This window comes from Chelatococcus caeni, assembly GCF_014196925.1.
Taxonomy (GTDB): Bacteria; Pseudomonadota; Alphaproteobacteria; order Rhizobiales; family Beijerinckiaceae; genus Chelatococcus_A; species Chelatococcus_A caeni.
This window is the reverse complement of the sequence record NZ_JACIEN010000012.1, coordinates 1-56,691: the sequence shown is the minus strand read 5'-3', so window position 1 is coordinate 56,691 and position 56,691 is coordinate 1. Positions and strand designations below refer to the sequence as shown.

The following is a 56,691-nucleotide window of genomic DNA, read 5'->3' as shown; positions in this document are numbered from 1 at the left end:
AGCCGCCGTATCAATATCGGCCGTTTCGGCATCATGACCGTCGAGAACGCACGCGACGAAGCCAAGATCAAGCTAGGCGCTGTCGCTGCTGGCGAGGACCCCGCCGACACCGATGACGATCCCCACCATCAGGTCACGGTTTCCGATCTCTGCGATTGGTATCTCACGGAGGCCAGGGCTGGCCGCATCCTCGGCCGCCGCAACCGCCCGATCAAGAAGTCGACGCTTGCCATGGACAAGAGCCGTATCGAAACGCACATCAAGCCGCTGTTGGGCAAGCGCCTCGCCCATACCCTGAAGGTGGCCGACATCGAGGGGATGCAGTCCGATATCGTGGCTGGCAAGACGGCAAAGCCTCGAGGTAAGGGCCGAGGCGGCGTCACGACCGGCGGCCCCGGCGTTGCGTCTCGCGCTGTCGGAACCCTCCAGAGCATCCTTGGTCATGCCGCCCGGCTTGACAAGCTTGAGAGCCATCCCAGCCGCGGAGCGCGAAAGCTGGCCGGCAAGAAGAAGCAGCGCCGCCTGAGTGTTGCCGAGATTAAGCTGCTGGGCACAGCGATGCGGCACGCAGAGCGCAACGGCGAAAACCCGGTGGCGCTTGCCATCGTCCGGTTCCTGGCTCTCACGGGTTTCCGCATCTCCGAGGGCCAGGGCCTGCAACGGCCTTGGCTTCATGCGGACGCAGGTTATGTGGCGTTCCCCGACACCAAGGGAGACGCGCAGATCCGCGCGATCGGCCCCTCCGCCGCGAAGATTGCCGCCAGCCAGCCAATTCGAGGCAACAGCCCCTATGTCTTCCCATCCGACATCAGCGAGGGGCATTTCACGGCGGCTAAGGCCTGCCTCTTCAGGCTCTGCGCCAGCGTGGGGATCAAGGGGGTGACGCCCCACACGCTGCGCCACACATTCGGAAGCGTCGCCGGCGATTTGGGCTTCTCGGAGCTGACTATCCGCGCGCTTCTTGGCCATGCCGCTCAGAGCGTTACACAGGGCTACGTCCATATCGATGAGGCACTGAAGCTCGCGGTAACCCGAACCTGTGAAGAGATCGCCACTTTGCTCGACGCCAAGGAGGAGGCCGCACCGACCGCCCGAAACGATAGAGCAGCCGCTTAGTCGACATCCCAAACTACAGAAGGTTTGACGGAATAGCTTGCAAGCTATACGACGTTGGAGGCAAGTTTCATGCTGCCTTCGAAGGCGAGCTTCTCGGCTACGCTCCGCAGTGCGCTTCGCATTGATCACGGCCAGGTTGCTTGTCGACTGCGATCCACAGCGAGGGCGGTCTCGCGCCGATAGGCTCACGGTTCGAAACACGCCAACATGAGGGAGTTGCCCGCCTGCGGCAGGTGCGCCCTAGCCAACTCGCAGGCTCGCTACCGGTGAGGAGGTCAGTGACTGCCGGAACGAAGCACGCCGTGAACCCGCCAAAGCCGCTCAAGCGTCAGGTTATCGGCGCTGTGAACGGCGGAACCCAGCGAGATGCACACGGCCTGGCCGTTGAGACCTATATTCTCGAAGATGCGCGCGCCCGTTTCGATCCGTTGGCCGAGGCGCTTCAGATACCCGTAGCTCTCACCGCCGCTCCGAGCCGTTACGGCAACGATTCGCCCTTCCAGCGCCGTTAGCTTCGCGGGCGTGAGATCATCAACAGCCTCAAGCAGCACCGTGTCCCCATTCCGTATGACAGGATATGCGCTGTCCTCAACGATACTGGCCACCGCCAGCTTGCGGGAAAGTATGTCGCTGGCGCGCGCAGCAACTGCCTCGTCGCGCCCGGGAAGGTTTTGCGCATCGTAGAGCACGCCGACGATCGGCATGACGCGAGTTTCTGCCGTGGGGACGAGCAAGGCCGGCGGCACACGTTCTGTCCCGGAGCGATCCGCGGCAAGGATCGTTCGTGAAAGGTCCTTCTTGTCCCTATGAAACCGGCGCGCATAGATCTTGCTCCCATGAAGCGCAATGACCGGCTCGCCTTCCGTTGCATCGCGATCGAGCGAGACGATGACAACCTGCCCGGCCAGTGCAACCGAACCCAGCGTGGGACCGCGGATGACATACAGGGCAACGGCGCCGAGCGAGCCAAGGGACAGATATTCCTGGTCGCCGGTGACCGCGAGAATGTCAGCGGCGCTGCGCGCGGCCAAGGTGCCAAGCATCGGCAGGGGCGTGTCCGGCAGAACCATTGCCTCGGGCGCTGACGGTGCATCCGCCTGCACCAGATCGCGCTCCTCATGAGTGAGTCGTCCGAGAAAGCGCGCGTATGAGGCCGTGCAACTCCTCAGGAGGCTGTGCACACTCTCATAGACTTCATTCACGTCGGCAGCATCCTGCGGCGTGATCATGGACGGCTGATGATGTGCCTTGTTGATGATCTTGTAAAAAAGCGCGCTGTCTCGAAGCGCTTGGTGCGTGAGCAGCTTTTCAAACGGCGGTTCCTCGAAAGGCCGTTCTCCAGCATTCCTTGCGTGGCGTAGCTGGCCGAGCAGATCGCCAAGGGTCGGGGAGTGCATGACCAGGGGGTCAGTTGCGAGCAGGTTCCACAGCCTGTTTTCGATGTCGACCCGTACACATTTCACGAACTCCTGCGCCTTGGCAGAGTCGTTTTCGTCTTCGATCCAGCGATCCCGCCTTTCCCTGATTTCCTCGATAGCGGGGCTGAGCGATGCTGTAAGCCTGGATGACGACACAGGGTCGAGCCGCAGCGCCGTCCAAGTCGGCGCATCTTCGGCGCGGGAAGGGAGCTTGTCCTGCACCGACGCAACAAAGCGAATATCGTTCGACGCAATCAGCGGCCGCATCCCATGCGACGGCATCTTCGGCACTGTGGCTGCAAAGTTCTCGCTGTTAATTGGATCGAAATGAGTCTGGGGATCGTCGAGCAGAATGCAGCTTAGCCCGCCTGACTGAGTCCGCACGTGTTCCCACAGACCGAAAAGGAAAGCCCAAACGCACGCCCTCAAAAGCGAAGCGTTCATCACCTGATGCGCAGGCACGCGCATATCGCCCAGCCCGGCGCGAAGTCCAAACCCTCCATCTTCGCCTGGCTCAAACCCTCCATAATCCGGACCGCCGCGATAGTGCGGCCGGTAGATATTGCCCAGCCAGGTGCCGGTGTCGCGATCAAGCGTATTGATGAGCCCCGAAACCCGTTCATAGACCAGTGCCGGAAACTCAAGAAAAGGTTCCACCGCATCCGCCGCCCGTTCCAGCAACTTCAGCCGTTTCTCCTCGGCTTCCCACGCCTGTCGCACCCGCTCGAGCTCATCAAGCTGACGTATGAGCGAAAGGATTGGGGATGCGTTTTGAACGCCGCGCCGGATCGCTTCAATCTGATCGCGTAGCGAGCGTTCCTGCGGCTTTGCCTGTTCCCGTTCGGCAGGTATTTGGTCTTCGGCGGATTGCGGGGCGCCGACATAGCGCACCATCAACTGCTTCAAGACATCGCCCGCTGCCGCCCGGTGTGCGCGCAACATCAAAGCGTGGACGATGGCGGCAAGCCGCTTTTGCAGCGTACTGCCTGCAAAAAGCTCGGGAAGTTTGCTGTTCGCCGGCTGCGGCGCATCCGGCAACGGGTTCTCCCTTGCCGCTATCTCCCAGACCGCCTGAGCATTCCTCTGAAGCGGCTCCAGGCGGCCGGAGAAAGCCCTGTGTGCAAGTAGCTCGTCAACATAGCCCTTGCGAACAATGGCCAGCAGGGTATCCGGCAATGCCTTGTCAGCGAAACCCCGCAGGCTTTCGGGCAGAGCGTGCAGCAAGGAGGCCGCCTCGTCACGTTCCCATTCCGAGGCGGTCTTCGCGATATCGCTGTCAGCTTCGCGGCACTTCTCCAGCGCCGCCTTCACCGACATATCAAGCAACGCGTCGGGAGGAACCTCGTCAAGGTCCGTTCCGCAAACCGGGCAGTTCACCACATCACTGTCAGGGTGAGCGTTCTTATGCCAGTCGGCCACGCGCGCATACAGGCGCCAGCGTGTCGCCTGACGCTCATCCTCCAGCCGGGTCGCAAGCGCTCGCGCTCGCGCGAGAATATCCTCCACCGCCTTTAGCGCGTCAGATGCCTCTTCTTCGGAGATTTCTGAAAGGGAGAGGATCGTTCCAATCGAGGGCAGCTCCCGCAAAGCGCCACCCTTCAAACGTTCGGCAGCCGCATCAAGGGCGCCGGTCATGGCGTCGGCATCCTGCTTTGAGGTCAGTTCCACACGGCGGCCCAGGATGGTTTCCATCGTGGACATCATTTCGCTCTGCAGTTCCTGCAAAGCTTTGCGCGCGGCAGCGATGGAGGAGGCGCAGCCCGCCTTGTTCTCGCCTTCTCCTTCTTCCTCCCCCGGCATCAGAATCCTGGGCGGCGTTCCAAGATCGGAACGTTCCTCCCAGTTCTCGACAAGCGTTTGAAGACGGCTCGCAAAATCGCTTGTCTTCTGATCGCGGGCCTCTTCCGTCGTGCGTTTCTCGGCATTCCGCAGGCGTCCGACGAGCCGCGTTGAACGGTGCCCGAGCTCTTCAAGCGGCTTTAGTCCGGTTAGCTGCGAAACGGCCTGCGTGAAGTCGGTCTTCTCATCGAAGCGCATATGTGCAGCAACGCCTGGCATCAACGTGCCTACCTCAAGCGCCAGCGCCGGGATACCGAGCGCGTCCAGCCCTTCTACGGGAGCCGTCAGCTTCTTGCCCGACACTTGCACCCTTCGCGTCACGCTGCGGATTTCAGCCGTGTCTTCGCGTTTAAACGTCAACCTTACCCAGGTATCGAGCTTCGGCTGATCGGCGAGCTTTTCAAGATTTTCGGCAGAAGGGATAGGAACAATCGGCGGAATGGCTATTTCAGGCCGGTTATCACCCTCGCCAATTGCTTCGCTGTCCGCGGTCCATTCGACCGCCATGGGTTCGTGCACCTCATGCGGCATATGCTGCGACCGCAGCGCCTTGCCCGTCAGGCACCAGATCACCGCGCTCAACAATGCGGTCTTACCGGCACCGTTGAACCCGCTGACAAGCGTAATTTCCCTATTGATATCGAGAACGAAGTCATCCGGGTCTTCGCCGTTCGGACCCAGGTGGCGGTGGAGTCCGCCGAACCGATGCGCCTCAACACGTTCCAGATGCCAGATCGGCCGGGCGCCCGCCGAACGCGAGGTCCTGGCCGTCGCGGCCGGCAGCTCCGCTTCGAGCGCCGTAAGGAGCCCTTCGACTTCCTTTGCCTGAACGGTGCGATTCCGCGGCCACAGATCGCGATTGCGCCCATAGAACGCAAACGCTTTACGCTTGTCGTCTGTATCGAGCCGGAAGGCATCTTCATTCGCACGGTGAACCGGCACGCCCGCCGTCAGTAGCCTGACAACTTCATCCAGGCTGTAATCTTCAAGACGTATCGGTTCAGGCTGGTCGTTCATTGCGTTAGCCAATCATCATGGAGCTCATTTTTCTGAATCTCCCCCGGTTGCCAGACTATCCGGATTCTCGGTGAGAACAAAGCAGCAACTTTCAAAGGTTCAGCTTGTTACCCGATCGGGAAAATCATGTCCTTCGGCGGTGCGTAGAGCAGTGACCTCATAATCCGCCCCTTGAAGCCGGTGCGCCTGCGGATCTCGTCCTTCACCTTGTTCACGTCAGAGAGCGGCAGGCGCGGGTCGATCATAATTTGGTCGATCAGTGCGTGCGGATCGACCGAGTAGGCATAGATGTCCTGCTTTCCCTTATTCTTCTCCAGATAGAGAAGCCGTACCTCACGCTCGTGGATGAAGGCGTTGCGCTTGACCAGTAGCGTTTCGGCCAGCGCGCGGACGTGCAGGCCACCGCGGAACACCTTGTTGCCGAATTCCACCAGCTTCCTGTCGCCCATGTACTGGACCTTGCCGATGAAAGCTTGCTTATGCGCCCAGTCGCCAAGCGGGGCCTGCAATCCGGTGAGGAGGTTGCGGATCGTGGTGCGCACCCGCACGCCGGTCTTGTCGGGCGAATAGATACGCCAGATAGCATCGGAGCTGGTCTGCCGCGTCCAGCATTGCCCGTAGAAGTCGTTGTTGAATGCGAACTTCGCGATCGTGCCATCAGCAAGCCGCGCGGGGGCGTTCAGGATGAAATTCTCGAACGGGTCATCCCATTTCGAGGGCCGGACCAGCACGTTCTGCTTGTTTGCGAACAGTTCGTAAAACCGCCCGAGCGGCATCACGCGGTAGATATAGCCGTCAAACTCGGTGGCTTGTAGATTGATATAGTTCTTCGTATTCATCGCCCCCTCCCAGCGTTCTAATTTGCCGTGTATGTATTCGGCCGTAAAGCTGCGAGTGCCCCGGCGCCCCTGCCGGCTAGTTGATCTTCGGTGATGAGCGGTTTGGCCACGATCGCCTCCATTCAATCTCGACCTCCGGTCGAGAGCGAGAACGCCCACCCGGTGCAAACCCGGGTCGGGCTCTACAGTGGCAAGTGCGGGGCTGATTTGATCACGCGGCGGCCGTCAGAGTTCCGATGCTTATCGGTGCGAAGAGGGATGGATGGAGGGGGTGGCAAAGGTGGTGGCGAGTTCCTCCGGCTCGGATATTCAAGTGCATCACGATGCGCTCGGCAGTTATCTGCAGGAGCCGGCAATAGACTCAAACGAAGCTCGCCTGAAACGTCATCGCCGTCAGTGAGACGTGAGCATCCAATGGCGGATATAGCTCGAACGCCTTCGGCTCGCGCGAGAAGTTCTAGAGCCGGAACAAGCACCATTCGGCGCGCTTCTCCTCGGCAACCGCCAGTTCGTTGCGCGTGACGTGAAAGGGTGTGCGTTCCCAACCGTTCGTCGTCTTGACCTCGATCAATCGAGACCGCCCGTCTGCCGAGAAGCTTGCGATGTCGTAACCCGCACCGTCTCCATCTTCCTGCGACACCCATCGTATCTTGCGTGCTAGATCGTTTCGGCCCGCGTTGGTCAGCGAGGCATGTTCATGAGCCAAGACACGTTCTTCTCCCGCTCGACCGAGCGCGCGATTGCGCTCGTCCCTACCCGCGACATCGAACTTTCGGGCAATGTGTAGCGTCTGCTCCAGTTCCTGCGGCGGCGGCTGAATTCGAAAGCGTGGGTGGCGGCCCGACCCAGAGCGGTGATGTCTCGCGTAGCCCGGAGTCTTCGCGTGCGGAGGGCCTTCTGGCAAACCAACCCGGATTCTGCGCCAGCCAACGCACTACTGCATCGATCAGAGACGTCTGGAAGTGGAAGGCCGGCCGGTAGCCAGGAATCCAATCCTCGCCAAGCCCCTTGAGCACTGCACTGATGTTCTGGTGCTTGAACTCGATCGACTTTCGGGAGCGGTCGATCCGCTCTTGTAGTCGTCGGTTACATTCGGCCTTGCTATAGGACCGGCCGGCGACGTCGTCAGCGAGCATTGCGAAGTAATCCGCGACGATCAAATCGTTCTCTTCATCTGTCCAGGGCTCGTTTGCATCACATCAGACTAGAGGTGAGAAGCTACTGAGTCATCTACTGTTTCCATCGTACACTGAATTTGTCGTCGCAACCTCGCGCGTCGCCGTATTCTAATTTGCTAAATTCTTTTTATGCAAAGATCGTCCGATGAGTTTCCAACGCGAAAGCTTACGATGATGGCCGCCAATAGCGAATTGCCGGCACCTCTGCACCGATGGCGTTGAGAGCAAGTGAAAGGTTTTGATGCGTCCAATCCAGTTTCTTGTCGGCGGTCATCAAGCCCTCGTAATATGTACCATATACTGCGAAGCTCAAATCGATGAGATCGTTTCTTGCGCGGTCGAGCCGTTTCGGAGTTTGATTCCCGTTCTTGACCCACCAGAGCAGGTAAATGACGATCGCAAGCGAGTAGCGGTAGAGATAGGCTTGCGTTCTGAGTTCTTCGGGCGCCGGGCAGGTGGAATCCTGGTCACCCCCCGATAGCGTCTCCCATATCTGATCAGCGGCTCCGAAGATCGACGAGAACATCTCCGGCGTGTATCGCGTATTCCTCCTGATGATGCGAAGGTGCTGAGGCGTAAACATTTGCTCGGCCATCTCCGGCAACGAAACCAATATGTCGTGGGCACCTTCGAGCATTCCGGAAAGCGCATTTACAGCGCCGGACCAAAGTCGTTCTAACTGAGCGCGAACCCCGGGCTCGTCTCGGTCCGGCCCGTCCAAAATGGCGACCATTCCTCGAATCTGATGCGCCACGTCGGAGCGCTGCATTGAGGAGGTCATATTCGGGGTTCGAGGATCGATTTCCACGATTTCCTTTCCCGGTTTCAAGACGATGACCTGTTCCGGGAAGTCACCGATGACGGACATCCCAGCCACAATCGCTTCGATCGATTCCTGCTTGTACAGCTCGAACCAAACGAAGTCCGGTAGAACGGCAAAATTCGCGGCTGATGCATTGAGAAACAGCCTGAGATCCTCCGACTGCAGCATGCTGCTATCGATGACCAGGCGCCGCATTAGCTTCATCATCGCCGATGTCCCGAAGGACCGTGAGTTCGCTCGCGCTCGTCGGCGGCAGTGCCGACATCAACTTTGCCACGAGCGTGTCGGTCGACCTGGCCTCACATTCCCAAATGGTGAGTACCCGCCAACCCATCACTCGGAGCGCCGCTTCGTTTTCGCTATCACGCATGACGTTTCGCTCGAACTTCGCCGCCCAGAACTCGGCTCGCGTCCTGGGCGTCGTCGCCTTCTTGCAACCCGGATGCCGGTGCCAAAAGCAGCCATGCACGAAGATGGCCAAGTTGTGCTTCGGCAGCACGATGTCCGGCGAGCCCGGCAGGTCACGGCGCTGGACGCGAAAGCGATAACCAGATGCATGCAGGAGGCGCCGCACGGTCATTTCCGGTCCGGTATTCTTCTGCCGGACGGCACGCATGATGCGACTCCTGATCGGGTCTACTTCCAAGATCAGTCTCTCTCAAACGGTGTGAAGCGATCGATCACCATGAATCCCTCCTGAGATTCGCCGATCCCGTCGTCCTGCCCGAACGTCGCGGCAGCCGCAGACCGACCTCCGATCGATTTTCGTTTGGCCAACCGCTCCACGACCCGCAGCCTCAACTTAATAGTAGTTCTTTGAAACTGATGTCTTCTTGGACTCGTCGCCAGCGCTTATAGAATTGATTTCCATGGCTATCACTATCTCATATCCAGTCGCCGGTTACGATCCTCAGTCCGAATTGAAGGTCCACGCCGCACTAAAGGCGCTTTCGGACGACTGGCACATCATACATTCCGTGGCGTGGCTCGGCCCGCGAGGCAACCGGCTTGCCGATGGAGAGGCTGATTTCGTGCTCCTCCATCGATCCTTTGGCATCGTAGTATTGGAGGTGAAGGGCGGCGGTGTCGATCTCCGGAATGGCCGCTGGGTTTCCGAAGACCGTCATGGTCGAGTGAACGATATCAAAAACCCTTTCGAGCAGGCGACCACGTCGAAAGTGAACCTGCACAAGTGGCTGAGAGGCCGTTTGGGCCTATATGTCCCGACTTGCCACGCCGTCGTGTTTCCCGACATCACCTACTCGCTCGAACTCGGGCCCGCCGCACCGACCGAAATCGTCATCGACGGTCGAGGACTGTCGGATGTTCACATCTCCCTCGCACGCGTTCTCGACCATTGGCAACAGAAGGCGAGCTTGTCCGCGGCCGACACGACCAGAATCGTCGACGCGCTCGCTCCGACCGTTACAGTCAGACGGACGTTGGCCGATGCCGCTCACGACGCCGACGCCGGACTCCTGCAATTGACCCAAGGTCAGGTTCGGGCCTTCGCGATGACCCGAAGGACCCCCAGAGCGGTCGTGTTCGGAGGCGCCGGCACCGGGAAGACGGTATTGGCTTGCGAAAAAGCGCGTCAGCTCAGAGACGAAGGCAATAGCGTCCTGCTGACGTGTTTCAACGAACTGCTGGCACGCCGACTGGCTGCCGATCCCTCGCTCCACGACATAAGAACCGCGACCTTTCACTCCCTTTGCATGACAGCCGCTAAATCGTCAGGAGTGCCGATACCGAGAATGCCGGATTCGAACTGGTGGACAGGCGACGCGCCATTGGTACTTCTTGAAGCCATGGAGAGGAATGGTCTGACCTTCGACGCCATCGTGGTCGATGAGGGGCAGGACTTTGCCGGGAGTTGGATCGAGGTACTGGAGGCGCTTTGTAGTGCCGGTCCCGACGCGCCCTTTTATGTATTCGCTGATGAACATCAGCGCCTTTGGGACCGGGACTGGGTGCCGGATGCGCAACGTTTCAGACTCGATCTCACCACCAATTGTCGAAACGCACGACCTATATCGGAACGCGTGGCGGTAATCGCCGGCTTTGATGTCGACGACTTATGTATCGATGGACCACCGGCCAAATGGTCGGACCTAACCAGGGTGCCGGATGCGCCTCGTCTCGTGCAGCGTATCGTCGAAAAGCTGCTCGCAGAAGGGTTCGAAAAGCGCGACATCGTCGTTTTGTGCGAGACTGCGAGCCTCGTGGGAAGGCTCAGGGAGATGGCCGTCGCCGACTCTGGATTTTGCCCCTACGGTGGCTCCGGAGTGGTGGCCGAAACTATAGGCCGATTCAAGGGCCTGGAGGCCCTTGCCGTGGTCCTCGCCCTTGACGGGGATACGCCCGAGCCGCCCGACCGAAATGCATATGTCGGCTTCAGCCGTGCTCGGGCCTACTTGAACGTCCTTGGTTCGCCCTCCCGAAAGGCTTCCGTAGGATGGAGGTGACGCTCGTCAGCTGCGCATTCGAAAGTAGCCATCCGTATCGAACAGCACCTTCCGATCGAGTCGCGTATTGAATAGCCGACACGACGGTTCGCCCAGATGAAGGCATACGGCACAGGCTGCCCCGTGCCTCGATTCCCAACAACCTGGATCCAATGCACATCGCGATTCGTCCAACACCACGCGATCCAAGACCGTGTGCAGATCGTGCTCGAACATGGCCTGTAAGCCCCCGAGGACGAAGTCGCCCCTAGGAACGGCGTATGTCACGACAGCCAAAGCCAAGGGGAATAGGAGCTCGGAAATGGATTCCCTATCGATACCTGCATAGTAGGAGGTCTGTCGGACCATTCGGTGCGAAAAGCTGTGAACGAGGGTCGTGATGTCGGACAGGACCGCCGAGTTTTCAGGATCATTTCCCACCGCGCCGAGGATTCCCTCGTAGGCATCTCGTATGTTGTCCTTCACCTCGATTCCGTGTCCTCGTTCCCGTAGCCAATACGAGACCCGGACCGGATCCAGCCGAGTAATAAGCGCTTCCGTGGTGGCGAGGTCCCCATAAACCACGACTGTACCGTCTCGTTCGGTGAACGCCCGAAGTCGTGACGCTCCCGGCTCGTGATCGCCCCGCGTGTAACCGAATTGACCGTTCAGGATCGGAAAGCGCTCCACCAGATCGATTCTCTGCACTCCCGCGCGTTTCAAGGCATGGTCGTACTGGCCGTCATAAAGCGCCTGCCTCTTCCCCGTGGCGGTCCTCTTCAGATCTCCGATGGTCTTCCTCGTCTCTGACATCGCAAGGGCGATCGCGGAAGCGTCATACTCTGCGGCATCGTTAACCTCGGGCGAGATACGGAGCTCCCGCGGCTTGTCGTCTGCCACCCCAGCGGCCGCAAGCGCGGCGTCGATCTGTTCCGGAGTCAATCCTTGCTCTGCCAGAGTTCTTCGAAGCGCCGCAGACTTCGCGCCAGCAACTCCATCGACCCAAGGCGATGCCATTCCTTCCGCTACCCACGCCAGTGCGGCCGGCCCACCCCCCGCGGCGTGTAGTCGCCGCCTCTGAGTGCGTGACGGGGGATTCACGATCACGACGCTCCTCGGGACATAGACGGAAGCGCTGCGGTGAACCGTGAATTCCATCCTCTCGCCATTCCGGCCCGATTGGCCACAAGTGCAGTTGGTATAGAGGAAGTTCGATCGCAAAGTTCGATTGCATTCAGGGCACGAGAGCTCGATTTCTCGCAGACTGGTCGTCCCGGGCAAGCGCATCCTCACATCGTCATGAGCCGGACAACGCGGATAGCTGGGCTCCCGTATGTCCCCGCAAGCGTCGTGAAACAATACGAAAGGGAGTTGCCCGTGCGGCCCGATCGCACCGCATTTGCAACGTGCCCGGGGGCTATCCAACAGTCGTGAGCAGTTCTTGCACCGCCAGGTCTTCGGGAACGGCTCCAACCAAGCTCCGAGTTCCCGATCGAGCGATCGCACCTGTACATTCGCACCCGCTCTCAAGCTGGCCACGAGTCGCCCATCGCGACCGCTCGCTTCCCAAGGGGCGGCAAGCCGGATCAATTCTGCTGACAATGCCTCTGCATCGACCTCGTGAACAGGCTTGTACTTCCAACTTTTGACTTTCCAAACGCCGCCTCTGACATCGACAGTCTGCTGCGGGAGATGACCGTAAAGGATTTGCGATGCGCTTCTGGTTTCCTTCATCTCGGGTCCTCTCCGCGAATCTCGACTTGCTCCTCAACGTCGCGAAGAGACAGCATGGGGCCACCTTTCGGCCCCATGGAATTCGACCATTCGTTGGCGTGCGCTGGATCGCCGAGATTCGCAGCGAGACGTTCGTACCACCATCGCACGTCTTGGGAGAGATCGGCCGTCATTTCATCGGTGTAGCCGAGCATCCCGGCGATCGTGGCACTCTCGTTCTCGCAGAAGTCAGGGTGTGCATCCAGATAATCGCGCAAGACTTTCGCCTTCGCTATGCTGCGGCCCGCCCGGGGCTCGTGAAGCAGCAGGATCCGCGCGAAGGCCAGACCCGGCAAAGTTCGCTCCAGCACCCGTCTGCTATGCCCGGTGATCGGTATAGGTTCGACGAAACGATCACCCTGAGCCACGTACTGCGGGAACGCTTTGAAGACGCTGGCGTCGCGCTCCCTGGCAATTCGGTGCACGACAAAGGCGAGGGCAGGCCACCTGCGCCCCACACGTGCCGTCGCCTGGATGAACTCGGCCGTAGTGTGCGGTAACCCAAGCATCACCATCACGTTTAGTCGGTCGATGTCCACGCCATGCGACATCATCGAGGATGCCGCGACCACGTGAAGTCGGTTGGCGAACTCGGCGTCAGGGCGTTCGAGCTTTTCGAGGACTTCCGATACGTCCGAGAAAAGGGTCCGCCCGGTCATCGAGGTTACGTTGGGCGCCGGCTTAGGGATAGCCTCCCACTGTGTCTCAGACGAACGGACAACAGCGTCGAGGTCGCGCAGCGTGTTCCCGTACACGACGTTCGTGCCGTATATGTCGACTAGGAAGTCGGCGAGCGACGGATCGACACCGATCTTCTCTGCGACGCCGCGCGGATCTCGCAGCCATTCGCGGATTGCTGACTGCAGCGAGATCATCATGCGGTCGACTGCGAACTCGACGGTCTGCCCGCGTGGCGAAACAGCAAGGTAGGAGCGCATTCGCTTGTCCGTCTCCCGGGACCAGAAGCCTTCTCCTATCTGGGGCTCTGGATACGGAAACACACGTGCTTTTTTGCCGTATAGGACTTCGCTCTGTCTTTCGTAACCGCTCAGCGTGGCGGACGAAGCCAGTATTTTGGGCCGCGTTCCCGAAAGGTGTCGCTGCAAGTGGTCATAGAGCGCCTCGTAATGCGCGTCGACAGCTCCGAGGCTGTCACGCAGAAGATGCAACTCGTCCTGCAGTCTGAACGACACCCCATAGAGAGACGGGTCCATCGGGAGGCCTTTAGGTGACCCTTTGCAATCCGGCACTAGGCATCCATTCGGACGACTCCATCGGGTCGCATAAGTGTGGCCATGCTCGGGCTCGGAACAGTATCCCATAGGTGGGCCGATGATCCCACGCATGTTGGCCTGTAGTGCGATGCCCGCCGCCTTGTCGAGCGTGCCGACGATCACCGTCGGGAGATAACGCCATACTTCGAAATCGACGACCCAGATCGGAAGTGGCTGCGCAATATCCCACTCGCAGTCGGAGTTCGTGCAGCGGTGCTCCAGCCGCCAATATCGCCGATTGAAACGCATCTCTATGCTGTCTGTGCGGCAGAACGGGCACACCTTGAGCATGCGAAGACGATCTGGCATCGAATCGTCCTCGTAGTCCCATTGGCCGCGCCGATCGCGATTTCTCTCGCGTTTGATCTCGTTGGGGGTGGCTCCACTGCCAACGAGAAAACCGAGGCCAAACGGGTCCCCCTCGATTGCCTCCTTGCGGCGGACCATCTCTGCCGCGGCCAGGGCATTGGCGAAACGCTGCGTCTGTTGGAGCGAAAGCAATCGGAGTGGGAATCTCGACCACGCCGTCACCCCCGTGGTCTTGCCACGAAAGCGATCCAGGAAAGCGGCTGTCAGGATGAGACCGAGATAGGTCTCCGTCTTGCCGCCTCCGGTCGTGAACCAGACGATATCGACGATGTCGGCACCCTCGTTTCGGCAAGCGTCCAGGTTCGCGTAAAGAAAACCGATCTGAAACGGCCGCCACGATGTGTATTTGAAGCCACCCTTGCCGTCTCGTGCGGAGATGAGCATAGATGCGTTCATCAGACGAAATGCGCGGCAAAGATCCTGGTCTTCCTCGAGGCGCGCGACACCGGCAGCTATTCGCTCGACTTCTTCGAGAAAACCCTGCCTCTCCCGCCTCGCTTCGCGTTCCATCTCCTCCGACCAGTCGGCATGTCTCGATCGTATACGCTCCATGTCCCATGCGTCGTCTCCCCAAGCCCGGAGCGCTTCGACGAGTTCGCGACCAGGCGCGACCGGATCGTCTGCAAGCCTTTCGAAGGAAAAGAAATCTTCCGACTGGCCAGGAGCGTTCCAGAATTGAGGGCGTGGCTTGTCGTGGCGCGGAAGATCGACGGTGGTGAAAACCGATCCCTCGACGGAAACCCCGCAGTTGATGCCCCACGCGGGGACATGCCGATCATAGCGAAAGCTGTCGGGTAGCGCTTCGAGAATGAACTCCCGGGTCGGCAGACCGGAAACCTCAAGTTCGCACTGAAACAGCCGCCCTCTGGCGAAAGCGTTCTTCTGTTCCTGATTTGGCTTCGAGCAATTGACGAGGGTGACGGTCAATCCCGGCAAACCATCCCGACTTGTATCCACCTCGATTTCAATGGCGGCGGCGAGGCCGGAGTCCGGAAAGCGGCTATCGAGCTCGCGTTGGATGGATGTCGTAAATCGATTTGTAGACCCATGATTGAGAAGGATACTGACGCTTTCAGTGCAGTCGATCGGATCGGACTTGATCCACCTATCGCCCTCCTTCCGCCAGACCGCGAACGAAGCACGGAGGTCGAACGACACCATGTCTCCAAATTCTGCGTCGAGGCCCAGCCGCATGCCGACGGCGCATGGCTCCAGTCTCTCTGCCCGTTCCCCAAGCTTGGATTCGGCGATTTCCTCTTCGGGGGCGAGGCGCCCGAGCCAGAACAATCCACACGGATCCACTTCCAGCGCCGACTTTTTTGCTCCCGTAGCATCCGCTACGACGAAATCGGCCAGCCAGTCGACAAAACGTTCGGCGGCCTGGTAGCGGTCGGTGATCGCCGTGTGCGGCAATTTCAATCTCCTTCGAAGGTCTTGTGCAGGCCGATCTTGCGAGCGCGTCCGCGCAAGATCCTGAGCGCCTTGCTTTCGAGCTGTCGTATGCGTTCCCGCGTCACACCATACTGTTGACCAATCTGCTCGAGCGTCTCGGCGGGTCCGTCAATTCCGAATCGCCGGCGGACGATATCGATGAGCCGCTCGTTTCCAATGCCGTCTACCAGCTCTCCGAGAACCTCCGCGAGGTCGCTGGCGATCGCAACCTCTTCCGGAGTCGGAGCTTCGTCGTTGATAAATTCGCGCAGCGGCGTGGAGGACTCGTCGTCGATAGGCACGTCGTACGAGATCACCTTTTGCTCGGAGAGCTGCGCAATCCTCGCTGTGAAGGCTTCATCCCAGCCGAGCGATTCCGCAATCTTCGGGATGTCTGCAGCGCTGTAGCCCGTGGATAGCCCCAGGGATCGCCTCGTGCGTCGGTATTTCGATATCTGTCCGCGCATATGGACGGGGAGGCGTATCGTCGAACCCACATCGTCGATGCCGCGCGAGATCGCCTGCCTTATCCACCATACAGCGTATGTCGAGAACCTGGTGCCCCAGTCCGGGTCGAACTTGTCACATGCCCTCATCAGTCCCATCAAGCCGAACTGAACGAGATCCTCTGGATCCATTCGATATCGGAACCTTCGGTCGTAGGCCATCTTGGCGACCAAGCGAATGTTGGAGGTCACGAGCTTCGCCTTCGCCTGCTCGGCCCGCGCGAGGACACGCTGCCCGATAGGCGAAAACCGATCCGCATCCGGCAACCGCAAACCGTCTTGGATGGCATACCCGAGCTCTCGCTCCTCAGCTTCATTGAGCAAAGGATACTTCCGTGCGAGACCCAGTAGCTGCTCTAGCGCCGTCCCCGCACGCGGTGACGGAATTCCCTCGAAGGTTACCTCACTGACTGCCGAATCTTCGACTATCCTTATGCTGTCGGCCGTCAACGCCCTTTCGATTGCTATCGCTTCGTCGGGCGTGATGCCGCGTCGAAGATAGGTGGCGTCGATTTCGCTGCGCTTGAGTTCGCCGTCCTGACGATAGGCGTCATCGCCCAAGTCCTCGAGTGTGCGACCTACCAGGCGGTCACGCTTATCGTCAGCTGTTTCCGACAATGTTCTTTTCGCGAATGTGCCGCACGATCGACTTCCCGATCACTTCCCCCAGCAATGGTGGTACGGCGTTACCGATCATTCGGCCGACGGATTTCATGGAAACCGCCGAGCCTGGCTCAATGAATTCATATGTCCGGGGGAAGGTTTGAAGAATCGCCGCTTCGCGGAGACTGATGGCACGATGTTGCTCCGGATGACCGAATCTGCCGTTTCCGAATCCGAAGCACTGCCCCGTCATTGTGGGAGCCGGTTTGCCCCACTCCATTCGCCCATAGACGGCCGGGTACGTTTTCCCGCTTTCCCGAACGTGACACGGTGCGCGAAGCTCATCTGGCCAGTCTCGCCAAGTTCCGCCGGGTTTCGAGGCAAGCATCCGCTTCATGTTCGTCGGAGACAGCCGGCTCGTACGATGAAGCGGATCCCCTGTATCGGTTTCACCGGCACCGAGCGGGGGCATGTCTCCGATCACGTCGCGCACCGCGGTCCACTGTTCTGGGTGTTTGTGGGTGGGTGGCAGAATGTCGATTTCACCGTGCCGCGATGCAAGTAACACAAGACGGCGACGTTGCTGCGGTGCGCCATACTCGCGACAGTCCACGATCCAATGTTTGACACGAAAGCCCGCCTCCTCGAGCTCGTCAACGAAAGACTTGAACCGGTCGGTAACTGCCAGAGGCGTTACGTTTTCCATCGATACGATGTCTGGCAGCACCGACCGTGCGAGTTCACCGAAACGATCCAATAGCGCCCATTTGTCTCGATGATTTCCTCTCGGCCCTTGCGTGTAGGTGGAGAACGGCTGGCAGGGTGCACAGCCGGCTAGCACTCGAACCTTCGCCCCATCGAGAGCGGTGGCAGCATCGGCGGCGGTGTAATCTAAGGCGCTCTTATGGACGAACCGGGAGCCGTTGTTGACCTCGTAAGCGTACCGGCACGCACCATCTATATCGACGCCTTCGACCACGGTGATCCCGGCACGCTGCAGACCATATGTCAGCCCACCGGCCCCGCAAAAAAGATCGACCGCCATCACGTCGTCGCTCCCGGTCACGGGAAAGATCGAGTGGTCCTGCACAGAATTGGCGTTGCCCCGGGCGACTTCTCGTTCGGGTGCCGATTTTTTGACCGATACAGAGTTCAAAGTACCTGACATGGCAAATTCTTGATAGATTCTTGCTTGAAACTCAATTCCCGCGAGCGACTTGACAGTATTGATCCACCCTTATCCCGCCCGTTGGTCCTTCTCGCGGCACCGTTCGGGCAACACTTCTGGCTACCATAAGATTCCAAACCTTTCCTTCATGGCGGGGGTCTTCGCCCACGGCTCACCGGGGAGCCGATCGACCAGTGCCGTGAACACGAGCCGAAACGATTCCGCCGTCGATGCTTCGGTCAGCGTCTCCACCTGAGCCGCCGGTAGCAGAGGCCGCATGTCGAGCAGAAAGCGCGGGTTCGCCAGCTTGGCGAACATGCGTTGCTGGGCCTCGGCGCGGGAGATCGCCTGGCCGGCAAGGGCGAGATAGCGACCGAACATCTCGACGATGCGATCGATGGCGAGATCCTCGAAGACTTCGAGAGCATGGGCAATGTCGTAAAGATCGCGTCCCTTGTCCCGCTGCAGCAACGCCCGCAGCTTGGTCGCCAGCATCTCCTCGCGGGAGAATGTCGGAATGGCGGCCTCGCCGGAGAACCAGGGATTGGTGACCTCGAGCGATAACGCCGCCGGCGCATCGAACACCTCGATCTCGCGGGTGTTGATCTCGATCTTCAGACGGATCGGCACGCCGCTGCCGTCCTCGGCCTCGACCCGGAAGCGAAACTTCGGCGCGACGGGGCTCTGGTCGAACCGCGCCTGCCCGAGCCATGGCTCCAGAAGTGCGCGCAGTCGGTCGAGGATCGGACCGATCGGACCGCCGGAGGTGCGGACCAGATCGATGTCCTCCGAATAGCGCAGCGGCGCCGGAAAATGCAGCTTGTTAAGCGCCGTTCCGCCTCGGAACCGCAATGCGTCGCGCAGCATGTCGTCGGAGAAGATGTCGACGAGGGCGCGGCTGATGATGAGGTCCTGCTCGACCTGGCGCTGATCCGCCCACGGAACGACATTGCCCCAGGCGACGATGTTCTGGGCCGGGATCATTCGTCGAGCTCCGGCACGCGCCGCACGATCACACGCCAGCGGGAATCGCGTTCCTGTGGTTCGGGCGCGAAGTCCGGATCCCGTGCCTCCTGCCGGTCGAGTTCGGCCCAGGGAACAGCCCCTCGTTCCTGCAGCGCCTCCAGCATCGGCGTCGTCAGGGCCTCGCGGCCGAGGCGATCCAGAAGATGTCCGAGGCGTTGCACGACCGGCCGCTCAAAGGTTGCCGACAGGGTGGCGAGTTGCTGGGGATCGATCTTCTCCGCGAGGTCGGAGAGCACCGTGGCGACATTGTCGATGCCGCCGGACGCCTTCGGATAGCGCAGCAGATCGAGAGCCGTCAGAGCTGCTGACGAGATATTCATTGTACCGGTATCGGTCTTGCGGCCCTCAATCCCTGCGGTCACCGCTTCCATGTCCTTGCGGAAATAGAAGACGATCAGGTTGCGGCCGGCACGGATCTTCGGAAGGCGCTTGGCCGAAACGACCTGGAACTCCATGACCGCCTGGTGCGTCGCGCCATGCAATTCTGCGGCCTTGAGAAGCCCGACATAGTAGGCCTGACGCTCATAACGCATGAGCGCGTCGATGTACCAGGCCGGCGGTGGCGCTCCCCAGGATGCAAACTGCGGCGGGACGACGACATAAAACCCTTGCCGCGGGTTCAGCAGGGCCTTGCGACGCTGCAAGCGCTCGGCGGCATCCAGGAACGCGCCGCGCCCGACGCCGAGCGCCGCCTCGGCTTCCTCGGCGGTGAAAACCGTCCGGCCCGCGGAGAGCAGGCCGCTGACATAGCTCGACAGGGCGGATCGCTGATCGTGAACCATGCTCTCTTATCCGCTTTTAGCGCGGATATTTCAACACGGATTGTAACAGAGCCGCGATTCACCTCAAAAAATCCGCACTATCAGCGGATATTTTGACATGATTTATCCAGGGTGAACTGGCCTCGGTTGCCTTGAGAACTCTCGCCTTGTCCCCAATGCTTGGCTGACCGAATCAGGCATGGCGTCGCCCTTCGGGCCGGGCTCTCGGCTGGCGCTGAAGCCCCGCTTGCGCGGTCTTCACCCTGCGGGCGTCGATCCCTGACGCGTCGTGGTGCTGCTGCGGTCGGTGGATGTCGGGAAGGCGGCTTTGCGCCTTCACGGTTCTGCGCCCTTGCGGGCCTCCGGCCCGGCGAGAGTCAGAGTGCGGACGGGGGTTTGCCGTGACGGGTTGAGGTCGAGAGAGAGGCTCTCGGCGCCCGTCGCGGAGAACCGCGATGTCCAGATATGACCGCACCCCACGCGCCGGCCCGGACCGGACGAACCTGTACGATGAAATCACCAACAAGATCATCGCCGAGCTGGAAGCCGGCCGCGTGCCCTGGGTGCAGCCCTGGGGCACGTCTGCGGCGAAAGCCCCGCTCGGCCTGCCGAAGAATGCCAGCACGGGCCGAAGCTACAGCGGCATCAACATCCTTCTCCTCTGGGGCGCCGTCGTCCAGCACGGCTTCCCCGGCCAGGGCTGGCTCACTTTCCGGCAGGCCCTTTCCCTTGGCGGCAATGTGCGCAAGGGCGAGCGCGGCACCACCGTCGTCTATGCCGACCGCTTCGTTCCCGAGGACGAGAAGAAGCGCGCCACCGAGACTGGAGAAGAGGCGCAGGCCGTTCCGTTCCTCAAACGGTTCACCGTGTTCAACACGGCGCAATGCGAGGGGCTGCCCGACGATATCGCCGTCACCATCCCGCCGCCACCCGGCCTGATCGAGCCGAAGGTCGAGGCGCTCATCAAGGCGACCGGCATCGACTTCCGCATCGGCGGCGACAAGGCGTTCTACGTTCCCGCCCACGACTATGTGGTCGTGCCGCCGCCGCAAGCCTACTACGAGCCGATCAACTGGCATCGGACCGCACTGCACGAAATCGGTCACGCCAGCGGTCATCACAGCCGGCTCAACCGCGATCTTTCCGGATCCGTCGGCTCGAAGAAATACGCCTTCGAAGAAATGATCGCTGAACAGATTTCGGCTTTCTGCTGCGCTTCGCTCGGCATCGTCCCGACCGTGCGCCATGCAGATTACATCGGCTCCTGGCTCGACGTCATGCGCGAGGATTCCCGCGCCATCGTCCGTGCCGCCTCGCAGGCCAGCAAAGCGGCGGACTGGATCCTGTCCTTCCTTCCGGATGCTGACAGCCCCGCCGTCGATGCCGAGATCATCGACAGGAGGGCAGCGGCATGATCCTCCTGACACCCGAACTGCGCGTTCGCCTGCTCGCCAATGGCCGTCAGCGCGACGTCGACCATGTGCCGGTCGTGAAATTCTACAATCCGTTCGGCGAAGGCGTCTGGCTCGCGACCGAGCTGGATCCGGACGGCGACATCATGTTCGGCCTCGCCGATATCGGCTATCCGGAGCTTGGCAGCTTCTCGCTGGAGGAAATGGAGTCCATCCGGTTGCCCTTCGGCATGGGGATCGAGCGGGACCTGCTCTTTACCGGGGATTTCCCGATCTCGGTCTGGGCTGACGCGGCAAGAGAGGCTGGCAGCATACGTGCGGCCGAGCGCATTCTTTACGCCCGCGCCCGCGGCGCCGCGTCCAACCTCACTCCCCCTGATACGGAAACCCGGAAAGCCTGATTTCCGGCTCTCCGGCTTGCGATCCTGCGCCGCTCTCTCCGAGGCAGAGGGCGGCGCGTCTCGCCGTGACGCGGTGAAAGTCCCGGCACCCGGCCGGCTGCCCGTCGGGGAATCCGAACATGACGCGACATCACAGAAAACTCACCATCGAGCCGCAGCCTCTCCGGTTCTCGGCCCAGGAGCAGGCCGTCGTCTACGAGGCCCGCCAGATCCTGCTGCGCCACCTCAACCAGAACCCGGTCCTGTCCTCCTGGCAGGCGGTTCTTGACTATTGTGCCATCACCATCCGTGGAGAGGTAGAGCGCTTCCATGTCCTCTATCTCGACCGAAAGAACCGGCTCATCTCGGACGAATGCCTCGCCATCGGCACGGTCGATCATGTCCCGGTCTATCCCCGGGAAGTGCTGCGGCGGAGCCTGGCGCTCAACGCGACCGCGCTGATCATCGTGCACAATCATCCGGCCGGCGATCCCGAACCCTCGGCCGCCGACCTCGCTATGACGAAGGAAATCCAGAAGGGCTGCAAGGTTCTGGGCGTAACGCTGCATGACCACATCATCGTCGGTATCGGCCGGGAGGTCAGTCTGCGCGCCCGAGGCGAAATCTGATTGCTTGTCGGACAGCCTGACGGGCTCGGCTTCTCCGCACGCGGTTTCCCGGTGGCTTCCAGTCACAGGAAGCCGACCGCGCTGCCCGCAGAGTCAGAGGAGGGAAGGTGTTTTCGCGACGGGTCGGAAGCGGAGAGAGAGGCTCTCGGCGCCCGTCGCGGAGACTACCCTGATGGCTACTGCCGCTCAGAAACTCACCCTGTCGCCCTCGCGCGACATTCCCTTCAACAAGCTCGTTCTCAGCCAGTCGAATGTCCGGCGCGTCAAGGCCGGCGTTTCAGTCGAGGAACTGGCTGAGGACATCGCCCGCCGCGGCACGCTCCTCCAGAGCCTCAATGTCCGCCCCGTGCTCGATGCCGACGGCAACGAGACCGGCATGTACGAAGTGCCGGCCGGCGGCCGCCGCTATCAGGCCCTGGCGATCCTCGTGAAGCAGAAGCGTCTCGCGAAGACCGCGCCGGTGCCCTGCGTCGTTCGCGATCCCTCGACGCAGATCCTCGCCGAGGACGACAGCCTGGCCGAAAACACCCAGCGCGTGGCTCTGCATCCCCTCGACCAGTTCCGCGCCTTCCTCGACATGCGCAACAAGGGCATGACCGAAGAGGAGATCGCGGCCGCCTTCTTTACCACGGTTCAGGTCGTCAGGCAGCGGCTTCGCCTCGCCACCGTCTCTCCCGTGCTGCTCGACGTCTATGCCGAGGACGGCATGACGCTGGAGATGCTGATGGCCTTCACCGTCAATCCCGACCATGCCCGTCAGGAACAGGTCTGGGAGAGCATCCGCAATTCCTGGCAGAAGGAGCCGTGGCAGATCCGGCGCATGCTGACCGAAACCACCGTCCCGGCGTCCGACAAGCGCGCCCGCTTCATCGGCCTCGAAGCCTATGAGGCGGCGGGCGGCGCGATTCTGCGCGATCTCTTCTCCCACGACAATGACGGCTGGCTGCAGGACGTCTCCCTGCTCGACCGCCTGGTTGACGAGAAGCTGAAGGTGATGGCCGACGAGATTGCCGACCAGGGCTGGAAGTGGATCGACGCTTCGGTCGAACTCCCCTACGGCCATGCCAGCGGCCTGCGCAAGCTGACCGGCACGGCGCAGGACCTCACCGAAGACGAACGGGCGGCCCGCGAGGCTCTCCGCAATGAGTATGACGATCTCGAATCGGAATATGCGGAGGCCGACGATCTGCCCGAAGAGGTGGATCAGCGTCTCGCCGAGATCGAGGCCGCCCTCGACGCCTTCGAGAACCGCCCCGTCAGCTTCGATCCGGACGAGATCGCCCGCGCCGGCGTTTTCCTCAGTATCGACCGGGACGGCCAACTCGTCGTCGATCGCGGCTATGTCCGTCCCGAGGACGAGCCCGAAGCCGCCGTCGAGGGCGACGACTCCGGGACCGGTGACGAGGCCGACATCGACCGCGTTGACGCCGATGTCGATCCTTCGGCTCGGCGCGCCGCAATCACCATCGGCAGCCAGCCGACGGACACGGATGACGACGAAGGCGACGTCATCAAGCCGCTGCCGGAACGCCTGGTGACGGAGCTGACGGCCGAGCGGACACTTGCGCTGCGCGACAGGCTGGCGAACAACCCGTCCGTCGCGTTCCTGGCCGTGCTGCACAAGTTCTGCCGGGACGTCTTCTCCCGCTACACCTCCTACAGCCCGGCCATGGAAGTCTCGGTGCGCAACACCGGCTTCTCCCTGCAAGCGCCGGGCCTGAAGGACACCCCGGCGGCGCAGGCCATCGAGGAGCGCCACAAGGCATGGGAGGCGCGCATGCCGATCGACGAGGCCTCCCTCTGGGATTGGCTGATCTCTCTCGAAGGCACCGAGCAGGCGGCGCTCTTTGCGCATTGCGCGGCTTTCGGGGTCAACGCCCTTTACGAGAAGGCCGATCGCTACGGCGGCGGCACCGTCACCGTGCACGGCATCCAGCAGCGTCTTGCCGAGGCCGATCGTCTCGCACGCGCTGTCGAACTCGACATGGTGGAAGCAGGCTGGAGGCCGACGGTCGAGAACTATCTCGGCCGCGTCACCAAGCCTCGCATCCTCGAAGCCGTGCGCGAGGGGGCGGGCGAGCGCGCGGCCGAGCTGATCGACCATCTCAAGAAGGGCGACATGGCCAGGGAGGCCGAACGCCTGCTGGCCGATACCGGCTGGCTTCCCGAGCCGCTGCGCCTGGTCGCGGAAGAGCCAGCGGAGCTTTCGGCCGAGCACGACGACGGTGAGGCATTGCCAGACTTCCTCGCTGGCGACGACGAGCACGATGCGACTGACGGCACCGACGAGCCGGCGGTTCTCGTCGCCGCTGAGTGACACGCATCTGCGGGGCGGCTCCGGTCGCCCCGTCTTTTTCCTCACTTTCCACTCGCTAGGCCCGGCATTCCGCTGGGCTGGTTTCGTTTCAGGAGACCAACAATGTCCGCTTCCCTTGTCCTCGACATAGCTCCGCTCGGCTCGCTGATTGCCTATGCCGACGGAGAGCCCAAGCCACCCGCCCGCTTCACGAAGAAGCTGGCAGCCTGGGAACGTCGCAACGGTGTCGGCCGTCTCGTGCGCAAGGAGCCCGCGCGCGAGCGCCCGACCTACACAACCCCGCCATGCTTCACCCTGCATGAAGGCAATTTCGGTCAGGGCGGCATCATCCTCGTTACGGTCATGCGCACCTATGGCATCGACAGCGACCTGACCTTCCGGGTCGTCGAGCGCCCGAGGGTCGGTCAGGTCCGCGTCGTGCAGGATGTCGGCGACAACGTCGAACTGCTGCATCTGGCGGAGAGTCGTGAAGCTGCCGAACTCTGGCTGGCGAAGACCGGATACAGCCGTGCCCGGCTTGAGGACGTCACGGCCGATGAGGTCGGTGCCGATGTCGTCGAGGGCCGCGCTGCCGCCTGACCGTCGCTCAATCCCGTCTACCTGGCCCGCCGTCGAACGACCGCGGGCCATTTTCGTTTTCAGGAGAAACCCATGGCCATTCCCGATTACGCCCGCACCAACTTCAACACCCTGCTGCGCGCGGCGGGCGACGGCAATCTCGCACTCATGAAGTGCCTGGATGCCGTCACCCGCGAGCCGCGCTATGTCCTGTGCGCCGTGGGGCGCGCGGACGACGGCGATTACGTCATGACGCCGTTCGGCCATCTTGCAGACGGCGATCCCTATGACGCCTACCTGCCGCCCGACCCTGACGATCCAACCGGCTTTCTGCCGAACAGCGAAGGCGGGGGCGCAGCATGATGACGGTGGAGGAGATATTCGCCGAGGACCGCCGCAATCCTCCCCCGGAGCGCTCGCTTCCGTGGGCGGAAACCCGTGGTGGCGTCACCGTCGTTGTGGAGCCGAAGCCGCATTGGGCCGGCGACATGCGGGCTTTTCGGCTCGATGCCCGTGAATACTGCCACTATGCCGACTGGAGTGCGAACGGCGGCCGGGCGCGGTTCTACGGCCATATCGATACCTGCGGCGGCGATCTGCTTCTGAAGGCTCGCGTTATGGTCGCCCGAGAGATCGCGGACCGGCTTTGGGGCTGATCCGTTTCGGCCCGTTTGGCTATGTCAGGCCCTATCGTGCTGAGTACAGCCGTTAATCCTGCCAGAGGTCGCGTTCCAGTTTGCATGGGCCGCCATCGTTTGTCCGGGCGCGGGACGGCTTCCGCGGCCTGCAACACCGATCTGATAAGACCGGCCTGGGGGAGGCTGGCAGCGAAGGCGCTGGCACCTGCGACGGGTGCCGGCTTCCAGTCAGATGCAAAGCACCACCCCCGCTTCCATTCGCGAACCTTGGTCCGAACCGTCTCTTCGTCAATCAACCCCGGAGGGGTCGGCTTACGCGAGCGTGCCGCCCTCGCGGATTCGGACGAGCCGAACGCGCGAGGGTGATTGCAGATCCGGTCAGACACTTCGGGCGCCTGTCGCGCGGGAGATGGTCCCCCGCCTCCAAAGACAGGAGCCGGAACAATGTCCTATGCAGATGCCACCGCTTTCGCCGCCAGCCTCGCCGAAACCCTGATGGTCTCGATCGTCGTGTTCCAGGCCGGGGACGGAACCCACGGCGTTTGCCCCGCCGGCGAATTCGACGGCGATGAGGACATGGTCGAATTTGAGATCGATCCCTGGCAGTGAGGCGCATGCGCCTCACATCAACGGCCCAAAGCAACCTGCGCCCGGGCCTTGGGCACAGCCGCGCCGGCGCGGGGTGCGATCCCAATCAGCCGGATTTGCTGCCGCGACATGCGCTCACGTTGCCATCGATGCCCGGGCGAACGCGCCCGGCGTCACGCCCAAATGGCGTCGGAACGATCAAATGGCTCCGATCGAAGAAACCGACTCTCACGCCGGATTAAAGAGCGAGAGGACGGTTGCGAGGGCCATGACGGGTTGGTTGCCGGAGAGAGAGGCTCCCGGCGCCCGTCACGGAGCGTCAGCCGATGGCCCTTGCACATCAAACCACCTTCGCCCCAATCGGAAAAATTCTTGCCGAACGGGTGCTTCCCAGACTTGAGCACACGCAGAAGCGCCCCTTGCGTGTCGCCTGCCTCGGCACGGTCAGCTATGACGGCGCCACCGAAGCAGATTGCGTCGACCGCAGCATCCCGATCGGTGAAGCCTCATCGCCGCAGGATGCCATGGCCGTTGCCGCAATGCGGGTCTCGCACGGTGACATCCGGGTCACACCGGACAATACGCTACGCTTCAGGCCACGGCTGATCGTTATTCAAGACAGCGGGTTTGGCCTCGTCATCGCCGGCGAAATCCGCGCCGGCATAATCCTCTGGCAGCAGCCTGTCGCCAGCAAGGCCGAAGCTACACTCGTTGTCGTCGAAGCCAGCCACCTGCGCGGCAGGGCCTTCGCCGCCGCCGGCCACGGAGATCACCCAGCGGCCCGCGATTTCCGCTTCCAGGCTACCCTACTCGAAGCGAGGCTGGTCGATCCCCGCTGGCGCGAGACTGCCTGCGAGCTGCTGCGGCTCCCGCAGGCCGCGTGATTTCCCCTCCCACGATCACCATTCATCCCGGCCTCCTGCCGGGCATTCACCTACGGAGTCTCCCATGCCGAAATTTGTCGTCAGCAAAGGCCATGACGCCTTTGTCTACTACGAAACCATCGTCGAGGGCGAATGGCTAGCCACCCGCTACGTGCAGGAATTCGATGACTACGAAATCGACGAGCATAACGGCGTTCGTCCGCTCGAAGATGGCGAGACCGTCGAGGCGTTTCTGTTCATCAGCGTCACCTCTCAGGAGCGCGATGCCCTGCTGGCGGGCCTTCGCCTCCTTCAACTCGCACTCGCCGGCGAACACATCGACCCGCAGCTGAGAAGCATCCTCACCAATGACGGTGCTCACGCCGGCCTCGATCTCACCCAGATCGACGCCCTGTGCGAACGCACCAACATCTAGGAGGCGCCCGATGTATGCCACTTATCTGCGCCTCGATGTCCTCGTGTGGGACAGCGATCGCACGGTGATCCGCGCGGCACGCCGAAAGCTGGCTCAATCGGCCCAGCGCGATCCGGCCGTGCGGGATGCGCGCAAGCGCTTCTATCGCAAGATGCTTCGCGACCATGCCGATGCCCAGCAGCTGGTGGTGCATTGTCGCCTCTGACCCACCCGCACCGCAATTCCCGATCCCCGCCCCGGCCTCGCGCCGGGCTTTCTCGTTTCAGGAGCCTGTCATGGCCGACTATTTCACGCACTTCTCCTGCCTGCTCAACGTCCGCACGCCCAAAAACGCAGCGCGCGCGCTCGAGCTCTACAATCGCATGCAGGAGGAAGGCGCCTCAGAAGATCCGCCATCCGAAAGCTTCCTCGTGTCGATCCAGCCCGAATATGGCGGCACACAGCTCTGGATGCGTGATGACGTCACCGGCGATCCCGAACGCCTGATCCAGTTCGTCAAGCTTTGCGCCAAGGAGTTCAGGCTGACAGGCCGCTGGGGCTTTCAGTACGCCAACACCTGCTCGAAACCCTGCATCAACGCCTTTGGTGGCGGCGCGCATGTGCTCGACCTTGCAACCGGTGAGACGGTCGCCTGGACCTATACCGACGGTTGGCTCGCCGAGGTTCTGGACGGAGGCGATCCCGATGCCTGAGGTAATCGAAACAGGACCGCCTTGAAGGACAGTGCAAGAGCGTGCGCGACCAGCATGTTGAAAGGTGCTCGCGTCTTTTCCCCTCCAATGCGCACGAACGGCTCCAGCAACATGCCAAACAATTGTGCGGACAAGCCCTGTTACTTCTCACCTGGGCACGAACAGGATATATCAGCCCCGAGGAAGACAAGGCCGCCTTGTTCCAGTGGTACAAGGATCGGCAGAGCGCTTCCGCCGAAGACTGATCCACGAGCAGCCACAATTCATGCCATTGTGAGCAGGCGCCGCTCGACTGCATCGAGCAACTGAACTGGTCGCGAAACTACCGCCTTCACGAACCGGGGCGCGGCCGACTTCGGACCAGCAGCACCATCGTCACCATCAGCAAGATGGCACCGGCTATGGCGGACGGCCCGAGTGTCTCGCCAAACAGAGCGAAGGCGAGCGTCGTCGCCGTGAGCGGCTCGGCCAGCGCAATGATGCTGGCAGGCGTGGCCTGCGTCGCCTTCATCCCGCGGAAATAGAGCACATAGGCCAAGCCTGTCGGAACCAGGCCCATATAGAGAAGTGCGGCCCAGACCTGTCCTGTCCAAACGCCCGGCGTCATCCCGGCCGCAATGGCGAGCGGCAGCAGCATCACCGCACCCGCGCCGAATCCTGTGACGATGATCTTTCCGGGATCGTGTCGACCGGCAAGGCTTCGGCTCAGCAGCACGAAGCCGGAATAGGAGAGCGCGGAGCCACATGCCCATAAGATGCCCGCCGGATCGGCGTCTTCGGCTGGCGGCGTGCCGATCAGCAGAATGGTGCCGATCAGGCCAAGCCCCAGCGCGGTGACAACCGTGCGGGATACCTTCTCGCGTAACAGGATGATCGCCAGAATGCCGACGATCACAGGCGCCGAGCAAATGGTGATAAGGGTTGCCAGGGCAACGCCGACATCGGCGACGGCCTGGAAATAACACGCCTGATAGGCCGCCATGGTGAGCCCGATTCCGGCGATGCGCAGGCGGTCGCTGCCGTCGAAGCGGAAGGTCTCCGGACCGAGCCGCCACCAGCACCAGAGACCCAGTAGCGGGACGGCCAGCGCGAGGCGGAAGAAGCCGACGACCAGCGGCGGGATGTCCTCGATCCCGTAGAGCAGCCGCGAAGCGATGCCGACTGTCCCCCATAGAACGGCCGCGGCAAGCACCAAAGCCGGGCCGGAAACGGGCGACGGATGAGAGCGCACTCCGCTCGGCTGTCCGCCGGCAGCAGTCACGCTTCCCGCACGCTCTCGTGGCCGCTCGCCCTGGCCGCCTTGACGAACTTCCGGTCGAAGGTCGCGAAGCCCGAGCAATGCGTGGATTTGCCGAGATGCAGCGCGTCCGCGAAGTCCATGCCTTTCTCGGCCAGATCGAGCGCGGTTGCGACGACGGCTCCATCCTCGATCGTTACCGTGGGGAGTCCTGCGAACGCGCGCAATGCGCGTGCGACGTCCGCCGGCCGGTAGGCATAGGTGCTGCGCAACACCCATTCCGTTTCAAGGATGACCGTGGCCGCAACGAAGATGGGTTCGCCATCGATGAGTGCGCGTGCGCGTGGGGATTGCTTCGGATGATCGCCGGTCAGGTAGCGGACGATCAGGTTCGTATCAACCGCGAGCATGCCGGCGCCTGGCCTCGGCGAGCACGCCAGCATCCATCTCTTCGAGGCTCTTCGGCTTGCCTTTGTGAGGCAGCACGCCAAAGACGTCTTCAGGCCGCGTCTCCGCGAAGGCTGGCGCAGGCTTCAACAGCACGCCCTCGGCCGTCTCCTCGACGGTCAGCCGTGTTCCCGCCTGCCATTCCCGCCGCTGGCGAATGGCGCTCGGCAGAATGACCTGTCCCTTGGTGGAAACCGTGGTGATGAGCTTCTCTGCGTTGGCCATAGGCCCGAACCTTTCAGATGTAAGACAAACGTAAGATACTCCTTGCTGGCCTCCGGTTCAAGCGGCGCGGACTCCGACGCCGTTCCTAGAGCCAGAGGAAGGCCGGGACGGGTTTGAGCCTGTGCGGTCGAGAGAGAGCGCTGCGCGGGCTCGATCCCGTTCTGCTCTCCCGAGGTCTTCTTCATGAACATGATTTCTCCATTCGCCGCGGCTTCGGCCGCCGCGCTGCTTCCGCTCGCCTCCGACGCTGACACATCCGCTCCCGTCTTCGCGGCGGCGGGCCTGTTGCTCCCCCATCTTGAACGCGGCCAGCGCATCGACGCCGCCACGCTGCGCGCCGCGATGGAAAGCGCCTTCGGCGCATCCGACGCCACCGGCGCTTGGGACTGGAAAACGGCATACGAGGCCTGCGAGGCCGCAACCGTCCTCTTCCTGCGCAAGTACGGAACGGCGCTTTTCCGTAAAGCCGCGTCTCCGGCTGCTCGCCTTTCCGCTTTGACGAAAATCGCCAGCCTCCTTCCGACGCACACGCGCCGCTCCGAGGAAGCTCAGACCTTCCAGCAATTCTCCACCCCGATCCCGCTCGGCCTGGTCGCGGCAAATGCCGCCGCCATCACACCGGCCGACCGTGTGCTGGAGCCTTCGGCCGGCACCGGCCTGCTCGCCATCCTCGCCGAGATCGCCGGCGCCACCCTCATGCTCAACGAGCTCGGCGAGATGCGCGGCGGTCTTCTCTCTTCTCTCTTTCCGGCCGTTTCCGTCACGCGCTTCGACGCCGCCCAGATCGACGATCATCTCGATCCGGCCGTGGCGCCAAGCGTGGTGCTGATGAATCCGCCATTCTCCGTCATGGCCAATGTCGAGGGTCGCGTCGCGGATGCCGCCTTCCGCCATGTGGCCTCGGCGCTCGCGCGTCTCGCTCCCGGCGGACGGCTTGTGACGATCACCGGCGCCGGCTTCGCGCCCGACAATCCGGCCTGGGCTTCCGCTTTCGCCCGTCTGCAGGAGCGCGGCCGCATCGTCTTCTCGGCGGCAATCGACGGCTCGGTCTATGCCAAGCACGGCACGACCATCGACACGCGCCTGACCGTCATCGACAAGCTGCCCGCCGACGACCCGTCATCTTTTCCAGCTTCCCCCGGCGTCGCCTCCGACACCGCCACGCTGATGGGCTGGTTGGACGAGCTCCTGCCGGCACGGCCTCCGGTCGCTCCGTCCGTTGTCGTTCCTGTACCGGCCGTGTCTACGCCCCGCAGTGTACGCGGCTATCTGAACCGTGCTGCCAAAGCCGCTCCAGCCGCGCCGATGGCGGAGCCCGAGGGTCTGCCGCTTGCCTATGAGACCGTCGACTGGCAGGACGGCGAAGCAGGCCGGCTCTCCGATGCCATCTATGAGGAATACGGACTTCAAGCGATCCGTATCGCCGGCTCTCAGGCGCACCCGACCAAGCTCGTGCAGTCGGCGGCCATGGCCAGCGTCGCGCCGCCGAAGCCGAGCTACCGCCCGCGGCTCCCTGCCAATGTCCATGAGCTGCTCTCCGACGCCCAGCTTGAGACCGTGGTTTATGCCGGCGAGGCCCATTCCAACTATCTCGCCGGGTCCTGGACCATCGACGACACCTTCGATGTCGTCACCGCCGCGCGCGAGGATGCGAAGAACGCCGTCCGCTTCCGCCGCGGTTTCATGATCGGTGACGGCACCGGCGTCGGCAAGGGCCGTCAGTCCGCCGCGATCATTCTCGACAACTGGCTCCAGGGCCGCCGCAGGGCGGTGTGGATTTCGAAGTCGGACAAGCTTCTGGAGGACGCGCAGCGCGACTGGTCGGCGCTCGGCATGGAGCGATTGCTGGTCACGCCGCTGTCGCGCTTCCCGCAAGGCAAGCAAATCTCGCTGGCGGAAGGCGTCCTATTTACAACCTACGCCACGCTACGCTCCGACGATCGCGGAGAGAGGGTTTCGCGCGTCAAGCAGATCGTCGAATGGTTGGGCTCCGACTTCGATGGAGTGATCATTTTCGACGAGGCGCATTCGATGCAGAACGCCGGTGGCGGCAAGGGAGAACGCGGTGACATCGCCGCCTCGCAGCAGGGCCGTGCGGGCCTACGGCTCCAGCACGCACTTCCGAACGCGCGCGTCGTCTATGTCTCGGCGACCGGCGCCACCACGGTTCACAATCTCGCCTATGCCCAGCGGCTCGGGCTGTGGGGCGGCGAGGATTTTCCGTTCTCGACGCGCGCCGAGTTCGTCGAGGCGATCGAAGCTGGCGGTGTCGCCGCCATGGAGGTGCTGGCACGCGACCTGCGTGCGCTCGGCCTCTATACCGCCCGCTCGCTCTCCTTCGATGGCGTCGAATATGAGCTGGTCGAGCACACGCTGACGCCGGAGCAGACCCGCATCTACGACGCCTATGCCGGGGCCTTCGCGGTCATCCATAACAATCTCGACGCGGCCATGGAGGCGGCCAACATCACCGGTACCGAGGGCACGCTGAACAGGCAGGCGAAGTCGGCAGCCCGCTCGGCCTTCGAGAGCGCCAAGCAGCGTTTCTTCGGCCATCTGCTGACGTCGATGAAGACGCCGACCCTGATCCGGTCGATCAAGCACGATCTGGAGGAAGGCTATGCCGGCGTCATCCAGATCGTCTCCACCGGCGAAGCGCTGATGGAGCGACGGCTCGCCGAGCTTCCGACCGAGGAGTGGAACGACGTCCGCGTCGACATCACGCCGAGGGAATATGTCCTTGACTACCTTGCCCATTCCTTCCCGGTGCAGCTCTACGAGCCCTTCACCGACAGCGAGGGCAATCTATCGTCGCGTCCGGTCTATCGTGATGGCCAGCCCGTCGAAAGTCGTGAGGCGGTCGCCCGGCGCAACGCGCTGATCGAGAAGCTCGCCAGCCTGCCACCCGTGCCGGGCGCGCTCGACCAGATCGTCCAGCATTTCGGGATTGATACCGTCGCCGAGGTCACCGGCCGATCGCGCCGGATCATCCGAAAAACGAGCCCGGGCGGTGTCGATCGACTCGTGGTCGAGAACCGTGCGGCGGCCGCCAATCTCGCCGAGACGCAGGCCTTCATGGATGATCAGAAGCGCATCCTGATCTTCTCGGACGCCGGCGGGACCGGCCGCAGCTACCACGCCGAATTGTCAGCGCGGAATACGCGGCTGCGCGTCCATTATCTGCTCGAACCCGGCTGGAAAGCGGATGCCGCCATTCAGGGGCTCGGCCGAACGCACCGGACGAACCAGGCGCAGCCGCCCTTGTTCCGGCCGATCGCGACCGACGTGAAGGCCGAAAAGCGCTTCTTCTCGACCATCGCCCGCCGCCTGGACACGCTGGGCGCGATCACGCGCGGCCAGCGCCAGACCGGCGGCCAGGGTCTCTTCCGGCCCGAGGACAATCTGGAGTCGCACTATGCCCGCGATGCGCTGCGCCAGCTCTATCTGCTGCTGGTGCGCGGCAAGGTCGAGGGCTGCTCGCTCGACCGTTTCGAAGCCGCCACCGGCCTGAAGCTGATGGATTCCACCGGCATCAAGGACGATCTGCCGCCGATCACGACCTTCCTCAATCGACTGCTCGCACTCACCATCGAGCTTCAGGGCATCCTCTTCACCGCTTTCGAGCAATTGCTCAATGCGAAGATCGAGGGCGCTATCGCGTCTGGAACCTATGATGTCGGACTGGAGACGCTGACGGCGGAGCGGTTCACGGTGACCGACCGTCAGACCATCTACACGCATCCGGGCACCGGCGCGCAGACGCAGCTCCTCACCATCACACAGCGCGAGCGCAACCATCCGGTCACGCTCACTGCCGCTCTGGATCACCTCGGCGATCCCCGCGCGAAGCTCCTGATCAACGAGCGATCCGGGCGCGCAGCCGTCCAGATCCCGACCACCAGCGTCATGCTCGACGATGGCGAGGTCGAACGCCGCGTTCGTCTGCTCCGTCCGATGGAGGCGCACAATGTCCCGGTCCGGATGATGGGCGAGACCCATTGGATCGAAGCGGGCAATGATGTCTTCGCCGAGGCCTGGAATGCCGAGGTCGCGGAGGTGCCGGAATTCTCCGACTCGACCATCCATATCGTCACCGGCCTGCTGCTGCCGATCTGGAAGCGGCTGCCCAACGAATCCACCCGCGTCTATCGGCTCCAAACCGATGAAGGCGAGCGGATCATCGGTCGCAAGGTCTCGCCGGCCTGGGCCGCCAATGCAACCGCGACCGGAACGACTTCGCTCGCGCCGGACGATGCGTTCATGGCACTGATGGATGGCCGCACGATCCTCGACCTCGCCGAGGGTCTGCAGCTTCGCCGCAGCCGCGTCATGGGCGCCAACCGGATCGAGCTCACCGGCTTCGACGACACCATGCGCGAGCGTCTCACCGCCTATGGCCTCTTCCACGAGATCATCTCCTGGAAGCTGCGCATGTTCGTTCCGGTCGCTGACAACGGACCGGTTGTCCTCGCCAGGCTGCTCGACCGCTATCCGGTCGAGCGCGTCGGCGAACGGGAGGCCGCGTAATGGTGCGTCACGATGCCTCGGACCTCGCGATCCGTCTCGGCCGGCAGGCCGAGGCGGTGTGCCGCTATTACCTGTCCTCGGGCAACCGTGCCGGTCGCTACTGGGTAGTGGGCGATGTCCGCAACGCGCCCGGCCGCTCCATGTTCGTCCGTCTTACCGGCCCGGAAACCGGCAAAGGCGCGGCCGGTAAGTTCACCGATGCCGCAACCGGCGAACATGGCGACCTGCTCGACGTCATCCGCGAGACGCTGGGCCTGGTAGACTTCAAGGACGTGGCCGAAGAAGCACGGCGTTTCCTCTCTCTCCCGCATCCCGAACCGCAGGAAAGACCACGGAACGCTCATATCCATCCCGCAGCATCTGGGTCGCCGGAAGCGTCGCGGCGGCTTTTCGCCATGTCGCAGCCGATCAGCGGCACACTTGCAGAAACGTATTTCCGCAATCGCGGCATTACGGCTTTGCACGGAACCGGAAGTCTGCGCTTCCATCCGCGCTGCTATTATCGGCCTGACGAGCATTCGCCCACTGAGACCTGGCCGGCGATCGTCGCTGCCGTCACCGATCTTGCCGGGCGACAGACCGGCGCGCATCGCACCTGGCTCAACCCGGACGGCTTGGACAAGGCGCCTGTCGAGACACCGCGGCGGGCGATGGGCGATCTTCTCGGCCATGCGGTCCGTTTCGGGATCACCGGTGAGGTGCTCGCCGCCGGCGAAGGGATCGAGACCGTGCTATCACCCCGCATGGTCTTGCCCCATATGCCGATGCTGGCAGCACTCTCGGCCGCACACCTCGCCGCCATCCTGTTCCCGACGTCGCTGCGGAGGCTCTATGTCCTCAGAGATCGCGACCCGGCGGGGGACGTTGCGAGAGACAGCCTGATCGCCAGAGCTGAAAGCGTCGGCATCGAAGCCGTTGGATTGTCGCCAATGCGTGGGGACTTCAACCAGGATCTGCGCGAAGCCGGCGCCGATGCCTTGCGGGCGGCCTTGAAGGACCAGCTTCTTCCTGAGGATGTCGCCCGGTTCATGGAGGGCTGAGGGAGATCGGCAGGAGAAGACGCGCGCCGACCGTCCATCTTCACCTGCCGTCTTCGGACATCGGTGCGATTCCTGCCTGTCGTGGAGGCAGCGCCCACGGCCTTCTCGAGAGGGCGATCGGCCCACAAACGCGCCGGTCAGGCAATGGCCGCGTCCGGCTAATTTCCGCCGGCGAGGACGAGCCTCGCCTTTGCATCGCGAAGCAAATTAGCCGGACACGGCCATCAAGACCCTCGCGCGAGCGCGAGGACTGCCAGCCCGTCCCGCCCGTGGGCTTTCGACGCCTGCGAAGGCCGCGATGGGCGCGGCTTCAAACGAAGGAAGCACCCGATGTTGCACGAAGACGAAGATGCAGGTTTCGAACCGGTCCACACCTCTTCCCCCACCGATCATGTCCTCACCGAACTCCAGCTCTATGGCTGGCGCCCGTTTCAGGACGAAGCCGATCCGAGGCCGCTTCCCGAAGGCAATGCCGTCGCCGGCGCGGTCGCCGACATCTTCGATGCCCTGATCGTCACGCTGTGCGACACCCGCCTCGAACCCGACCTCGACGAATTGCTCTGGTCGACCGTCAATCTCTTCCACCGCGCCGCCAACCGGGTAGAACGCGAGCTCGACGACAACGAGCAGGCACAGCGCCGCCTTCAACGAGAACAGGATGGCAGCGAGGTGAAGTCCGTCGATCTGGAGCGCGTAACGGCAGAGGGCCAGACCCTGATCGAGCGGCGCAACAGCATGGAGCTCTTCCGCGATGTCGCCGCCGAGCAGTTCGAGCGCCACACCGGCACGCCCTGGCGTCCGCGCTCCGGCTCGATGGTCAACCATCGCAATCTGACCGCCGCGATGATCGACAGCCGCGACTTCCTTGCCGCAAAGCGCCGGGCGGAAACCGAGGTGATGCTGCCGGCCGGTCCCAAGGTCGCCGTCACCGGTGGGCTCGACTTCAACGATCACCGGCTGATCTGGGCGAGGCTCGATCAGGTCCATGCCAAGCACCCCGACATGGTGCTTCTGCACGGCGGTTCGCCCAAGGGCGCCGAACTGATTGCCGCGAAATGGGCGGATAACCGCAAGGTGCCGCAGGTCGCCTTCAAGCCCGACTGGACCAAGCACGGCAAGGCCGCGCCCTTCAAGCGCAACGACCAGATGCTGGAGGTCCTGCCGATCGGCGTCCTCGTCTTCCCCGGCACCGGGATCCAGGAGAACCTCGCGGACAAAGCCCGCAAGCTCGGCATCCCAGTGATGAAATTCGACGGCGGCGCTTAGAGCGCCGCCGCTCGGCGGTAGTTTAAGCCGCCGATACTTGACGGCGTAGGTCCCTCAGCCCAAGAATATCGTCTTGCAGAACCGGTTCGAAGCATAGTCGCAGGCGGAGCGATTCATCGGGCAGCCTGTCGTGATCTTTCCATTGATCATGTGGAGGTTCCCATGACGCTCATCCTGCTCGCCATCTCCCTCTCGATTGCGCTCTGCGTAATCGCTTTCAATTTCGCAACCTACGCTTTGCCCGTGATGGTCGGGATTGCGGCCTTCCAGCACGTCTACGCGACCGATGCCGGTTTCGTCATGTCGGGCTTGGCTGCCATCGGAGCCGCATTGCTCTCCGTCGGCCTGGTCATCGCCATTCTCGGCTTTGCCAAGAACCCGTTTCTGCGTCTCATTGCGCTTGCCGCCTTCGCCATACCAGCCTTCATCGCCGGCTATGCTCTTTTCCATGGCGTCGCCAAAAACGCCATCGACTCCGCCATCCTTCTCAACATGCTGTGTGGTACCAGCGGGCTGATCGTCGGCGTGGCGGCGATGGCCAATCTCAACGCCCTCGGCACGGTCGTCCTTTCGCGCTGACCCAACTGGATAGCTGATCCAGGTGGCCGGCACACAGACGCCAACGGTGCCAGGACACAGACGGGCAGCATCGTCGGCCAGCCCACGCTTTCGCCGCTTGTGAACCGCACACTCGGATTCCCTTGTCTGTTTCACAGGAATGACGACCCTCGCGACAGGTCCCAGCCGAGCTCTTGGTCAATCGGCAGCAATCGACCGTCTTGGAATAGGTGGTAACCGAGGCGGCTGGCGATCCCTCATACTTCACGGGCAAGCTGCCCCGATGCTCCGGCCGTTTAGGGATGCCGGTTCTCTTCAACCGGTGCCACCCGATAGCCCTTCGCGCTGAAGGCTCGGCCACGGACGAGTGATGGCCGCGAAGGGGACAGGCCGCGTGATGAATGTGGTGCTGCCGCCAGGGTAGTGGGGGGCGGATCCTTCGCAGTCCGTGTTGCGGATGAAGAGGAAGGTTCTGCTGGCTGTCCCCGTTCCAGTGGCTTCTTCTGAAGGACCAATCCCTCCTCCTGACTGATCCCCTAAGCCCGTTCGGTTTCTGACCGCAACCCGCGCGGCTCCGGACCGTGTTGGCGCTGAAGCGCCTGCCCGCTCCACTCCGGGCCTTACGGGTCAAGCTGACGCTCCGGCGTCAGTGCAGGCATCTCCCGACGGTCTTGGCCGGGCATCATCGGAGGGACGGTCCTTCCGAATGAAGCAACGGAGAACTACCATGCAGAACATCGTCATCCTCGCTGGCAACATCGGCCAGGACCCGGAAACCCGCACCACCCAAGGCGGCACCAGCATCACCCACTTCACGCTGGCCACCTCGCGCCCCCGCTACTCGGAAGGCCGTGTCGTCCGCGACGAGAATGGCTACCGGGTGCAGGACACCGAATGGCACCGCATCACCTGCTTCAACGGCCTCGGCAAGACGGTCCAGGAGCACTGCGAGAAGGGCATGAAGGTCCTGATCCGCGGCCGCATCCACTACACCAAGTGGACCGATCAGCAGGGCGTTGACCGCTACGGCTGCGAGATCATCGCCGAGACGGTCGACTTCCTCAGCCGGGCGAAGCAGACCCAGAACGACGACGGCAAGGTCATTGACGACGACGAAATTCCGTTCTGAGCGGGCGTCGAAGGCCCGGCGGCAACAGCCGCCGGGCAATCCTCATGGTCGCGGCTAGTGATCGGCACTAACGCAAGAGATTTCGGTGATCGCCCGCGTTTCCTCGTCGTAGGCCAAATTCATCCGATCCCGACCGAGATCCGACATCACGGCGCAGGTCAGCCTCACGATCCAGAAGATCGAGAAGAGCAGCACCACGCGCATAGCGGGCGCCAGCGACAGGCCGACGATGCGCGCCCTGTTGCGCTGATGGGACGGCAGCTTGTCCGCCAGCATCGCGATGAAGACCAGGTTGTTGATGCCGAGAACGACTTCGAGAACGATGAGGGTGACAAGGCCGATCCAGATACTTGAATCTGCCGTCGGCGCGATCATCGTGCGCGGGGCTCGCTTGGCGTGCGACCGAATCAGTCGGGGTTCATTTTCTTGCTGACAGGGCCTCAAACGCCGATTCTGGGTCGCTTTCCCAATCAACTCCGACTATAATAGATGGGGTATTCGAGCGCTCCTGCACAGCAACTTCGAGCCTGGTTGAAACATTTAGGAGTTTCACCGGCACCATGCGGAGCTAATCATCTAGTCGCCATAAAACCCCAATGTCAGATAGCCGGTGAGCGTGAAAGGGGCACGCGCTCATGTTCCTTCATCGGTCTTCGGTCGTCCGCCTGAACGTTTTAGTGATAGCGGTAGAAAACAATCTATCTCGTCAGCACTGAACGTCATGTCTTCCATTTTCTGAAGACGCTTCTGAGCCTCAACGTAGGCTTTGCCATCCGTTTGTGGCGCAGATTGATAGAGTGCGGCGAGCATAGTCTGCAACTCGTCACGACGCTCAACGGCCGCCTGCCGGTCAAGAGCCGGCAGATCCGTGAGGAGCGAAAGGTAACACTCGCGGACGTTCCACAGTTTCGCCGCGGCATCGCGGTGTTTCTGCGCGGTCGCGCCCAAATCGAAGTTCTTGAGGTAGGTTGTCACGAAGAGCGTCAGGAATGACACCAGAACCGTTGCGACCTCGAGCCACGTCTCATTCGTTACAACTACACCAACAGCGCCCGTGCTCGTCGCTGCGGTGAGGACGATCTGTCCAACCTTAAACCGATTGAGTTTTTTAGCGCAGTTGTCGGCCATCCTCTCGTGCGTCTTGTGAGTATAGACCACCCGACCGAAGCACTCGCGGATTTGATCCTCAAGGGTGATGTCATAGTCAAGCTGCATGGTCGCCTACTTCAGCGCTCTGTGCGCTAATGGGAACGAGGATGTCATCTCGCGCGACGACAACACCATTCAGGACCGCATAGCATTCCACAAGGTGGTTTCCCCGGAAGTCGGTGCTTTCACGCTGTTCCCAATTGCCATCGTCACGGATAATTTGGCCGCGGATCATGTCGCGCCGCTCAGCCTCGTCTCCTCGATTCAACACTTTCCAATAGATGTCGACGTCATCGGGGAGATCGGCGCCGTCCGCGACGAAGAATCGAAGTTTTTTCTTGCGCAGAAGGATGCCGTGCCGCTCGAGAAGGTCGAGCAAGCGTGTGGCCCGGAAGCCGTTCTGTGTAACCTCGCAGTCGATCCGCATCTCGTACCGGACATCCAACGGAAACCGATCCTCAACAAATTCCTCGGTGTTACGAAACGCTGCTTTGGCGAGCGTGGCTTCTGTTTCCGACTTGGATGCGGGAGCGGGATAGCCATTGCCGAACACGTCACGCCACTTCTGGCGCTCATTCGCCTGGCCGCTCGCCTCGATAGCCTTCAGGCAGAGTTCGTGGGCCTTCTTTGCCTTCCGCTCGAACCTCTTCTTTACCCGTACGCGCTGTCGGCTGCCGAGGGCGGCGTATTCCGACTGTTTGGGTTGGTCAGCCAGGAACTTGAAGAAATCTCGACACATATAATCGTAGTAGAGGTAACTTTTCTCGTCGTACTCATCGGTCGATTCAAGAAAGTTGTAGGCGAGTGTATCAATCAGAAGGCCGCCCATAGCCACGCCGTGCTTGTTCTTCCAAGCGCGAGCCATCTTACACAAGCGCCGGAGATTCCGATTCTTCCGCTCATTAGCCGCCCGCATCTCATCGAGTTCGGCTTGGGGCTTTGTGATCTTCCATGATCCTCCGTTCGCGGTGTCGGGATATTTGTAGCTTCCATCCGCCTCCCGAAAAGCGGGCATAACCTCAATATGGAAATCCTTATAGAGGACCCGCACAACTAGCCGATCGACCTTCACCGTTGTCGATGGATAGCGCGCCTTGATCGCATCCTTGGTGTCGCGAAGGAGCTCGTACTGTCCGCCATCCTTGTAGGTATCCCACTCAGAGGCCGGGACAATGTAGATCATGTCCAGATCGGAAATGCCCTTGATCGCCGTCCAGCGACCATAGGAGCCGACCTGAAGGCTGTTGGCAGTTTTCGACTCGGTATCTCGAAATTGCTTGTTCAGCGCGGAGGTGATCTCGCCATAGCGAAGCGAGATGGTTGCTGAGTTATCTACTTTGATGTTCTCGAGGAAAGTCCTGAAGTCGTCCGCGATGCCCACTTTGCCCCCTATCGGCTCTAGGGATGATGCACGCCGTAGTTTCCGAATCGACGAGCTGATGTTCCTATTTTGTGCTCTTGCTACCGTATCCGTCAAACCACGCAACATGATCTGCCAACAGAAAAAATGCTGAAGGCTTCGTAGCGATCAAGTTCACAATGGTAGTTTTCGTGCGAAGACCCCGCGTTGCGATGCTCTCTCGCAAAGAACGACTGAAATAGTCGTAGTTTACAAAGCCCACGAATTTTTGGCTAAGAGAAGTACCGGTCCTTGATTCTGGAGGGATTCGGTATGACCGAAAATCACTACATTGGCCTGGATGTCTCGGCGCGCACCGTGAATCTGTGCGTGGTAGATCATAGCGGCCAGGTTGTTCACGAAGCAAAGCTTACTTCCGAGCCGGAGGAAATTGCACAGCACATTCTGGCACTGCCCTTTATCGTTTATCGCGTTGGCCTGGAGGCTGGAATGCTATCGCAGCACATCTTCGGCACGCTCGCCGAAGCAGGCCTTCCTGTTATCTGCGTTGAAACCCGGCATATGAAAGCCGCCTTGGCGGCGCAGATGAACAAAACCGACCGTCACGATGCGCGAGGTATCGCGCAGATGATGCGGGTCGGGCTGTTCAAGGAAGTTCATGTCAAAACGCCGACCAGTCGGCGTCTGCGCGCAATCCTCACTGCCCGGCAGTTGCTGCGTAACAAACTCCAGGATGTCGAGAATGAAATTCGCGGGCCGAGAACGATAGAGATGATCACTACATTTTCGCTATGGCCCTCTCCGGGTGATAATTTCCATGAAGGAATCACGGTGATCTGAACGCCGCTTGACGGCCACGCCGAGGGATATGTCGCGGGTTTCGGGAATTTTGCAACGACGCGACAGAGGGATGACCCAGCTGAATGAAATTCAACGTATCGCATCGGCCGCGAGATTATTTATCGAACCAGTATGGCACCGCTGGCATCAATCGGGAGGTCGCACCGTGCATCCCCCGTCCAGACATATTTGCGGTAGAACCAGCTTGTTTCTACGGGATGTGCTGAGACATGAGGGGCATCCTGCCGAATGGATGAGCGGAACGCCATATGCCGGAAAAAGCGGGGCACCTGATGCAGCGTGCGGATTTTACTCTGGAGCGCAATGGGAAGGCCACGCCTGGGTCGTTTCCGGAAATATCATAGTTGACATAACGGCCGATCAATTCGGCTGGGATCCTATCGTCATCACATCGATTTCCGACACACGCTATGTTGGGTCCGTAGATTTGGCGGACCCCGCTGCCATAAAGGCACGTCATGAAACCATAGCGGCACTATGGCCTGAGTGGATAGGCTTCCGGTCGAACTTCGATCCGTCGCACAAATTCTATATATCGCGACAAAATAGGGATCACTGATTTTTAGGGAAAAATCTGTCGCAAAAGTCTCGTGCGAAAGTCTGACTTGCGCGGCTGACTTTTGCGACACATCACGGCAAGCTCCGCGGGACGAAGCTACCGCTTGCGATAGGAAGGCAAGCCCCTGCGATGGGACATGCCTTTGGCTGTTATGCTGCCGATGAGAAATCCAGATTGGTCGGCTTCATGAACAGCTTGCCACCGCCGGCCGTTACCGGCCAACCAGCCTGCGCCTCGCCAAACGTCAAGTTTTTCACGCACATGCTGCCGTAGCCGTTCAGGAGCAGACCATAATGGATGCTTGCCGCGCTATCGGGAACGTCGAGGACGATGCGACGGGTTGTCCAGTCGTTCGTGCCGCGCAAGGAACCTTCACCGACACGATCCAACATGTTGTCGAACCGGAGAACCTGCCCAAGAGACTGATCGACACGCATCCATATCGATGCCGCATCCGCATCATCGGTGCTGATCATAGCAGAAAGAGCCAGCTTTCGCTCCCGATAGGGTTCGGCGGTTATGCTCTGCATCATCACGCCGAAGCTATCTGATGGCAGGACGATGCCATCCGCGCGACCAGCACGGCAGGCTATCTTCGCGACACCGGGCGCTTCGGTGTCCATGCCAATCCGGTAGATTGAGCGGTCCGTATGTCGTGCAAGCTTCCAGCCTTCCGGCAGCGCGAGGTGATCCATCGACGCGCGATTCGCTGTCGCGGCAATCCGTGCTGAAAGCTGGTTCCAGTCCTTTAATCCGAACTGTTGCGCCACAAGTTCAAGGCATTCGCTGTGCGAGCGCTCTATTCCATTATGTGCAAGTGATTGTCGGAGATTTTTCGCCAGTATCTTGGCGTCCATGAAGCTGTGCATGCTCTGTTTCCTTAAAGGCGGAAACGCTTTCGCGCGCCGGTGCTCGCGTTGCCGACAATCCGCCCAAAGGGTCAGAGGTCATGCTATGCTGTGAGTGCATTCACCATTCCGACTTCGGATGCGAGCGGCAGGCTGCACCAGCCTCTCTGACAGCTTATCAACGGCGATGAATGACAGCAATGGGTTCAAACCGACTGTTGCGAAAGTTAGGATAATTGCGACGCCTCCGTACTCGGGAGATGATCGAGCGGGAGAGGTGCTTGGGATTTGACGGTCTGGATCGCAAAATTGCTGCGTATGTCGTTCACGCCCGGTAACTTGAGCAGCGTGCCGAGCAGGAAGCGTTCATAGGCCGCCAGATCGGGAACGACGACCTGCAACAGAAAGTCGGCCTCTCCCGATACCAGATGGCAGGACACGACCTCCCGCAAGGCGCGAACCGCTTCCCTGAACGCCGCTGCCGGCTCGTCATGGTGGCGCTCGACCTTGACGCTCACGAAAACGGTCAGACCAAGCCCCAAGCCCGCGCGATCGAGGCTCGCATGATAGCCGCCGATCACGCCGGACTGTTCCAGAATCCGCACACGCCGCAGGCATGGCGAAGGCGATAGCCCGGCGACCTCCGCGAGCTGCACGTTAGTCAGGCGGGCGTCCCGCTGCAAGGCGGCGAGGATACGGCGGTCGATGGCATCCAGCTTCAATTTTGGCATCCTTTAGCATCTTTAGCGAGAAGATTAGCATAACTCGCCAATATGTTCCTGCATCTCAGCACAACTTGCAAGGACATGCCCTCGATATTCACGGTAGCCTGAACCGAAACATTATCATCGGGGGGCGGGCTCATGGCCGATTTAGGATTGTTCATCGGGGCACTGGTCGTCGTCTATCTGGTGCCGGGGCCGGATATGGTTCTGATCCTGCAAACCGGCGCGACGGGGGGGCGTGGGCCGGCTATCGCTACAGCGGCGGGTCTGGCGCTCGCGCGAGCGGCGCACGTAACTCTGGCGGCGCTCGGACTTGCGGCCTTGCTCACCACAAGCCCGATGACATTCGAGGTCGTGCGCTTCGCCGGTGCGACCTATCTCATATGGCTCGGAATCCAAATCCTGCGTGCCCGGTCACTCCTGCCCGAAGCGACGGCAACGCAGACGCCAAGCCGGGCGCACTCCTGTGGATCGTGCTTCTATCAGGGGCTACTGACGAATATCCTCAACCCCAAGGCGCTGCTGTTTTGCTCTGTGCTGTTGCCGCAGTTCGTCCACGCCGGCCCAGAAAGTATGGCGGGGCAATTCCTGCTGTTGGGGGTGATCCTTGTTAGCGTGGGGCTGGCCTTCGATCTCGTGTATGCGAGCGCTGGTTTCGTTCTCGGCCGATGGATCGCCCGTCGTCCGCTGGTGCAGACGCTTCAACGATGGGTGTTCGCGACGATGTTGATCGGTTTCGGGCTTCGACTGGCCCTTTCGCCACGTCCCTTCTGACTCCTGTGTCCCGATATTAGGATTTGTGCGACTTACCAACTTCCTGCGAGGGCCGCGCCTGCCAGAAGAGCGCCAGTCAGGATATTCGACAGGAACAAGCGGTAATTCAGCTCCGGCCTTTTGAGGTCAACACGCCATGCCTGCCAAGCCAGATGGGCCGCGACAATGACCATGCCAACCGCGTAGAGCATCGACATATCTAGCAGCCAGCCCCCAACCGCCCACGAAACGACGGCGAGGGCATAGAACAGGCCAATGCAGGCTTTCCCGTTTCGGCCGAACAATATCGCGGTCGACTTCAAGCCCAAGCGGGTATCGTCCGCCACATCGACATAGGCGTAAACCGTGTCATAGCCGATCTGCCACGCTATTGCGCCGATCCACATAGCGACGGCCCCGGCCGGGATCGTTCCCGAAACCTCCGCCCATGCCATCAACATTCCCCAATTGAACGCCGCGCCCAAGACGGCTTGCGGCCAATGCGTGAAGCGTTTGCAAAGGGGGTAGATGAACACGAGCGGCAACACGCATATCGCTACGAGGCGCGTGAAGGGGGTCAGGAAAAACAGCAACAACGCAGCTAGGGCGAGTTCTGCGGCAAGAAACACTATTGCGCTGTGGAGCCGGAGTTGACCACTCGCCAGCGGGCGAAAGCGGGTCCGCTCCACATGCCCGTCAAACTTGCGATCCGCGATATCATTGACTGTCGAGCCGGCGCTTCGCATCAGGAACGCACCGAGACAGAACACCACCAGAAGCCAGATTTCAGGGAGCCCGTGGGCCGCCTGTATAAGAGCAGCCAAGCAGGGGAAAAGTGTAAGCCAAATGCCTACTGGCCGATCAATCCGGGCAAGTCTCGCATAGGGACGCCAAGAGATAGGCAATCGACGATCGACCCAATCTCCAAGGCGGATATCGCTCAAATCTGGACGGCTCGAAGTGGTCATCTGTATATCTCAATTATTGTCGCGAAAATCCCGAAACCCGCGACACAGTTTTCGGCCAAAACCTATGAAGTAGCAAGCATTTGCGCGGCGTTGCCGCGCAATGGCGGGCAGCGCTGCGATTGTGGTGTCTTCGCGCCGCCCGCCATCGGTCACGCCCGATCCTGATGCGATCGAATTCTGTCGTGTGCGCCTGCTGGCTGTCCCTCTGCGAACGCCTCCTTCCCCTTTCCGGCCCACAGTTCTCGCGCCCGTTCAGCATCTTCGCTCCTGAGCTTTTCGGCCATCCAGAGTAGTGCGCCGTAGGTCATGGCGCGGTCGTCGCCGGTCAATTCGACGATGCCCGACTTGACGACAAGACCGCCGAGCTCGATGAGGTGCCGCGTTCTCTTGCGGCGCTCGACCTGCCAGTTACGCATGTCATGCCGCGCCTGTGCCGCCTGATGCCGATTGCGGGCTGCCCGGTTGCGTTTGAGCGCTGCCAGTGTCGCGGTCAGTTGCCGTCGCTGATCGCCGCGATTTGCTGCGAAAGAACGCCGCCCCGCGCTTGGCCCATGCCTCTTTCCTTCCGGCATCGGTTGTTTCCGCTAAGACGATCAGCGCGCCAGCCAGTTCATCGACGGTGAGCGTATCGGCTCCGGTGGCGATGACCAGTTCGCCGAGTTGCTGCACCTTGCGCGTTTTCAGTTCCTTGGCCTTGTCTTCCAGCGCCTTCAATTCCGCGTCGTAGTCCCGTGGCTTGCGCATCATCATCTCCATAAGCTGTTGATGTGGCGATGATAGTTGTACAGGCGGCCGAACGCAGTATTGTTGCCGGGACGGTCTGGCACGGCCCGGTCCATCCCGAGATTTTTTCGAAGGAGGGCGCGCTTATACGTCGTTCCGACGTGCGCTTGACCGTGGCAATGCTTGATCGCGATGGCGATCTATCATCTTCACGTCAAGGTCATTGGCCGCAAGGCCGGAAGCAGTGCGGTGGCGTCCGCCGCCTACCGTTCGGCCTCGCGGCTGCGCGACGAGCGCATCGACCGCGTGCAGGACTTTTCCGCCAAGCGCGGCGTCGTCCATTCCGAGGTCATGCTGCCGGATGGCGCGCCCGAGCATCTTGGCGACCGCGAACGGCTCTGGAACGATGTGGAGGCGTTCGAGGTCAGAAAGGACGCCCAGCTTGCCCGCGAGGTCGAGTTCGCCATTCCACGCGAGATGACGCAGGCGCAGGGCATCGAGCTTGCCCGCGACTTCGCACAGGCGGAATTTGTCGATCAGGGCATGATCGCCGACCTGAATGTGCATTGGGACATCGGCGAGGACGGGATGCCCAAACCCCATGCTCATGTCATGCTCACCATGCGCGAAGTCGATGAGGATGGTTTCGGCCCGAAAGTCCGGGAGTGGAACCGCACGGAGATGGTCGAACGGTGGCGAGAACGCTGGGCAGAGCATGTCAACGAGCGGCTGGCCGAACTCGACATCGACGCCCGCATTGACCATCGCAGCCTTGAGGCGCAGGGCATCGGGCTGGAGCCGCAAAGCCAGATCGGCGCACCCGCGCAGCGGATCGAGGGTGAAGGCGTCGAAGCGGCAGACCGTGTCGAGATGCACCGCGAGATCGCGCGCAACAATGGCGACCGGGTCATCACCGATCCTTCCGTGGCGCTGGACGCGATCACACATCAGCAATCGACGTTCACGCGCCGGGACATGGCGAAGTTCGCACACCGGCACAGCGACGGCATCGACCAGTTCAACGAGGTCATCGGTGCGATGCGCAATTCGCCCGATCTGGTCGAGCTTGGGCAGGACGGACGCGGCGAGGACCGTTTCACCACCCGCGACATGATCGACGCCGAACAGCGTTTGCATCGTGCGGCGGAATTGATGGCCGAGAAGGAATTGCACGAGGTCAGCGACCGTGACAGAGAGGCCGCACTCGCCCGCGCGGAAGAACGCGGCCTTGTTCTTTCCGGCGAGCAGGCCCACGCGCTGGCACATGTGACGGACGGGCGCGATCTTGGCGTTGTCGTCGGCTATGCCGGCACGGGAAAGAGCGCCATGCTTGGCGTGGCCCGCGAGGCATGGGAAGCGGCGGGCTTTGAGGTTCGCGGCGTTGCCCTGTCCGGCATCGCTGCCGAGAATCTGGAAGGCGGATCGGGCATATCCTCGCGCACCATCGCCAGCATGGAACACGGCTGGGGACAGGGCCGCGACATGCTCACCAGCCGCGACGTGCTTGTCATCGACGAGGCGGGCATGGTCGGCACGCGGCAGATGGAGCGCGTTCTGTCCCATGCCGCCGAGGCTGGCGCAAAGGTTGTTCTGGTCGGCGATCCGCAGCAGTTGCAATCCATCGAGGCGGGCGCGGCGTTCCGGTCTATCCACGACCGTCATGGTGGCGTGGAAATCCATGAGGTGCGACGCCAGCGCGAGGACTGGCAGCGTGACGCGACCCGTGATCTGGCGACAGGAAGAACCGGCAATGCGATCAGCGCCTATGACCGTCACGGCATGGTGCATTCCGCCGAAACGCGCGAGCAGGCGCGCGGCGATCTGATCGACCGCTGGGACCGCGACCGGCAGGCATCGCCAGACAACAGCCGCATCATCCTCACCCACACCAACGCCGAGGTCCGCGAACTCAACGAGGCGGCCCGTGACCGGATGCGGGCGGCGGGTGATCTGGGCGAGGACGTGCGCGTGACCGTCGAGCGCGGCGACCGGAATTTTGCCAGCGGGGATCGCGTCATGTTCCTGCAAAACGAGCGCGGTCTTGGTGTGAAGAACGGCACATTGGGGACCATTGAGCAGGTCAGCGCGCAGAGCATGACCGTGCAGACAGACGATGGCCGCTCTATCGCGTTCGACCTGAAAGACTACGACCGGATCGACCACGGCTATGCCGCGACCATCCATAAGGCGCAGGGCATGACGGTGGATCGGACGCATGTGCTGGCGACACCGGGCGTGGACACCCATGGCAGCTATGTTTCCCTGTCGCGCCATCGCGACGGCACGGACCTGCATTATGGTCGCGACGACTTCGCCAGTCAGGACAAACTCGTCAACATCCTGTCGCGTGACAGGTCGAAGGACATGGCGACGGATTACGACCCGGCGCAGGATTATGCCGAACGGCGCGGCATCACCTTCCGCGCCCGTGTCGCACAGATCATGCGCAGGCTGATGCCGGAACGGATGCGCGATGCTGTCAATGACATGCTCGACCGTCTGCACCAGCATGACAACGCCGCGCCTGGTCGCGAGGCCGTGCAGCACCCGGAAAGGGAAAGCGCCGGGAAGACAGGACCGGAACGGCAGGCCGGGGAAGACCCGGAGACCGCGTTGCGCCGTGCCCGTGGCCGGGCCTTTGTCCGTCATGCCCGTGCCGTGGACACGATCTTCGGGGCGCAGGCGCGAGACATGGCCGCCACACCCGAACAAGTGCAGGAACTGCACGAAGCCCGTGCCGGATTTGACGATGTGCGTCCTCACGGTTCCCGCGATGCCGAGGCGGTCTATAAACGGAATCCCGACTTTGCCGCCGATGTCGCCTCTGGCGATCCTGATCGCGCCGCGCCTGCAAGGCGCGCTCTGCAACTGGAAACCGAGATGCGCCAAAATCCCGAACTGCGCGCCGACCGCTTCGTGGAGCGGTTCCGGGACCTCAAGCAGACTGGCGACCGCCAGTATGCGGCAGGCAACTATTCCGGCTACAAGGCCGCGCGAGCAGAGATGGGCAACATGGCAAAAAGCCTTGAGCGCGATGCGCAGATGGAATCCCTGCTCGAAGGTCGCAAGAAGCAACTCGGCATCGACATGGATTTCGACTCAGGCATGAGGCTGGGGCGGCAACTTTCCCTCAGTCATGGCCTTGGCAGAGGCCGGGGCATCGGATTGTAGAGCGAAGAACTTTCCTATTTGCCGCCGTTTCTACGCCATAGCCCTACGCTGCCTAAATATCAGTTGCACAACGATAAATCACTGTTCTGTCTGGTCTCTGCAATAGCCAGAAACACCCAGCAGGAGGCAGCGCAGCCATGCGTCAACCAGACCGTATCGTCCGTTTGAAGACCGTTCTCGCCCGCACCGGGCTGTCCCGGTCCACCATCTATCGCAAGATCGCCGAAGGCACCTTTCCAGCCCAGATCAAGATCAGCACCAATGGCGCGGGCTGGAAGGAATCCGACATCAATCGCTGGGTCGCCAACCCTGCCGGATGGCGGCAGCGCTCGTTCAACGAATTTGATTTCCTCGATGACTTCTGACCGCAGCGGCGACCACAAGCCGGTGACGGCATCCCGTTCCCGGCGCACCGAACGACCGCCTACGGCGTCGGAGCAGCTTGAGGAATTACTGGGCTATCCGTGGCCGTTCCCCGGCAGGCCGCCCAAACATGACCTCAGCACATGGACCGTAACCGACGACTGGCCCGATCCCGTTCCGGTCACGGAAGCCGAAATCGAGGTGTTCGAACGATGGTTCAGCGATCTCTTCGATGAAATGTTCGGCCCCGACACCGGATCGCCCGACACAGGGCCTGAGATTGATCTTGAAAACGGTACTACAAAATGATACTGGATACTCCATGAAAAAGCGTCACAGAGCCACGCTGGAACTGATCTTCGCCCGCCCGGTCAACGGCTCGATCCGCTGGGCCGATATAGAGGCGCTGTTTGTAGCCCTCGGGGCGGAGGTCAGCGAGCGGGAAGGTTCGCGCGTCGGCGTGTTCCTGTTCGGCGAAGTGCGCGTCTTTCATCGCCCGCATCCCTCACCGGATACGGACAAAGGTGCGGTTGCCAGCATCCGAAAATGGCTGGACGAACACGGAGTAAAGCCATGAACAATGTCGTCGAAATCAATGGCGAGAAGGCGGTTATCGCTTTCGATCCCGAGATTCAGATGCTGCGCGGCGAGTTTGTAGGCCTCAATGGCGGGGCCGACTTCTATGCCGAAAGCGTCCACGATCTGATCGAGGAAGGCCGCAAGTCGCTGGCCGTTTATCTCGAAATGTGCCGGGAGAAGGGTATCGAGCCGCGCCGGAAGTTCTCCGGCAAGTTTAATGTCCGCCTCACGCCTGACGACCATGCCGCCGCAGTCATTGCCGCAGCAGCATCGGGCAAGAGCCTGAATGAATGGATCGTCAGGACCATCAGGGAGGCCGCAGAGTAGCGGCCCCATTCGGGACACAACCGGCTTTGAAAGGAAACAGATTATGACCGCTTCTACCGTGCCGCTACGCGCCGCCCTCTATCTGCGTGTTTCGACGGCGCGGCAGGCCGAGCATGACGTTTCCATTCCCGACCAGAAGCGGCAGGGCGAAGCCTATTGCGAGTCACGCGGCCTGCAACTGGTCGAAACCTTTATTGAACCCGGCGCATCGGCGACCAATGACCGCCGCCCCGAGTTCCAGCGCATGATCGAGGCCGGAACGTCGAAACCCGCGCCCTTCGACGTTGTGGTGGTCCATTCGTTCAGCCGGTTCTTCCGCGATCACTTCGAGCTTGAGTTCTATGTCCGCAAGTTGGCGAAGAACGGTGTGAAGCTGGTTTCGATCACTCAGGAAATGGGGGACGACCCCATGCATGTCATGATGCGGCAGATCATGGCGCTGTTCGATGAATATCAGTCCAAGGAAAACGCCAAGCACGTCATGCGCGCCTTGAAGGAGAACGCGCGGCAAGGCTTCTGGAACGGCTCGCTACCTCCTATCGGCTATCGCACCGTCGCCGCCGAACAGCGCGGGGCTAAGACCAAGAAGAAGCTGGAGATTGACCCGCTGCACGCCGATACGGTGCGGCTGATCTATCGCCTTGCCTTGGAGGGCGACGGCACCACCGGCCAGATGGGCGTCAAGAACATCGTCTCCTATCTCAACAGCCGCCGCATCTTCACCCGCGATGGCGGGCGTTGGGGCATCGGGCAGGTGCACCGCATCCTGACCCGTCGCACCTATATGGGCGAGCATGAGTTCAACAAGCGCTCCAAAACCAAGGAATTGAAGCCGGTCAGCGAGATCGTGACGGTTCCGGTCCCCCCCATTATCGACAAAGATACGTTCGAGGCGGTTCAGAAGCTGCTCAAGGCTCGTAATCCCAAGGTCATGCCCGCCCGCGTCATCAGCGGCCCAACCATGCTGACCGGCCTGATCCATTGCGCCAAGTGCGGCGGGGCCATGACCATCCGCACCGGCAAGGGCGGGCGCTATCGCTACTACGCCTGCTCGATGAAGGCGCGGCAGGGGCCGACCGCCTGCGAAGGCATGGCCGTGCCGATGGAAAAGTTGGACGATCTTGTCGTCAATCACCTTGAGAAACAGCTTCTCCAGCCCGAGCGGCTGGAAACCGTGCTTGCCGCTGCGCTCGACCGCAGGGAAGAACACGCTGAGCGCCGCCGCGAGCATATCGCCGAGTTGAACAAACGCTCAGCCGAATCGGAATTGCGCCTCAAACGGCTTTATGACGCCATCGAGGCAGGTGTTGCCGATCTGGACGACCCGGCGCTGAAAGATCGTATCGACGGCCTCAAGGCCATCCGCGATCAGGCCAAAGCTGATGCCGAGCGTGCGCAGGCCATGCTCCAGAACACAGGACAGAAGGCGGTGACGCCGCAGATGCTGCGCAAGTTCGCCACAACCGCCCGTGAGCGTATTAGACTGGAAAGCGGCGGCTATCGTCGCGACCACCTTCGCGCGCTCGCGCAGCGCGTCGAGGTCGCGGAGGGCGAGGTTCGCATCATGGGATCGAAGTCCCGGCTGCTACAGACGCTTGTGGCGGGAAGTTGCGTAAATTCAGTGCCCACTCAGGGACTGAAGTGGCGGGCTGATCCGCGACTTCGGCTATCATCTGGGTAAGGTCACGGCTCGCGATTTCGAGCCGCGCGTGCGCGAGTTGACCGCTGACACGGATCTGCACGTCGTCACGGATACGCTTCTGGCGGCGAGGCGTGGATTGCGGGAGCAGTTTGGCAGATTGGATGATCTGCTGGTCAAATTGGCGCGACAGGATGAATTGACCCGACGGTTCATGACTGTGCCAGGTGTGGGGCCTCTCGTCGCGCTGACCTTCCGGGCCACGGTGGATGTTCCCACGCGCTTTATGCGATCTCGGACCGTCGGTGCCCATTTTGGCCTGACGCCGCGCAAGCAGCAATCTGGTGAGGTCGATCGAAGCGGCAGAATCTCCCGGTGGGGCGACGCCATGATGCGCAGCCTGCTCTACGAGGGCGCACAAGTGCTGCTGACTCGTGTGAAGAGATGGTCGGCGTTGAAGGCTTGGGCAATGCAGGTGGCGCGACGGCGCGGTCACAAGAAGGCGATCATCGCCTTAGCGCGGAAAATCGCCGTGATCCTGCATCGCATGTGGATCGACGGAACAGAGTTCGAATGGGGAGAACGGCGACAGCCTGCCTCCCTATGACACGAGTTCGGCCGGGGATCACCTGACCGAAGCATCTCCCCGCGAGGGGACGGGGAACGGCGAGTGCGCAAATACGACTTGACCGCCAAGGTCTGCCAAGGCGATGTCGCATAATAGATTGTCCCGCCGGCTTCCTCTGATCCCATCCTGTGGCGGTCGAGTGCCGACCACGAAGAGAAGCATGATCCTCGCGGGAGTGCTCATCAAGTCTCGTCGTCGGGTGCAACCAGTTCGACATGACTGACCTCGAGGGCTTGGGCGAGTTCGTAGAGCGTGATCACGGTCGGATTCCTCCGACCGCGTTCAAGACTGCTGAGGTACTGTTGGCTGAAACCGGAACGAGCTTCGACCTCTTCCTGCGTCAGGCCCTTCTCCCGACGCAGGCGGGCGAAGTTCCGGCCGACCAGTTTGCGCATGTCCATGCGCAAAGCGATGGCAATTTACACACTTTAAGTTTATCAACTATAGTATGTAATTGACGATTGGAGGACTGATGAGGCTCGTGCGCTCGGCACGGACCGAATAGAGAAGCCGTAGTTCTGGCGTGACGGTTGGTGCCGGTGGGAGGTGATCATGCATGATCACCGCCCGACAAACACGGGCCGCGCGCGCATTGCTTGGGTGGACACAGGAGATGCTCGCGGACAAGGCCAAGGTTTCGCTGACCGCGCTCAAACGCATGGAGTCGGCAAGCGGCCTTCGTGTGTATGAAAGCACCAGTGATCAAGTGCGCAGAGCCTTGGAAACCGAAGGCATCGCCTTCATCAATTCGGGTCGGAACGAAGGGGTGATGATCGTCGATGCGCAAGAATCCGCTGAACGCAAATAGTTTCACTCAGCCGGACGGACGCACTGCCGCCCCATTGTCACCTTCGGCCTGTAGATATGGTTAAGGAAGCCTAGTCCGATCAAAGGATGCTACGTGCTTTTTACTGACGATGATTGATTACCTCGACGAAGCCCCCACGAGCCTGGCGCTCACCGAGTATGACCGCCAGCATATCAAACTCTACGCCCGCTTGCTCGACGCGGAGGCCGACGGCGCCGACTGGCAGGAAGCCGTGCAGGTTCTTTTCAGGATCTGTCCGATCGCGGAACCCGAGCGTGCCCGCCGCGTCCATGACAGCCATCTGGCGCGCGCTCACTGGATGACCGAACACGGCTACCGGCAGCTCAGGCGCGAGCGCCCGCACTGAACGCCTCCGTTGTTCTGCAAGCAACAGGCGTTGCCACTCGCATCCTTCCAAAGCAATTGAATTCGCGGAATCAATTCGCTCTTAACGCGCATTCGCTGCACAGGAAGGATCATCATGACGCCAGATACGAGAGAATGGCGCTCATCAATTCCATATGACTATTGGGACGACGCCGATATAGACGCGCTTGCCTGGGAATGCCTGCGCCGCAATCCAAAATACCAGCGGGACTATGCAAATATCGCTAAGACTCCCGTGAGAGGGGACAACGAAACCGAAGCGATCGGCAATCGCTGGGGCCTGCGATTTCCCCGCCCGCCCAAGCCTAAGCGCCCTTGAGCAACCCGTCTTCTGGACCCCGGAAACCGACACAAGCGTGCTGCATATCGGTCCCGCACCAGAACTGGTTCAGATCGGCCCGCTCGTTCTCGGAGATATTGACATGGAATTCCAGCAAACCGCGTTCGAAGGTCTGCATTTGTCGGCTTTCACCGAGAGCGGCCGCCTCCATTTGATCGCGCTGAACAAACTCAGGCCTGACCAGCCGATTGCCGCCATCATACCGCTCGATGCTCATAGCCTCGATCGGATCCAGGCCCTGACGCGCCTGTGGCGCAGTCTCCATGGCCTCTCTGTTCCGCGGGATATGCGCATGACAGCCCAACAACGCCGCCGCCTCAAGAACATGCTACGCGCCGTCGACGCGCGCATGCACAATGCCGACTACCGCGAGATCGCCGAAGCCATCTTCGGCGTCGAGCGCGTCGCCAGCGACCCCTGGAAGACCTCCCCGCTGCGCGACGCCGTGCTCGATCTCGTCAAGGACGGCTTCGCCATGATCGAAGGCGGCTATCGCAAGCTGCTTCGCCACCGCCGCCGCAAATAGCCGGCACTACGATCACGGGTGTGCGTTTTTAGCACCCTTAAGTTCGCACTCCCCCCTCGCAATTCTTCTTCGCCAACGTGGCCTTCGTCCCGCCGCTAAGCGCCAGCGGCTCCAGCGAACGCCACGGAGGCCCCCATGACCACCAATCTCGCGACCCTGCCGCCGCGCTTCCTGCGCACCAAGGAAGCGGCCGAATTCCTCAGCCTGTCGGCACGCACCCTCGAAAAGCACCGCACGTACGGCACCGGGCCGGCCTATCGCAAACTCGGCGGCCGCGTCGTCTACGCCATCGACGATCTCGAAGCCTGGGCCGAGCGCGGCGTCGTCACCTCGACCTCCGATCCGCGCGGCCGCGTCCTGCCCGCAAAGCGGCATGAGCCCGTACCGGCCCATGCCGGCCGTCACGCCCGCTGATCCTTGCGGTTTCCTCAATGACGGCGCGGCATCGCCCATCTCAGGAGCGAGGGCAGCTTGATCTGTTCCATGCGCTCCCGGGCGATTTCGCGCCCCGCGACGCGCAGGATCTCATGGCCTATCCGTTCTTCTCCCTCTCCAAGAGCCACCGCACGGCCCCGATCGATTTCGTGGCGGGCGACGTCACCATCCGCGTCGAGGCGGTGCCCGATCACGGCATGGCCACGATCTGGGACGCAGATATCCTGATCTGGGCAGCAAGCCAGATCGTCGAGGCGCGCGACAAGGGTCTGCGCACCTCGCGCCTGATGGCCGCCACGCCCTATGAGATCCTCAACTTCATCGGCCGCGGCGTGTCGCTGCGCGACTATCAGCGCCTGAAGGCAGCGCTCGACCGGCTCCAGTCGACCACCGTCGCCACCTCGCTCCGCCAGCCGGCCGAGCGCCGCCGTCACCGCTTCTCCTGGATCAATGAATGGCAGGAGCGCACCGATCGATACGGCAAGCCCGCCGGGATCGAGCTGATCGTGCCGGACTGGTTCTATCGTGCCGTCCTCGACGATGCGCTCGTGCTCACCATCGACCGGGCCTATTTCGACCTGACAGGTGGGCTCGATCGCTGGCTCTACCGCCTAGTGCGCAAGCACGGCGGCAGGCAGCGCCATGGCTGGCGTTTCGACTTCCGGCATCTGCACCAGAAATCCGGCAGCCTATCGCCATTCAAGCGCTTCGCCTTCGAGCTGCGCAGCATCATCCAGCGCCAACCCTTGCCGGGCTACACGCTGTTTCTGGAGGTCGAAGTCGGCGGCCGCCTGCTGCTCGCTTTTGAGCCGTCCGGCGCCTGTGCAAAACCTGTGGATGGCCTCGTGCTATCGGGAACCCGGGATATCGTGCTATCAGGAACCGGAGGCTCGTGCTATCGGGAACCCAAACAGGGTCTAAGAGTCCGTTTGAGAATGGTGTCAGTGGCTGATCCTGCGCAGCAGCAGGCTTCCCATGGCGACGTGGATCATGGCCTCGGACACGTCGATGCGCT

The 56,691-nt window shown here is 61.6% G+C and carries 57 protein-coding genes and 1 pseudogene (1 of these 58 only partly in view); 34 read left to right on the top strand and 24 right to left on the bottom strand.

What is annotated here, in order from left to right; translation table 11 throughout:
• Nucleotides 1–1,116, top strand: partial view of an integrase arm-type DNA-binding domain-containing protein gene (locus GGR16_RS25610; protein WP_183318999.1) — the 3' portion only. Its footprint begins 156 nt before the window's first position; only the last 1,116 of its 1,272 coding nucleotides appear in the window; the start codon falls outside the window, past its left edge; it ends in the stop codon at nt 1,114–1,116.
• A 275-nt stretch (nt 1,117–1,391) separates the two neighbouring features.
• Here GGR16_RS25610 and GGR16_RS25605 read toward each other — a convergent pair whose 3' ends face one another.
• The 5 genes from GGR16_RS25605 to GGR16_RS25585 all read right to left on the bottom strand — a co-directional run bounded on the left by GGR16_RS25605 (nt 1,392) and on the right by GGR16_RS25585 (nt 8,846).
• A complete protein-coding gene (locus GGR16_RS25605; protein WP_183318997.1) occupies nt 1,392–5,390 on the bottom strand; it encodes an ATP-binding protein in 3,999 nt (1,332 codons plus the stop codon).
• A gap of 107 nt (nt 5,391–5,497) precedes the next feature.
• Nucleotides 5,498–6,229: a DUF2971 domain-containing protein gene (locus GGR16_RS25600; protein ID WP_183318996.1), complete on the bottom strand. Its 732-nt coding sequence runs from the start codon at nt 6,227–6,229 to the stop codon at nt 5,498–5,500.
• 457 nt (nt 6,230–6,686) lie between these two features.
• The gene (locus GGR16_RS26360; RefSeq protein WP_246373328.1) at nt 6,687–6,935 is read right to left on the bottom strand and encodes a protein NO VEIN domain-containing protein; all 249 of its coding nucleotides are present in this window, start codon (nt 6,933–6,935) and stop codon (nt 6,687–6,689) included.
• A 638-nt stretch (nt 6,936–7,573) separates the two neighbouring features.
• Nucleotides 7,574–8,437, bottom strand: a complete 864-nt coding sequence (locus GGR16_RS25590) for a hypothetical protein (protein WP_183318994.1) — start codon at nt 8,435–8,437, stop codon at nt 7,574–7,576.
• Nucleotides 8,403–8,846, bottom strand: a complete 444-nt coding sequence (locus GGR16_RS25585) for a very short patch repair endonuclease (RefSeq protein ID WP_183318991.1) — start codon at nt 8,844–8,846, stop codon at nt 8,403–8,405. Before GGR16_RS25585 ends, GGR16_RS25590 begins: the two co-directional genes overlap by 35 nt.
• 253 nt (nt 8,847–9,099) lie before the next feature.
• On the opposite strand from GGR16_RS25585, the gene GGR16_RS25580 reads away from it, so the two are divergent.
• Nucleotides 9,100–10,695: an NERD domain-containing protein gene (locus tag GGR16_RS25580; RefSeq protein WP_183318989.1), complete on the top strand. Its 1,596-nt coding sequence runs from the start codon at nt 9,100–9,102 to the stop codon at nt 10,693–10,695.
• Nucleotides 10,696–10,701: 6 nt separating this feature from the next.
• Here the strand turns inward: GGR16_RS25580 and GGR16_RS25575 are convergent, their stop codons facing one another.
• The 6 genes from GGR16_RS25575 to GGR16_RS25550 all read right to left on the bottom strand — a co-directional run bounded on the left by GGR16_RS25575 (nt 10,702) and on the right by GGR16_RS25550 (nt 19,606).
• On the bottom strand, nt 10,702–11,691 hold the full coding sequence (locus GGR16_RS25575; protein WP_183318986.1) for a hypothetical protein: 990 nt from the start codon (nt 11,689–11,691) through the stop codon (nt 10,702–10,704).
• Between the two features lie 713 nt (nt 11,692–12,404).
• Nucleotides 12,405–15,503 carry a helicase-related protein gene (locus GGR16_RS25570; protein ID WP_183318984.1) on the bottom strand — a complete coding sequence of 1,033 codons (3,099 nt, stop codon included), beginning with the start codon at nt 15,501–15,503 and terminating at the stop codon, nt 12,405–12,407.
• A 2-nt stretch (nt 15,504–15,505) separates the two neighbouring features.
• Nucleotides 15,506–16,588, bottom strand: coding sequence for a sigma-70 family RNA polymerase sigma factor (locus GGR16_RS25565; RefSeq protein WP_183318982.1), 1,083 nt, complete (start codon nt 16,586–16,588; stop codon nt 15,506–15,508).
• Nucleotides 16,589–16,628: 40 nt separating this feature from the next.
• Nucleotides 16,629–17,798: a DNA cytosine methyltransferase gene (locus GGR16_RS25560; protein WP_210289717.1), complete on the bottom strand. Its 1,170-nt coding sequence runs from the start codon at nt 17,796–17,798 to the stop codon at nt 16,629–16,631.
• Nucleotides 17,799–17,918: 120 nt separating this feature from the next.
• Nucleotides 17,919–18,782: a nucleotidyl transferase AbiEii/AbiGii toxin family protein gene (locus GGR16_RS25555; protein WP_183318980.1), complete on the bottom strand. Its 864-nt coding sequence runs from the start codon at nt 18,780–18,782 to the stop codon at nt 17,919–17,921.
• On the bottom strand, nt 18,779–19,606 hold the full coding sequence (locus GGR16_RS25550) for a type IV toxin-antitoxin system AbiEi family antitoxin domain-containing protein (RefSeq protein ID WP_183318978.1): 828 nt from the start codon (nt 19,604–19,606) through the stop codon (nt 18,779–18,781). The genes GGR16_RS25555 and GGR16_RS25550 overlap by 4 nt, the downstream gene beginning before the upstream one ends.
• A 434-nt stretch (nt 19,607–20,040) precedes the next feature.
• On the opposite strand from GGR16_RS25550, the gene GGR16_RS25545 reads away from it, so the two are divergent.
• The 12 genes from GGR16_RS25545 (at nt 20,041) to GGR16_RS25490 (ending at nt 28,098) form a co-directional block, all read left to right on the top strand.
• Nucleotides 20,041–21,000, top strand: coding sequence for an ArdC family protein (locus tag GGR16_RS25545; RefSeq protein ID WP_183318976.1), 960 nt, complete (start codon nt 20,041–20,043; stop codon nt 20,998–21,000).
• Nucleotides 20,997–21,398, top strand: a complete 402-nt coding sequence (locus GGR16_RS25540; RefSeq protein ID WP_183318974.1) for a DUF2958 domain-containing protein — start codon at nt 20,997–20,999, stop codon at nt 21,396–21,398. The genes GGR16_RS25545 and GGR16_RS25540 overlap by 4 nt, the downstream gene beginning before the upstream one ends.
• Nucleotides 21,399–21,517: 119 nt before the next feature.
• On the top strand, nt 21,518–22,006 hold the full coding sequence (radC, locus tag GGR16_RS25535; protein WP_183318971.1) for a RadC family protein: 489 nt from the start codon (nt 21,518–21,520) through the stop codon (nt 22,004–22,006).
• Between the two features lie 172 nt (nt 22,007–22,178).
• Entirely contained in the window at nt 22,179–24,323 is a 2,145-nt protein-coding gene (locus GGR16_RS25530) for a ParB/RepB/Spo0J family partition protein (protein WP_183318969.1), read from the top strand.
• A gap of 102 nt (nt 24,324–24,425) precedes the next feature.
• Nucleotides 24,426–24,902: a hypothetical protein gene (locus GGR16_RS25525; protein WP_183318967.1), complete on the top strand. Its 477-nt coding sequence runs from the start codon at nt 24,426–24,428 to the stop codon at nt 24,900–24,902.
• A 72-nt stretch (nt 24,903–24,974) separates the two neighbouring features.
• Entirely contained in the window at nt 24,975–25,244 is a 270-nt protein-coding gene (locus tag GGR16_RS25520) for a DUF6117 family protein (RefSeq protein WP_183318965.1), read from the top strand.
• On the top strand, nt 25,241–25,537 hold the full coding sequence (locus GGR16_RS25515; protein ID WP_183318963.1) for a hypothetical protein: 297 nt from the start codon (nt 25,241–25,243) through the stop codon (nt 25,535–25,537). The genes GGR16_RS25520 and GGR16_RS25515 overlap by 4 nt, the downstream gene beginning before the upstream one ends.
• 426 nt (nt 25,538–25,963) lie before the next feature.
• Nucleotides 25,964–26,128, top strand: coding sequence for a hypothetical protein (locus GGR16_RS25510; RefSeq protein ID WP_183318961.1), 165 nt, complete (start codon nt 25,964–25,966; stop codon nt 26,126–26,128).
• A gap of 305 nt (nt 26,129–26,433) precedes the next feature.
• A complete protein-coding gene (locus GGR16_RS25505) occupies nt 26,434–26,991 on the top strand; it encodes a hypothetical protein (RefSeq protein ID WP_183318959.1) in 558 nt (185 codons plus the stop codon).
• Nucleotides 26,992–27,055: 64 nt separating this feature from the next.
• On the top strand, nt 27,056–27,406 hold the full coding sequence (locus GGR16_RS25500) for a hypothetical protein (protein ID WP_183318957.1): 351 nt from the start codon (nt 27,056–27,058) through the stop codon (nt 27,404–27,406).
• A gap of 10 nt (nt 27,407–27,416) precedes the next feature.
• The gene (locus tag GGR16_RS25495) at nt 27,417–27,611 is read left to right on the top strand and encodes a hypothetical protein (protein ID WP_183318955.1); all 195 of its coding nucleotides are present in this window, start codon (nt 27,417–27,419) and stop codon (nt 27,609–27,611) included.
• A gap of 70 nt (nt 27,612–27,681) precedes the next feature.
• The gene (locus GGR16_RS25490) at nt 27,682–28,098 is read left to right on the top strand and encodes a hypothetical protein (RefSeq protein WP_183318953.1); all 417 of its coding nucleotides are present in this window, start codon (nt 27,682–27,684) and stop codon (nt 28,096–28,098) included.
• A 331-nt stretch (nt 28,099–28,429) separates the two neighbouring features.
• Here the strand turns inward: GGR16_RS25490 and GGR16_RS25485 are convergent, their stop codons facing one another.
• From GGR16_RS25485 to GGR16_RS26355, 4 genes are read right to left on the bottom strand one after another with little or no spacing between them, the layout of a single operon-like run.
• Complete coding sequence (locus tag GGR16_RS25485) at nt 28,430–29,359, bottom strand: EamA family transporter (RefSeq protein ID WP_183318950.1); 930 nt, start codon at nt 29,357–29,359, stop codon at nt 28,430–28,432.
• Entirely contained in the window at nt 29,356–29,745 is a 390-nt protein-coding gene (locus GGR16_RS25480; RefSeq protein WP_183318948.1) for a type II toxin-antitoxin system VapC family toxin, read from the bottom strand. Before GGR16_RS25480 ends, GGR16_RS25485 begins: the two co-directional genes overlap by 4 nt.
• Nucleotides 29,732–30,007 carry an AbrB/MazE/SpoVT family DNA-binding domain-containing protein gene (locus GGR16_RS25475; RefSeq protein ID WP_183318946.1) on the bottom strand — a complete coding sequence of 92 codons (276 nt, stop codon included), beginning with the start codon at nt 30,005–30,007 and terminating at the stop codon, nt 29,732–29,734. Before GGR16_RS25475 ends, GGR16_RS25480 begins: the two co-directional genes overlap by 14 nt.
• 57 nt (nt 30,008–30,064) lie before the next feature.
• A complete protein-coding gene (locus GGR16_RS26355; protein WP_246373336.1) occupies nt 30,065–30,901 on the bottom strand; it encodes a hypothetical protein in 837 nt (278 codons plus the stop codon).
• Between the two features lie 273 nt (nt 30,902–31,174).
• Between GGR16_RS26355 and GGR16_RS25470 the strand changes: the two genes are divergently transcribed.
• The 5 genes from GGR16_RS25470 to GGR16_RS25450 all read left to right on the top strand — a co-directional run bounded on the left by GGR16_RS25470 (nt 31,175) and on the right by GGR16_RS25450 (nt 38,527).
• A complete protein-coding gene (locus GGR16_RS25470) occupies nt 31,175–34,534 on the top strand; it encodes a strawberry notch family protein (protein WP_246373333.1) in 3,360 nt (1,119 codons plus the stop codon).
• Complete coding sequence (locus tag GGR16_RS25465) at nt 34,534–35,574, top strand: DUF7146 domain-containing protein (protein WP_183318942.1); 1,041 nt, start codon at nt 34,534–34,536, stop codon at nt 35,572–35,574. Before GGR16_RS25470 ends, GGR16_RS25465 begins: the two co-directional genes overlap by 1 nt.
• 330 nt (nt 35,575–35,904) lie before the next feature.
• On the top strand, nt 35,905–36,840 hold the full coding sequence (locus GGR16_RS25460) for a DUF2493 domain-containing protein (RefSeq protein ID WP_183318940.1): 936 nt from the start codon (nt 35,905–35,907) through the stop codon (nt 36,838–36,840).
• 162 nt (nt 36,841–37,002) lie between these two features.
• A complete protein-coding gene (locus GGR16_RS25455; RefSeq protein WP_183318938.1) occupies nt 37,003–37,419 on the top strand; it encodes a hypothetical protein in 417 nt (138 codons plus the stop codon).
• 706 nt (nt 37,420–38,125) lie between these two features.
• Complete coding sequence (locus GGR16_RS25450; protein WP_183318936.1) at nt 38,126–38,527, top strand: single-stranded DNA-binding protein; 402 nt, start codon at nt 38,126–38,128, stop codon at nt 38,525–38,527.
• 132 nt (nt 38,528–38,659) lie between these two features.
• Here the strand turns inward: GGR16_RS25450 and GGR16_RS25445 are convergent.
• From GGR16_RS25445 to GGR16_RS25435, 3 genes and pseudogenes are all read right to left on the bottom strand, one after another.
• Nucleotides 38,660–38,902: pseudogene (locus GGR16_RS25445) on the bottom strand (TerC family protein); the annotation flags it as partial.
• 258 nt (nt 38,903–39,160) lie between these two features.
• On the bottom strand, nt 39,161–39,742 hold the full coding sequence (locus tag GGR16_RS25440; protein WP_183318932.1) for an SLATT domain-containing protein: 582 nt from the start codon (nt 39,740–39,742) through the stop codon (nt 39,161–39,163).
• On the bottom strand, nt 39,732–41,057 hold the full coding sequence (locus GGR16_RS25435; RefSeq protein WP_183318930.1) for an SMODS domain-containing nucleotidyltransferase: 1,326 nt from the start codon (nt 41,055–41,057) through the stop codon (nt 39,732–39,734). Before GGR16_RS25435 ends, GGR16_RS25440 begins: the two co-directional genes overlap by 11 nt.
• Nucleotides 41,058–41,348: 291 nt before the next feature.
• Here GGR16_RS25435 and GGR16_RS25430 point away from each other — a divergent pair, with 291 nt between their 5' ends.
• A complete protein-coding gene (locus GGR16_RS25430; protein WP_183318928.1) occupies nt 41,349–41,876 on the top strand; it encodes an IS110 family transposase in 528 nt (175 codons plus the stop codon).
• Nucleotides 41,877–42,605: 729 nt separating this feature from the next.
• Here GGR16_RS25430 and GGR16_RS25425 read toward each other — a convergent pair.
• Nucleotides 42,606–43,325: a glyoxalase superfamily protein gene (locus GGR16_RS25425; protein ID WP_108128021.1), complete on the bottom strand. Its 720-nt coding sequence runs from the start codon at nt 43,323–43,325 to the stop codon at nt 42,606–42,608.
• A 206-nt stretch (nt 43,326–43,531) separates the two neighbouring features.
• On the bottom strand, nt 43,532–44,035 hold the full coding sequence (locus GGR16_RS25420) for an Lrp/AsnC family transcriptional regulator (protein ID WP_108128022.1): 504 nt from the start codon (nt 44,033–44,035) through the stop codon (nt 43,532–43,534).
• A gap of 132 nt (nt 44,036–44,167) precedes the next feature.
• On the opposite strand from GGR16_RS25420, the gene GGR16_RS25415 reads away from it, so the two are divergent.
• On the top strand, nt 44,168–44,803 hold the full coding sequence (locus GGR16_RS25415; protein WP_108128023.1) for a LysE family translocator: 636 nt from the start codon (nt 44,168–44,170) through the stop codon (nt 44,801–44,803).
• Nucleotides 44,804–44,835: 32 nt separating this feature from the next.
• Here GGR16_RS25415 and ubiA read toward each other — a convergent pair whose 3' ends face one another.
• From ubiA to GGR16_RS25400, 3 genes are all read right to left on the bottom strand, one after another.
• A complete protein-coding gene (ubiA, locus tag GGR16_RS25410; protein ID WP_108128024.1) occupies nt 44,836–45,750 on the bottom strand; it encodes a 4-hydroxybenzoate octaprenyltransferase in 915 nt (304 codons plus the stop codon).
• A 149-nt stretch (nt 45,751–45,899) separates the two neighbouring features.
• Nucleotides 45,900–46,166 (bottom strand): conjugal transfer protein TraD, encoded by a 267-nt coding sequence (locus GGR16_RS25405; protein WP_108128025.1) that lies wholly within the window; start codon nt 46,164–46,166, stop codon nt 45,900–45,902.
• Between the two features lies 1 nt (nt 46,167).
• A complete protein-coding gene (locus tag GGR16_RS25400) occupies nt 46,168–46,494 on the bottom strand; it encodes a conjugal transfer protein TraD (protein ID WP_183318926.1) in 327 nt (108 codons plus the stop codon).
• Nucleotides 46,495–46,665: 171 nt separating this feature from the next.
• Here GGR16_RS25400 and traA point away from each other — a divergent pair, with 171 nt between their 5' ends.
• From traA to GGR16_RS25365, 7 genes are all read left to right on the top strand, one after another.
• Nucleotides 46,666–49,644 (top strand): Ti-type conjugative transfer relaxase TraA, encoded by a 2,979-nt coding sequence (traA, locus tag GGR16_RS25395; protein ID WP_108128027.1) that lies wholly within the window; start codon nt 46,666–46,668, stop codon nt 49,642–49,644.
• Between the two features lie 137 nt (nt 49,645–49,781).
• Complete coding sequence (locus GGR16_RS25390) at nt 49,782–50,009, top strand: helix-turn-helix transcriptional regulator (RefSeq protein WP_018631404.1); 228 nt, start codon at nt 49,782–49,784, stop codon at nt 50,007–50,009.
• The gene (locus GGR16_RS25385; protein ID WP_242013863.1) at nt 49,999–50,316 is read left to right on the top strand and encodes a hypothetical protein; all 318 of its coding nucleotides are present in this window, start codon (nt 49,999–50,001) and stop codon (nt 50,314–50,316) included. Before GGR16_RS25390 ends, GGR16_RS25385 begins: the two co-directional genes overlap by 11 nt.
• Before the next feature lie 13 nt (nt 50,317–50,329).
• Nucleotides 50,330–50,584, top strand: coding sequence for a type II toxin-antitoxin system HicA family toxin (locus GGR16_RS25380; RefSeq protein WP_072294780.1), 255 nt, complete (start codon nt 50,330–50,332; stop codon nt 50,582–50,584).
• The gene (locus GGR16_RS26350; protein WP_108128028.1) at nt 50,581–50,913 is read left to right on the top strand and encodes a type II toxin-antitoxin system HicB family antitoxin; all 333 of its coding nucleotides are present in this window, start codon (nt 50,581–50,583) and stop codon (nt 50,911–50,913) included. Before GGR16_RS25380 ends, GGR16_RS26350 begins: the two co-directional genes overlap by 4 nt.
• A gap of 43 nt (nt 50,914–50,956) precedes the next feature.
• Nucleotides 50,957–52,594: a recombinase family protein gene (locus GGR16_RS25370; RefSeq protein WP_183318924.1), complete on the top strand. Its 1,638-nt coding sequence runs from the start codon at nt 50,957–50,959 to the stop codon at nt 52,592–52,594.
• Between the two features lie 28 nt (nt 52,595–52,622).
• Entirely contained in the window at nt 52,623–53,159 is a 537-nt protein-coding gene (locus tag GGR16_RS25365; protein ID WP_183318922.1) for a transposase, read from the top strand.
• Between the two features lie 203 nt (nt 53,160–53,362).
• Here GGR16_RS25365 and GGR16_RS25360 read toward each other — a convergent pair whose 3' ends face one another.
• On the bottom strand, nt 53,363–53,581 hold the full coding sequence (locus tag GGR16_RS25360; protein WP_152367876.1) for a helix-turn-helix domain-containing protein: 219 nt from the start codon (nt 53,579–53,581) through the stop codon (nt 53,363–53,365).
• Between the two features lie 155 nt (nt 53,582–53,736).
• Here GGR16_RS25360 and GGR16_RS25355 point away from each other — a divergent pair, with 155 nt between their 5' ends.
• The 6 genes from GGR16_RS25355 to GGR16_RS25330 all read left to right on the top strand — a co-directional run.
• Nucleotides 53,737–53,988, top strand: a complete 252-nt coding sequence (locus GGR16_RS25355; protein ID WP_183318920.1) for a helix-turn-helix domain-containing protein — start codon at nt 53,737–53,739, stop codon at nt 53,986–53,988.
• A 109-nt stretch (nt 53,989–54,097) separates the two neighbouring features.
• Nucleotides 54,098–54,355, top strand: a complete 258-nt coding sequence (locus tag GGR16_RS25350) for a DNA -binding domain-containing protein (RefSeq protein ID WP_183318918.1) — start codon at nt 54,098–54,100, stop codon at nt 54,353–54,355.
• Nucleotides 54,356–54,469: 114 nt separating this feature from the next.
• Nucleotides 54,470–54,694, top strand: coding sequence for a transcriptional regulator domain-containing protein (locus tag GGR16_RS25345; protein WP_183318916.1), 225 nt, complete (start codon nt 54,470–54,472; stop codon nt 54,692–54,694).
• 37 nt (nt 54,695–54,731) lie between these two features.
• The gene (locus GGR16_RS25340; protein WP_343059962.1) at nt 54,732–55,241 is read left to right on the top strand and encodes a DUF2285 domain-containing protein; all 510 of its coding nucleotides are present in this window, start codon (nt 54,732–54,734) and stop codon (nt 55,239–55,241) included.
• A 135-nt stretch (nt 55,242–55,376) separates the two neighbouring features.
• Nucleotides 55,377–55,655, top strand: coding sequence for a helix-turn-helix transcriptional regulator (locus GGR16_RS25335; RefSeq protein ID WP_183318914.1), 279 nt, complete (start codon nt 55,377–55,379; stop codon nt 55,653–55,655).
• Between the two features lie 17 nt (nt 55,656–55,672).
• On the top strand, nt 55,673–56,691 hold a 1,019-nt coding region (locus GGR16_RS25330; protein WP_210289715.1), incomplete at its 3' end, for a replication initiator protein A.

Coding starts and splice junctions, on each gene's coding strand:
- GGR16_RS25370 (WP_183318924.1), top strand. CDS start 50,957: ATGACCGCTTCTACCGTGCCGCTACGCGCCGCCCTCTATCTGCGTGTT.
- radC (WP_183318971.1), top strand. CDS start 21,518: ATGACGCGACATCACAGAAAACTCACCATCGAGCCGCAGCCTCTCCGG.
- ubiA (WP_108128024.1), bottom strand. CDS start 45,750: ATGACCACTTCGAGCCGTCCAGATTTGAGCGATATCCGCCTTGGAGAT.
- GGR16_RS25525 (WP_183318967.1), top strand. CDS start 24,426: ATGTCCGCTTCCCTTGTCCTCGACATAGCTCCGCTCGGCTCGCTGATT.
- GGR16_RS25500 (WP_183318957.1), top strand. CDS start 27,056: ATGCCGAAATTTGTCGTCAGCAAAGGCCATGACGCCTTTGTCTACTAC.
- GGR16_RS25545 (WP_183318976.1), top strand. CDS start 20,041: ATGTCCAGATATGACCGCACCCCACGCGCCGGCCCGGACCGGACGAAC.
- GGR16_RS25495 (WP_183318955.1), top strand. CDS start 27,417: ATGTATGCCACTTATCTGCGCCTCGATGTCCTCGTGTGGGACAGCGAT.
- GGR16_RS25420 (WP_108128022.1), bottom strand. CDS start 44,035: ATGCCAAAATTGAAGCTGGATGCCATCGACCGCCGTATCCTCGCCGCC.
- GGR16_RS25550 (WP_183318978.1), bottom strand. CDS start 19,606: ATGGTTCACGATCAGCGATCCGCCCTGTCGAGCTATGTCAGCGGCCTG.
- GGR16_RS25425 (WP_108128021.1), bottom strand. CDS start 43,325: ATGCACAGCTTCATGGACGCCAAGATACTGGCGAAAAATCTCCGACAA.
- GGR16_RS25400 (WP_183318926.1), bottom strand. CDS start 46,494: ATGCGCAAGCCACGGGACTACGACGCGGAATTGAAGGCGCTGGAAGAC.
- GGR16_RS25390 (WP_018631404.1), top strand. CDS start 49,782: ATGCGTCAACCAGACCGTATCGTCCGTTTGAAGACCGTTCTCGCCCGC.
- GGR16_RS25335 (WP_183318914.1), top strand. CDS start 55,377: ATGACCACCAATCTCGCGACCCTGCCGCCGCGCTTCCTGCGCACCAAG.
- GGR16_RS25560 (WP_210289717.1), bottom strand. CDS start 17,798: ATGTCAGGTACTTTGAACTCTGTATCGGTCAAAAAATCGGCACCCGAA.
- GGR16_RS25575 (WP_183318986.1), bottom strand. CDS start 11,691: ATGGCATCGCCTTGGGTCGATGGAGTTGCTGGCGCGAAGTCTGCGGCG.
- GGR16_RS25510 (WP_183318961.1), top strand. CDS start 25,964: ATGTCCTATGCAGATGCCACCGCTTTCGCCGCCAGCCTCGCCGAAACC.
- GGR16_RS25490 (WP_183318953.1), top strand. CDS start 27,682: ATGGCCGACTATTTCACGCACTTCTCCTGCCTGCTCAACGTCCGCACG.
- GGR16_RS25475 (WP_183318946.1), bottom strand. CDS start 30,007: ATGGCCAACGCAGAGAAGCTCATCACCACGGTTTCCACCAAGGGACAG.
- GGR16_RS25455 (WP_183318938.1), top strand. CDS start 37,003: ATGACGCTCATCCTGCTCGCCATCTCCCTCTCGATTGCGCTCTGCGTA.
- GGR16_RS25555 (WP_183318980.1), bottom strand. CDS start 18,782: ATGATCCCGGCCCAGAACATCGTCGCCTGGGGCAATGTCGTTCCGTGG.
- GGR16_RS25385 (WP_242013863.1), top strand. CDS start 49,999: ATGACTTCTGACCGCAGCGGCGACCACAAGCCGGTGACGGCATCCCGT.
- GGR16_RS25505 (WP_183318959.1), top strand. CDS start 26,434: ATGGCCCTTGCACATCAAACCACCTTCGCCCCAATCGGAAAAATTCTT.
- traA (WP_108128027.1), top strand. CDS start 46,666: ATGGCGATCTATCATCTTCACGTCAAGGTCATTGGCCGCAAGGCCGGA.
- GGR16_RS25405 (WP_108128025.1), bottom strand. CDS start 46,166: ATGCGTAACTGGCAGGTCGAGCGCCGCAAGAGAACGCGGCACCTCATC.
- GGR16_RS25600 (WP_183318996.1), bottom strand. CDS start 6,229: ATGAATACGAAGAACTATATCAATCTACAAGCCACCGAGTTTGACGGC.
- GGR16_RS25350 (WP_183318918.1), top strand. CDS start 54,098: ATGATTGATTACCTCGACGAAGCCCCCACGAGCCTGGCGCTCACCGAG.
- GGR16_RS25460 (WP_183318940.1), top strand. CDS start 35,905: ATGTTGCACGAAGACGAAGATGCAGGTTTCGAACCGGTCCACACCTCT.
- GGR16_RS25465 (WP_183318942.1), top strand. CDS start 34,534: ATGGTGCGTCACGATGCCTCGGACCTCGCGATCCGTCTCGGCCGGCAG.
- GGR16_RS25585 (WP_183318991.1), bottom strand. CDS start 8,846: ATGCGTGCCGTCCGGCAGAAGAATACCGGACCGGAAATGACCGTGCGG.
- GGR16_RS26355 (WP_246373336.1), bottom strand. CDS start 30,901: ATGGCGGAAGGCGGCATCCGCGACGCGACCCTCGACATTGGCCATGAC.
- GGR16_RS25540 (WP_183318974.1), top strand. CDS start 20,997: ATGATCCTCCTGACACCCGAACTGCGCGTTCGCCTGCTCGCCAATGGC.
- GGR16_RS25605 (WP_183318997.1), bottom strand. CDS start 5,390: ATGAACGACCAGCCTGAACCGATACGTCTTGAAGATTACAGCCTGGAT.
- GGR16_RS25590 (WP_183318994.1), bottom strand. CDS start 8,437: ATGATGAAGCTAATGCGGCGCCTGGTCATCGATAGCAGCATGCTGCAG.
- GGR16_RS25580 (WP_183318989.1), top strand. CDS start 9,100: ATGGCTATCACTATCTCATATCCAGTCGCCGGTTACGATCCTCAGTCC.
- GGR16_RS25530 (WP_183318969.1), top strand. CDS start 22,179: ATGGCTACTGCCGCTCAGAAACTCACCCTGTCGCCCTCGCGCGACATT.
- GGR16_RS25345 (WP_183318916.1), top strand. CDS start 54,470: ATGACGCCAGATACGAGAGAATGGCGCTCATCAATTCCATATGACTAT.
- GGR16_RS25360 (WP_152367876.1), bottom strand. CDS start 53,581: ATGGACATGCGCAAACTGGTCGGCCGGAACTTCGCCCGCCTGCGTCGG.
- GGR16_RS25515 (WP_183318963.1), top strand. CDS start 25,241: ATGATGACGGTGGAGGAGATATTCGCCGAGGACCGCCGCAATCCTCCC.
- GGR16_RS26350 (WP_108128028.1), top strand. CDS start 50,581: ATGAACAATGTCGTCGAAATCAATGGCGAGAAGGCGGTTATCGCTTTC.
- GGR16_RS25355 (WP_183318920.1), top strand. CDS start 53,737: ATGATCACCGCCCGACAAACACGGGCCGCGCGCGCATTGCTTGGGTGG.
- GGR16_RS25480 (WP_183318948.1), bottom strand. CDS start 29,745: ATGCTCGCGGTTGATACGAACCTGATCGTCCGCTACCTGACCGGCGAT.
- GGR16_RS25440 (WP_183318932.1), bottom strand. CDS start 39,742: ATGCAGCTTGACTATGACATCACCCTTGAGGATCAAATCCGCGAGTGC.
- GGR16_RS25380 (WP_072294780.1), top strand. CDS start 50,330: ATGAAAAAGCGTCACAGAGCCACGCTGGAACTGATCTTCGCCCGCCCG.
- GGR16_RS25430 (WP_183318928.1), top strand. CDS start 41,349: ATGACCGAAAATCACTACATTGGCCTGGATGTCTCGGCGCGCACCGTG.
- GGR16_RS25415 (WP_108128023.1), top strand. CDS start 44,168: ATGGCCGATTTAGGATTGTTCATCGGGGCACTGGTCGTCGTCTATCTG.
- GGR16_RS25520 (WP_183318965.1), top strand. CDS start 24,975: ATGGCCATTCCCGATTACGCCCGCACCAACTTCAACACCCTGCTGCGC.
- GGR16_RS25450 (WP_183318936.1), top strand. CDS start 38,126: ATGCAGAACATCGTCATCCTCGCTGGCAACATCGGCCAGGACCCGGAA.
- GGR16_RS25470 (WP_246373333.1), top strand. CDS start 31,175: ATGGGCTGGTTGGACGAGCTCCTGCCGGCACGGCCTCCGGTCGCTCCG.